The organism is Nonomuraea antri (assembly GCF_013283785.1).
In the GTDB taxonomy this organism is placed as follows: domain Bacteria; phylum Actinomycetota; class Actinomycetes; order Streptosporangiales; family Streptosporangiaceae; genus Nonomuraea; species Nonomuraea antri.
Genome location: NZ_JABCPZ010000071.1, coordinates 1 through 44110, shown reverse-complemented (window position 1 = coordinate 44110; position 44110 = coordinate 1). Strand labels below are relative to the sequence as shown.

Annotated in this window: 37 protein-coding genes; 23 read left to right on the top strand and 14 right to left on the bottom strand. The window is 71.1% G+C overall.

What is annotated here, in order from left to right; all coding sequences use genetic code 11:
• Positions 1–33: 33 nt before the first annotated feature.
• The 3 genes from HII36_RS23555 (at position 34) to HII36_RS23545 (ending at position 5385) form a co-directional block, all read left to right on the top strand.
• Positions 34–927 (top strand): DNA-3-methyladenine glycosylase family protein, encoded by an 894-nt coding sequence (locus tag HII36_RS23555; protein WP_173525406.1) that lies wholly within the window; start codon positions 34–36, stop codon positions 925–927.
• 50 nt (positions 928–977) lie between these two features.
• The gene (locus tag HII36_RS23550; RefSeq protein WP_173525400.1) at positions 978–3533 is read left to right on the top strand and encodes a bifunctional FO biosynthesis protein CofGH; all 2556 of its coding nucleotides are present in this window, start codon (positions 978–980) and stop codon (positions 3531–3533) included.
• Positions 3534–3633: 100 nt separating this feature from the next.
• Positions 3634–5385, top strand: a complete 1752-nt coding sequence (locus HII36_RS23545) for a substrate-binding domain-containing protein (protein ID WP_236003793.1) — start codon at positions 3634–3636, stop codon at positions 5383–5385.
• A 39-nt stretch (positions 5386–5424) separates the two neighbouring features.
• On the opposite strand, the gene HII36_RS23540 is transcribed toward HII36_RS23545, so the two are convergent.
• From HII36_RS23540 to cofD, 4 genes are all read right to left on the bottom strand, one after another.
• On the bottom strand, positions 5425–5871 hold the full coding sequence (locus HII36_RS23540) for a DoxX family protein (RefSeq protein WP_173525399.1): 447 nt from the start codon (positions 5869–5871) through the stop codon (positions 5425–5427).
• A 3-nt stretch (positions 5872–5874) separates the two neighbouring features.
• Positions 5875–6603 carry a lytic polysaccharide monooxygenase gene (locus HII36_RS23535; RefSeq protein ID WP_173525398.1) on the bottom strand — a complete coding sequence of 243 codons (729 nt, stop codon included), beginning with the start codon at positions 6601–6603 and terminating at the stop codon, positions 5875–5877.
• Positions 6604–6716: 113 nt separating this feature from the next.
• Positions 6717–7991: a coenzyme F420-0:L-glutamate ligase gene (locus tag HII36_RS23530; RefSeq protein ID WP_173525397.1), complete on the bottom strand. Its 1275-nt coding sequence runs from the start codon at positions 7989–7991 to the stop codon at positions 6717–6719.
• A gap of 53 nt (positions 7992–8044) precedes the next feature.
• Positions 8045–8983, bottom strand: a complete 939-nt coding sequence (gene cofD / locus HII36_RS23525; protein ID WP_173525396.1) for a 2-phospho-L-lactate transferase — start codon at positions 8981–8983, stop codon at positions 8045–8047.
• 181 nt (positions 8984–9164) lie between these two features.
• Here cofD and HII36_RS23520 point away from each other — a divergent pair, with 181 nt between their 5' ends.
• From HII36_RS23520 to HII36_RS23500, 5 genes are all read left to right on the top strand, one after another.
• Positions 9165–11207, top strand: coding sequence for a hypothetical protein (locus tag HII36_RS23520; RefSeq protein ID WP_173525395.1), 2043 nt, complete (start codon positions 9165–9167; stop codon positions 11205–11207).
• Between the two features lie 309 nt (positions 11208–11516).
• The gene (locus HII36_RS23515) at positions 11517–11777 is read left to right on the top strand and encodes a WhiB family transcriptional regulator (RefSeq protein WP_020546325.1); all 261 of its coding nucleotides are present in this window, start codon (positions 11517–11519) and stop codon (positions 11775–11777) included.
• Between the two features lie 96 nt (positions 11778–11873).
• Positions 11874–14681: a glycosyltransferase gene (locus HII36_RS23510; RefSeq protein WP_173525394.1), complete on the top strand. Its 2808-nt coding sequence runs from the start codon at positions 11874–11876 to the stop codon at positions 14679–14681.
• Positions 14681–15988: a DUF5719 family protein gene (locus HII36_RS23505; RefSeq protein WP_173525393.1), complete on the top strand. Its 1308-nt coding sequence runs from the start codon at positions 14681–14683 to the stop codon at positions 15986–15988. The genes HII36_RS23510 and HII36_RS23505 overlap by 1 nt, the downstream gene beginning before the upstream one ends.
• Before the next feature lie 63 nt (positions 15989–16051).
• On the top strand, positions 16052–16480 hold the full coding sequence (locus HII36_RS23500) for an SRPBCC domain-containing protein (RefSeq protein ID WP_173525392.1): 429 nt from the start codon (positions 16052–16054) through the stop codon (positions 16478–16480).
• Between the two features lie 19 nt (positions 16481–16499).
• Here HII36_RS23500 and HII36_RS23495 read toward each other — a convergent pair whose 3' ends face one another.
• Positions 16500–16940 (bottom strand): metallopeptidase family protein, encoded by a 441-nt coding sequence (locus HII36_RS23495; protein ID WP_328807842.1) that lies wholly within the window; start codon positions 16938–16940, stop codon positions 16500–16502.
• A gap of 257 nt (positions 16941–17197) precedes the next feature.
• On the opposite strand from HII36_RS23495, the gene HII36_RS23490 reads away from it, so the two are divergent.
• From HII36_RS23490 to HII36_RS23470, 5 genes are read left to right on the top strand one after another with little or no spacing between them, the layout of a single operon-like run.
• Complete coding sequence (locus HII36_RS23490; protein WP_173525391.1) at positions 17198–17563, top strand: DUF3499 domain-containing protein; 366 nt, start codon at positions 17198–17200, stop codon at positions 17561–17563.
• Between the two features lie 44 nt (positions 17564–17607).
• Positions 17608–18957, top strand: a complete 1350-nt coding sequence (locus HII36_RS23485; RefSeq protein ID WP_173525390.1) for a phosphomannomutase/phosphoglucomutase — start codon at positions 17608–17610, stop codon at positions 18955–18957.
• On the top strand, positions 18954–19121 hold the full coding sequence (locus HII36_RS23480; protein WP_173525389.1) for a Trm112 family protein: 168 nt from the start codon (positions 18954–18956) through the stop codon (positions 19119–19121). Before HII36_RS23485 ends, HII36_RS23480 begins: the two co-directional genes overlap by 4 nt.
• A complete protein-coding gene (locus HII36_RS23475; protein ID WP_328807841.1) occupies positions 19118–20224 on the top strand; it encodes a bifunctional phosphoglucose/phosphomannose isomerase in 1107 nt (368 codons plus the stop codon). The genes HII36_RS23480 and HII36_RS23475 overlap by 4 nt, the downstream gene beginning before the upstream one ends.
• Positions 20225–20275: 51 nt before the next feature.
• Positions 20276–21214 carry a cation diffusion facilitator family transporter gene (locus tag HII36_RS23470; protein WP_173525388.1) on the top strand — a complete coding sequence of 313 codons (939 nt, stop codon included), beginning with the start codon at positions 20276–20278 and terminating at the stop codon, positions 21212–21214.
• Positions 21215–21273: 59 nt separating this feature from the next.
• Here the strand turns inward: HII36_RS23470 and HII36_RS23465 are convergent, their stop codons facing one another.
• A complete protein-coding gene (locus tag HII36_RS23465) occupies positions 21274–21612 on the bottom strand; it encodes a MerR family transcriptional regulator (protein ID WP_173525387.1) in 339 nt (112 codons plus the stop codon).
• A 102-nt stretch (positions 21613–21714) separates the two neighbouring features.
• On the opposite strand from HII36_RS23465, the gene ahcY reads away from it, so the two are divergent.
• Together ahcY and HII36_RS23455 are read left to right on the top strand one after the other, a co-directional pair.
• Complete coding sequence (gene ahcY, locus HII36_RS23460; RefSeq protein WP_173525386.1) at positions 21715–23142, top strand: adenosylhomocysteinase; 1428 nt, start codon at positions 21715–21717, stop codon at positions 23140–23142.
• Positions 23143–23210: 68 nt separating this feature from the next.
• The gene (locus HII36_RS23455; protein WP_173525385.1) at positions 23211–24446 is read left to right on the top strand and encodes an adenosylhomocysteinase; all 1236 of its coding nucleotides are present in this window, start codon (positions 23211–23213) and stop codon (positions 24444–24446) included.
• 20 nt (positions 24447–24466) lie between these two features.
• Here HII36_RS23455 and HII36_RS23450 read toward each other — a convergent pair whose 3' ends face one another.
• Entirely contained in the window at positions 24467–25105 is a 639-nt protein-coding gene (locus HII36_RS23450) for a DUF305 domain-containing protein (RefSeq protein WP_328807840.1), read from the bottom strand.
• Positions 25106–25273: 168 nt separating this feature from the next.
• Between HII36_RS23450 and HII36_RS23445 the strand changes: the two genes are divergently transcribed.
• Positions 25274–26683 (top strand): LVIVD repeat-containing protein, encoded by a 1410-nt coding sequence (locus tag HII36_RS23445; RefSeq protein WP_173525384.1) that lies wholly within the window; start codon positions 25274–25276, stop codon positions 26681–26683.
• Between the two features lie 63 nt (positions 26684–26746).
• Here the strand turns inward: HII36_RS23445 and HII36_RS58000 are convergent, their stop codons facing one another.
• Positions 26747–27733 (bottom strand): RDD family protein, encoded by a 987-nt coding sequence (locus HII36_RS58000; protein WP_173525383.1) that lies wholly within the window; start codon positions 27731–27733, stop codon positions 26747–26749.
• A 51-nt stretch (positions 27734–27784) separates the two neighbouring features.
• On the opposite strand from HII36_RS58000, the gene HII36_RS23435 reads away from it, so the two are divergent.
• On the top strand, positions 27785–28777 hold the full coding sequence (locus HII36_RS23435) for a stage II sporulation protein M (protein ID WP_173525382.1): 993 nt from the start codon (positions 27785–27787) through the stop codon (positions 28775–28777).
• A gap of 16 nt (positions 28778–28793) precedes the next feature.
• Here HII36_RS23435 and HII36_RS23430 read toward each other — a convergent pair whose 3' ends face one another.
• The 5 genes from HII36_RS23430 to HII36_RS23410 are packed head-to-tail and all read right to left on the bottom strand — an operon-like array spanning position 28794 to position 33984.
• A complete protein-coding gene (locus HII36_RS23430) occupies positions 28794–30167 on the bottom strand; it encodes a DUF58 domain-containing protein (protein WP_173525381.1) in 1374 nt (457 codons plus the stop codon).
• A complete protein-coding gene (locus HII36_RS23425; RefSeq protein WP_173525380.1) occupies positions 30167–31147 on the bottom strand; it encodes an AAA family ATPase in 981 nt (326 codons plus the stop codon). The genes HII36_RS23430 and HII36_RS23425 overlap by 1 nt, the downstream gene beginning before the upstream one ends.
• Complete coding sequence (locus tag HII36_RS23420) at positions 31137–32321, bottom strand: DUF4350 domain-containing protein (protein ID WP_328807839.1); 1185 nt, start codon at positions 32319–32321, stop codon at positions 31137–31139. Before HII36_RS23420 ends, HII36_RS23425 begins: the two co-directional genes overlap by 11 nt.
• On the bottom strand, positions 32318–32971 hold the full coding sequence (locus HII36_RS23415) for a DUF4129 domain-containing protein (protein WP_173525379.1): 654 nt from the start codon (positions 32969–32971) through the stop codon (positions 32318–32320). Before HII36_RS23415 ends, HII36_RS23420 begins: the two co-directional genes overlap by 4 nt.
• On the bottom strand, positions 32968–33984 hold the full coding sequence (locus HII36_RS23410; protein ID WP_328807838.1) for a glycerophosphoryl diester phosphodiesterase membrane domain-containing protein: 1017 nt from the start codon (positions 33982–33984) through the stop codon (positions 32968–32970). The genes HII36_RS23415 and HII36_RS23410 overlap by 4 nt, the downstream gene beginning before the upstream one ends.
• 506 nt (positions 33985–34490) lie before the next feature.
• Between HII36_RS23410 and mtrA the strand changes: the two genes are divergently transcribed.
• The 6 genes from mtrA to HII36_RS23380 all read left to right on the top strand — a co-directional run bounded on the left by mtrA (position 34491) and on the right by HII36_RS23380 (position 41513).
• Positions 34491–35168 carry an MtrAB system response regulator MtrA gene (gene mtrA, locus HII36_RS23405; RefSeq protein ID WP_043620615.1) on the top strand — a complete coding sequence of 226 codons (678 nt, stop codon included), beginning with the start codon at positions 34491–34493 and terminating at the stop codon, positions 35166–35168.
• An 18-nt stretch (positions 35169–35186) separates the two neighbouring features.
• Complete coding sequence (mtrB, locus tag HII36_RS23400) at positions 35187–36929, top strand: MtrAB system histidine kinase MtrB (protein ID WP_173525377.1); 1743 nt, start codon at positions 35187–35189, stop codon at positions 36927–36929.
• The gene (locus tag HII36_RS23395; protein WP_173525376.1) at positions 36916–38622 is read left to right on the top strand and encodes an LpqB family beta-propeller domain-containing protein; all 1707 of its coding nucleotides are present in this window, start codon (positions 36916–36918) and stop codon (positions 38620–38622) included. Before mtrB ends, HII36_RS23395 begins: the two co-directional genes overlap by 14 nt.
• 31 nt (positions 38623–38653) lie before the next feature.
• A complete protein-coding gene (locus HII36_RS23390) occupies positions 38654–39391 on the top strand; it encodes a ComF family protein (protein WP_173525375.1) in 738 nt (245 codons plus the stop codon).
• Positions 39392–39973: 582 nt separating this feature from the next.
• Entirely contained in the window at positions 39974–40642 is a 669-nt protein-coding gene (gene hpf / locus HII36_RS23385) for a ribosome hibernation-promoting factor, HPF/YfiA family (protein WP_173525374.1), read from the top strand.
• 172 nt (positions 40643–40814) lie between these two features.
• Positions 40815–41513, top strand: a complete 699-nt coding sequence (locus HII36_RS23380; RefSeq protein WP_173525373.1) for a response regulator — start codon at positions 40815–40817, stop codon at positions 41511–41513.
• Positions 41514–42659: 1146 nt separating this feature from the next.
• Here the strand turns inward: HII36_RS23380 and HII36_RS23375 are convergent.
• The gene (locus HII36_RS23375; protein ID WP_173525372.1) at positions 42660–43859 is read right to left on the bottom strand and encodes a winged helix-turn-helix domain-containing protein; all 1200 of its coding nucleotides are present in this window, start codon (positions 43857–43859) and stop codon (positions 42660–42662) included.
• Positions 43860–44110 lie beyond the last annotated feature (251 nt).

Sequence of the window (44110 nt, the reverse complement as noted above, 5' to 3'; positions counted from 1 at the left end):
GCATCGCGTGGGGGCGGGCACACTGGACGGGTGATGGAGCGTTGGTGGGAGCCCGATGGGCCGCTCGACGTGGGGCTGGCCCTGGCCCCGCACAAGCGCGGCACCGGCGACCCCACCTGGCGCCAGACCGGCGACGGCGCGATCTGGCGCACCTGCAGAACCCCCGACGGCCCCTGCTCCCTGCGCGTGAGCGTGCACGCGTCCCGGGTGCACGGCCAGGCGTGGGGCCCGGGCGCGGCGTGGATGCTCGACCGCATGCCCGCGCTGCTCGGCGCCGCCGACGACGTCTCCGGCTTCCAGGTCAGGCACCAGGTCCTGGCCGACGTGGCCAGGAAGCACGTGGGCCTGCGCATCGGCCGGAGCGGCCGGGTGATGGAGTCCCTGGTGCCGGCCGTACTGGAGCAGAAGGTGGTCGGCCAGGAGGCGTGGCGGGCCTGGCGGTGGCTGCTGAAGGTCTACGGCGAGCCCGCGCCTGGCCCGGCGCCCGACGGCATGCGGGTGATCCCCGAGCCGGCCGTGTGGCGGCAGATCCCGATCTGGCACTGGCATCGTTCGGGTGCGGAGGCCGTCCGGGCCAGGACGATCGCCACCGCCGCCTGGCACGCGGCCAAGCTGGAGGCCGCGGCCACCACCGAGGAGCTCGACCGGCTGCTGCGCGCCCTGCCCGGCATCGGCGTGTGGACGTCGGCGGAGGTGCGCCAGCGGGTGTTCGGCGATCCCGACGCGGTGAGCGTCGGCGACTTCCACCTGGCCAAGATCGTCGGCTATGCGTTGACCGGCGAGAAGACCGACGACCCCGGCATGATGCGGCTGCTCGAGCCGTATCGCGGCCACCGGCACCGGGCCACGATCCTGATCGGGCTGACCGGGCTGCGCCCGCCCGCGCGGGGGCCGCGCATGTCGGTGCGCGACTACAGATCGTTCTGACCCACCCCTGAGTGCGGCTCAGGAACCCAGCCCGTCGTAGTGTGCGGGTTATGAGTCTCGTCAGTGATTCCGCGCTCCGCCGCGCTCTCGCCCGTGCCCGCGACGGCAAGGCCCTCGACGTCACCGAGGCCGCCGTGCTGCTGCACGCGCGGGACGAGCACCTCGACTCGCTCCTCGACCACGCCGCCCGCGTCAGGGACGCCGGGCTCCAGGCCGTCGGCCGTGAAGGGATCATCACCTACAGCAGGAAAGTGTTCATCCCGCTGACCAGGCTCTGCCGGGACCGCTGCGGATACTGCACGTTCGCCACCGCGCCGCACAAGCTGCCCGCCCCGTTCCTCGGCCCGGACGAGGTGCTGGAGATCGCCAGGCAGGGCGCGGCCATGGGCTGCAAGGAGGCGCTGTTCACGCTGGGCGACCGTCCGGAGGACCGCTGGCACCAGGCCCGCGAGTGGCTCGACGCGCACGGCTACGACGACACGCTCTCGTACGTGCGCGCGATGGCGATCAGGGTCCTGGAGGAGACCGGGCTGCTGCCGCACCTCAACCCCGGCGTGCTGAGCTGGCGCGACCTGCAGCGGCTCAAGCCGGTGGCGCCGTCCATGGGGATGATGCTGGAGACGACGTCGCGGCGGCTGTTCGAGGAGAAGGGGCAGCCACACTACGGCTCGCCCGACAAGGACCCGGCGGTGCGGCTGCGCGTGCTGGAGGACGCCGGGCGCAGCAACGTGCCGTTCACCACCGGCATCCTCATCGGCATCGGCGAGACGGTCGAGGACCGGGCCGAGTCGATCTTCGCGATGCGCCGGGTGGCCCGCGAGTACGGCGGCATCCAGGAGGTGATCGTGCAGAACTTCCGCGCCAAGCCCGACACGGCCATGCGCGGGATGCCCGACGCCGATCTGCAGGAACTGGCCGCCACCATCGCCGTGGCACGCCTGGTGCTCGGCCCCAAGATCCGCCTGCAGGCCCCGCCGAACCTGGTGGACGCCGAGTACGAGCTGATGATCAGGGCCGGCATCGACGACTGGGGCGGCGTCTCGCCGCTGACCCCCGACCACGTGAACCCGGAAAGTCCCTGGCCGCAGATCGACGAACTGGCGGCACGCACCGCCGAGGCCGGGTTCAGCCTGCGCGAGCGGCTGACGATCTACCCCGAGTACGTGCAGGCCGGCGAGCCCTGGCTGGACCCGCGGCTGTTCGCGCACGTCCAGGCGCTGGTGGACCCGCGTACCGGGCTGGCCCGCGAGGACGCCGTGCTCAAGGGCCTGCCGTGGCAGGAGCCCGACGGCGGTTTCGCCGCCTCCGGCCGGGTGGACCTGCACGTGGAGGTCGACACCGAGGGCCGCACGAACGACCGGCGCGACGACTTCGACCACGTCTACGGCGACTGGGACGCCCTGCGCGACCGTCTCCCCGCGGCTCCCGGGGTGGCGCTGGGCGGCGAGGTCTGGGCGGCGATCCGGCGCGCGGAGTCCGACCCGGCCGGGCTGAGCGACGACGAGGCCGTGGCCCTGCTCAGCGCGGACGGCGACGCCCTGGAGGAGCTGGCCGCGATCGCCGACGGGCTGCGCAAGGAGGCCGCAGGGGACGACGTCACGTACGTGGTCAACCGGAACATCAACTTCACCAACGTCTGTTACACCGGCTGCCGGTTCTGCGCGTTCGCCCAGCGGCGTACCGACGCCGACGCGTACACGCTGAGCCTGGACCAGGTGGCCGACCGGGCCGAGGAGGCGTGGGCGGCCGGCGCGACCGAGGTGTGCATGCAGGGCGGCATCCACCCCGACCTGCCGGGCACCGCGTACTTCGACATCGCCCGCGCGGTCAAGGAACGCACCCCGGGCATGCACGTGCACGCGTTCTCCCCGATGGAGGTGATCAACGGGGCGAGCCGCACCAACCTGTCGATCGAGGAGTGGCTGCGGGCCGCCAAGGAGGCCGGCGTCGACTCGCTGCCCGGCACGGCCGCCGAGATCCTGGACGACGACGTGCGCTGGGTGCTGACCAAGGGCAAGCTGCCCGCCAAGGAGTGGATCGACGTCATCACCACCGCGCACCGGGTGGGCATCCCGACCACGTCCACGATGATGTACGGGCACGTGGACAACCACCTGCACTGGGTCAGGCACATCAAGCTGATCAGGCGGCTGCAGGAGCAGACCGGCGGGTTCTCCGAGTTCGTGCTGCTGCCGTTCGTGCACACCAGCGCGCCGATCTACCTGGCCGGGGTGGCCAGGCCTGGGCCGACCGCGCGGGAGAACCGGGCGGTGCACGCGCTGGCCAGGATCCTGCTGCACGGCGCGATCAAGAACATCCAGTGCTCGTGGGTCAAGCTCAGGGACGACCTGTGCCGCCAGGTGCTCACCGGCGGCGTGAACGACCTCGGTGGCACGCTGATGGAGGAGACCATCAGCAGGATGGCCGGGTCGGAGAACGGCTCGTACAAGACGATCAGCGAGCTGCGCGAGATGGTCGAGGTCACCGGGCGGCCGGTGCGGCAGCGCACCACCGAGTACGGCACGCCGAGCGCGGAGCGGCTGGCCGCGTCGGAGGCCAGTGACGGGGTGTGCCAGAGCGTCAGGAGGCGGCTGCCGCTGGCTTAGCCGGAGCCGGCCGCCAAGTTAGAACAAGTTCCAATAGGGGCTTGCGCCCGGCAGGGGAGTCGCTGGGAGAATCATCACTCCACCGGAGAGAGGTTCACCGTTGCGGTTGGGTCGACACCGCGCCGCGCTGACTCCTGAGCAGCGACGGAGGAAGGCGCTCCAGCGCGGCATGCTGGCCGGGCTCACGGTCGTGGCCGCGGTCGCCGGCATCCTGGTCGTGCTGCTCGGCGGCGGCGGCGCCCTGTGCGCCACACGAGAGCCTGTTCTCGTCAGCGTGGCCGCCGCGGTCGACGTGGCGCCCGCGGTGATGGAGGCCGCCGGGCGGTTCAACGAGTCGAAGACGCCGGTGGGCGGGCGGTGCGTGCTGGTCCAGGTGACCGAGCAGCCGCCGGCCACCGTGCTGCGTACCGTGCTCGGCGAGGAGGCGGGCGTGCTGCGCGAGCGGCCGGACGGCTGGATCGCCGACTCCTCCGCCTGGATCAGGCTGGCGCGTCAGCGCGCCGCACCCGGGTTGTCGGCGGGCGAGACCGTGGTGGCCACCTCGCCGCTGGTGTTCGCCACGCGGTCGTCGCTGGCGCGGACGTTCTCGGTGGGGAAGACCGAGATGAACTGGCGGATGGTCTTCCCGCCGACCGCGCGCGGCCGGTTGACGCCCGGCAGCGGCGAGCCGGACGTCGTCCGCGTGCCCGACCCCTCGCTGGCCGGCGCGGGCATCGCCACGGTGGCCGCGGCCAGGGACGTCGTCGGCACCGGGCCCGAGGCCGACAAGGCGCTGACCGCGTTCGTGCGCTGGGCGCAGGCCGGCTCGGCCCCCGACTACCGGACCATGCTGGCGGCCGTGGACGACCGCTCGTTCTGGCGGCGTCCCGTGGTCATCGTGCCCGAGCAGTCGGTGTGGCAGCACAACCTGCGGCCCGCCGCCGACCCGGTCGTCGCGCTGCACCCGCGCGAGGGCACGATCAACCTCGACTACCCGTACGTCGTCACCGCCACCGACCCGGCCAGGGCCAAGGCGGCGCGGGCGTTCGCGGACTGGCTGAAGGGGCCGCAGGCCCAGGACGTGATGCGACGCGCCGGGTTCAGATCGGGCGACGGATCCCAGGGGCCGATCTCGCCGGGCCCGCAGATCCCCAGCGAGACCCCGCGCACCAGGCAGTCGGTCTCGCCGCAGGACATCGACGAGGCGCTGCGCGCCTGGAGCAGGCTCGCCCCGCCGACCAACATCCTGGTACTGGCCGACACCTCGAAGCACATGGCCGAGCCGATGAAGGACGGCACCAGGCTGCAGGTCGCGCTGGACGCGGCCAAGATCGGGTTGCGGCTGTTCCCCGAGTCCACGCGCATGGGGCTGTGGGAGTTCGCCGGCGGGCTCGGGCGTACCAAGGGCTACCAGGAGCGGGTGGGGCTCGGCCCGATCAACGCGCCCGACACCGGTCAGCAGGTGCGGCGCGGCAGGCTGGACGAGCTGACGGCGACTCTGACCGCGCACCCCGGGCGCGACAGCTCGCTGCACGACGCGATACTCAGCGGCTTCCGCAAGATGACCGGCGACTACCGGCCGGAGATGAACAACTCGCTGCTGGTGATCACCGCTGGGCGGGACGACGGCAAGGGCCTGGCGCTGGCCGGGCTGCTCGACCGGCTGCGTGACGAATGGAATCCCGACAAGCCCGTACAGATCATCGTCATCGCCTTCGGCGGCGACGGGGTGGACCGTGACGGCCTGGCGCGGATCACCGCGGCCACGAACGGCTCGCTGCACGTGGCACGGGAGCCCGGCGAGATCATCGACGTCTTCCTCGCCGCCCTGGCCCGCAGGCTCTGCCACCCGAGCTGCAAACCGGCCGCCTGAGGGGACGCGCCGACCGCGCCCCCTCAGGGGTCATAGCCGCTAGGCGTTCGCGTTGGCGTCCGCGTCTGTGTCCGCGTCCGCTTTCGCGCGCTGCCGGTGATATCGAGACACCAGCTTGTCCAGCGACCAAGCTCCGCTGCCGAAGATCGCCAGCATCAGGAACGACCAGGAGAACATCGCGGCGAGCTCGCCCCCGTTGGTCAGCGGGAACAAGCTCTTGGGCAGGTGAACGGTGAAATAGGCGTAGGCCATCGTCCCCGAGCAGAGCAGGGCGGCGGCGCGGGTGAAGAGCCCGATCATGACGAGACTTCCGCCGCCGAGCTCGATCACCCCCGCCCACCAGTGTGGCCACGCGCCGACAGAGGGAATCGTCCCGCTGGGCGGGCCGCCGAGCACGCCGAAGAGGGTCGCGGCCCCATGGCAGGCGAACAGCAGGCCGACCACGATGCGGAACAACGACACCACGACGTCACGGAGTTGTTCCATGGCTCAGATCTTCTGCCAGAGCGCGGGGACGTTCGGCGGCTCCCAGCCGGCGATCGCCGTGTGCGGCTGGACGCAACGGTACGACGACCCGTTGTACGTGACCGTGTTACCGGTCGCGTACGCGGTGCCGGCCTTCCACGTGCCGCTCGGGGTCGTGGTCACGGTCGGCGTGGAGGTCGGCGTGGACGTCACGGTCGGCGTGGACGTCGGGGTACCGGGGGTGCCGCCGATGTTCACGTCGATGCAGGAGTAGAACGCCATGGGCGTGTCAGCGATGTTCCAGATGGCCAGGATCCGCTGCTTGCCCGAGAAACCGGACAAGTTGATCGAGTGCGTCACCGTCGACGGGGGCTGCCTGCCGTTGCCGGCCACGTAGCCCACGCGGGTGCTACCGATGTAGTACTCGTAGTCGCGGGTGGCGTGCCTGGCGGTGAACGTCCAGGTGAAACTGGCCGTGGAGCTGACCGCGGCGACCGGCCACGACTTGCTCTCGTCGCTGAGCGGGGCCCAGCGCGAGTCGCCGGCGTGGCAGTTGCGCTGACCCTTCGCACCCTCGACACTCTGCGGCTCGTAGATGACCGGGCCACAGTTCGACACCTTGCCCTGGGCGCAGTTGGCCTGCCGGCTCGGTGGGGAGTTGACGTAGCCGTGGGCGAACGCCGGCGTGGTGTTGAACAGGGTGGTGGCGACGGCGATCACCACCACGGCGATTAACGTGAGCAACCTTCGCATGAAGTGGCTCCTCTACATGGGGGGATAATCCAAATGTAAAGGAAACTTTCCTAACGGTAAATGGTGTGTTGACCATATCGCCGATAGGGGTGTCAGACGTTATGGAACGTCGGTCACCGCTTCACGATGAAGTCATCGGGGTCGCGCGGCGCCCGATCGCGCGGCGGCGCGGCGGCGTGGCCCACGGCCACACAGCCCATCGGATCCCACGATTCGGGCAGGTCGAGCACCTTGCGCACGACCGGACGGCAGAACATGGTGGACGACACCCAGGCCGAGCCGAGCCCTTCCACGGCGAGCTGGACGAGGAAGTTCTCCACCCCCGCGCCGGTCGCCACGATGAACATCTCCCGCTCCGAGGCGTTGCGCCGGTCGTCGCGGTAGGTGTGCGAGCCCTCCATCACCAGGCACGGCACCACCAGGTACGGGGCGTTGCGCAGCACGTCGCCGCGCCTGACCCGCTTGGCGATCGACTGCTCGGTGAACCCGTCGCCGCGCAGGTCGTCGATCCATGCCTCGCGCATCGCGTCGAGCAGCTCCACCCGCTTGGCGGCCGACTCGACCAGCACGAACCGCCACGGGGTGGTGTGGTGCGGCGCGGGCGCCGCGATGCCGGCCGCCACCGCCCTGCGCACCGCCTCGGGATCGACGGGCTCGGCGGAGAACTCCCTGATCGTCCGGCGGGCGAAGACGACGTCGCGCGAACCGAACCTGAACAGGTCCTCGTCGGCCGGCCTGATCAGCGGACGCACGCCGGGCCCCTCGTCGTCGGTGACCAGGTGCCCGAGGCCGCGCACGATGGCCGCCGGCACGCCCGCGAGCTTGCCCTTGACCAGCTCGGCCGCCGCGGCGATCTCGTCGGCCAGGGCCGTGACCGTGACGCTGAGCGGGTTGCCGTAGCCGTCTTCGGTGCCGCGGAAGTCGTCGAGCGCGCGCACGCCCGCGGCGCCGATCGCCACGTCGGTCAGCCCGTTGCGCCACGGCCGGCCGAACGTGTCGGAGATGATCACGCCGACCCTGGCGGTCAGTGCCTTCCTGATGCGCCTGGCCGACGCGTCGGGGTCGTCGGGCAGCAGCAGCACGGTGCCGGGCTCGACGTTGGAGGCGTCGACGCCGGCCGCGGCCATGACGAAGCCGTGCCTGGTCTGGGAGATCACGGTGTCGCCGCGCCTGGCGACCACCCGCTCGGTCTCGTCCTCGATCGCCTGCGTACGGTCGGGCGCCTGCCGCACGCGGCCCTCGGCCTTGCTGACGATCTTCGAGGTGACGACCAGGATGTCGCCGTCGCGCAGCTCGGCCGCGGCGAACAGGGCGCCCAGGTCGTCTCCAGGGCGGACTTCGCCGATGCCGGGCACGGCGAGCACCTCGAAGCGGGCGGGGGTGGTCATCGGGTGCGGCTCCTCGGGTCGTGCGGGGAAGGGGGATCGGCTCGGGGAACCGCTCATCCGGCCAGCTCACCGGCCAGGTCGAGGGCGGTGCGCGCGATGTCGGCGGCGGCCACGGTGTCGTGCATGAGGATCGGCCTGGCGATCACCCGCACGCCCTCCAGAGCCACGCCCGCGTCCTCCGGCGAGACCAGCCAGCCGTCGATCAGGTCGGAGCCGTACAGGTCGAGCACCGCCTGGGCGGAGGTCTCCACGCCGATCGCGGTCAGGCAGGCGTCGGCCATGCCCCTGACCGGGGCGCCGCCGATGATCGGCGAGACGCCGACCACGGTCTTGGCCGCGATCGCGGCCCGGATGCCGGGGATCTGCAGGATCGTGCCGATGCTCACCACCGGGTTGGACGGCGGCAGGATCACCACGTCGGCCTGCTCGATGGCCTCCAGCACGCCCGGGGCGGGCTTGGCGGTGTCGGCGCCGACCAGCGCGATCGACTCGGCGGGCACCGAGGCGCGCATGCGCACCCACCACTCCTGGAAGTGCACCGCCCGCCGGCCGCGCTCGTCGTCGATCACCACGTGGGTCTCGCAGCGGTCGTCGGTCATCGGCAGCAGGCGCACGCCCGGCTGCCAGCGCGTGCACAGCGCCTCGGTGATCTGCGAGAGCGGGTAGCCGGCCTCCAGCATCTGCGAGCGGACGATGTGCGTGGCGAAGTCGCGGTCGCCCAGGCCGAACCACTGCGGCTCGACCCCGTAGGCGGCCAGTTCCTCCTTGACGACGTGGGACTCCTTGGCCCGGCCCCAGCCCTGCTCCTCGTCGATGCCGCCGCCCAGGGTGTACATGACGGTGTCGAGGTCGGGGCACACGCGCAGCCCGAACAGGGTGATGTCGTCGCCCGTGTTGCCGATCACGGTGATCTGGGCGTCAGGCGCGGTAGCGCGCAGGCCACGCAGGAAACGGGCGCCGCCGATGCCGCCGGCGAGAGACACGATGTGCATGCGGCCCAGTCTTTCACCGGCCTCTGACATCCCTATCTCTGGAGTCAGCTTTACACCGCTCCATGACGAAGAATGCCGGGTTTGATGGCAATTGGGATAGAAGAGGTTCCTGGGACTCCCGCCGAGGAAGTCAACGATGTGGCAAACTCCCTTCGGGCCAAAGGGTCCGTTGGGGGTACTTGTGAGCAAAGTTGACGTAGTCCGGCTCAGGGAGCCGGCCGCCTGGGCCATGCTCGTCGCGGGCCTGATGAACGTGCTGACGACCGTGGTCGGCATCGTCTTCAGCGCGGCAGGACCGTTCGGGACCTCGGTGTCCTTCGCCGACCGGGCCTTCAACTCCTTCGGCAGCCTGGTCAACCCGGTCTCGACCGCCCTGCTGCTGGGCTCGGTGCTGATGCTGACCAAGGTCGGCGAGCCGTCGCCCAAGGCCAAGCTGGTGTCCTTCGGCGCGCTCGGCGGCCTGGGCATCGCGGCCGGCTTCGGCGCGCTGGCGTTCCTGTTCGGGCTCTTCGCCGGCAACGACGCGGGTGACACCGTGGCGTTCCTGCTCACCGGCGTGCCGCTGCTGACGCTGACCGCGCTCGCGCTCGTCTACGTGCTCGCGCAGACCATGTCCCAGCGCCAGGCCGCGCCCGGGTTCGGCCGGCCGCAGTTCGGCCAGAACCCCCAGTTCGGCCAGAACCCCCAGTTCGGCCAGCAGCCGCCGTTCTACGGCCAGCAGCCCCAGCAGGCCCCCGCGTACGGACAGCCGCAGGAGCAGGCGTTCGGCCAGCAGGCCGCCGCCCCCGCCGCTCCTGGCGCCCCCGGGTACGGCCAGCAGCCGCCGAGCCAGGCCGGCCAGCCGGAGCCGCAGGGCTACCAGCCGCAGCCGCCCAGCTTCGGCGGCCAGCCGGAACCCCAGCCCCAGCAGCAGTTCGGTCAGCAGGAACCGCAGCCCCAGCAGCAGTTCGGCCAGCAGGGCCCGGGTTACGCGCCGCAGCCGCCCAGCTATGGCGGCCAGCCAGACCCCGCGCCCTACGCGCCCGCCGGCCAGCCCGAGCCGCAGCAGTTCGGCCAGCCGTCGTACGCGCCGCCGTCGGCGCCCAACGGCCAGTCCTACGCCCCGCCGCAGGACGGCCAGGCCGCCTACCAGCCGCCGCAGCCCGAGCCGCAGCAGCAGCCGTACCAGCCGGCCCGCGCCGCGCTGCCCCCGGCGCCCGCGGACATGGCCCACCCGGACTCCGCCTACCAGCCGCAGCCCGACTCGGGTTACCACCCGCAGCCCGACTCCGGCTATCAGCCGCAGCCGGACTCCGCGTACCAGCCGCAGCCTGACGCGGCCTACCAGCCTCAGTCCGACGTCGGCTACCAGCCGCAGCAGGACTCCGGCTACCAGCCGCAGTCCGATGCCGCCTACCAGCCGCAGCCGGACCCGGGCTACCAGCCGCAGGCTTACGGCCAGCAGCAGGGCTACACCCCGTCGGAGACGCTGCCCGACGCCGGATACCAGCAGCCGCAGCCGCAGGCCGCCGAGTACCAGCCGGCGCCGTACGTCCCCGCGGACAGCCAGCCCAACCTGTACGGTCAGCAGGGCGGCTTCGCGCAGGATTCGTACCCGTCGAGTGAGACCAGCCCGAGCGTCCCGTTCCCGCCGCAGCCCGACCAGCAGCAGCCCCAGTACGGCCAGCAGCAGCAGCCGTACTACGGGGCGCCCAACGCCTTCGAGCAGCAGGGCCAGCCGTTCACCGGCTACTCGGGCCACGAGTACGCGACGCCGAACGCCTACCAGGAGCCCGACCCGCCCGTAGACCCGCGCTCCCAGCAGCTGCTCGACGCCTACCAGCAGGCGGAGACCTACCAGCACTCGTCCGCCGGCGCGCAGCCCGACCTGCGGCTGCCCGACTACTCCAGCCCGGCCACCGCGTACGACGGCCCGTTCGGCCACCCGCAGAGCGCGCCGCAGAACCCGGCGCAGAACCCGCAGCAGGGCCAGCCGCAGCACGCGCAGCCTCAGCAGCCCCAGCAGAACACCTACCAGCCTCAGCCCGGCGGGTACGAGCCGCAGGGTTACCAGCCGCACCACCAGGCGCCGGCCGGATGGGGCGAGGCGCAGGGCGAGTCCACCATGAGATTGGACCCCTCGGCCTTCCGCGGAGACGCGCTCGGCAGCGAGCCGCCGCACCGCCCGGGAGACGACCCGATCGACCCGACCGCCATATACACCCCCAACGAGCCACGCAGGTAACGGACCGGCAAACGACGGCTAGAGAGAAGGTGGCCAACGGGCGGGCGTCTATCCCGCCCTGGTACGGTTCCGACCGCTGACAGCGTTGAACGCGCCGGTCCCACGTGGAGTTTCGGACCGGCACGAACATCACATGCCAAGCACACCGGGGCAAGATCTGGTCTTTCCCCGGATACCGGCATGCCGCTTGACGTCACGTACGGCACGCGCGTGTAATTACAACCATGTTGTTACGCCTTCCTGTGGGTGGGTAATAAGGAAGGCGTCCATGGGGGGCTCCATTGCGGGCGGGCGGCAGGGAGGTGTGCAGTGACCGATCCGGTCATCGCACAGGATCAGCTTGACGCTGAAGAACTCGGATGGCAGGAGCGCGCCTTGTGCGCGCAGACTGATCCGGAGGCGTTCTTCCCGGAGAAGGGCGGCTCCACCCGAGAGGCCAAGAAGGTCTGCCGATCGTGCGAGGTCCGTGCCGAGTGTCTCGAATACGCACTCGAGCACGATGAGCGGTTCGGCATCTGGGGTGGGCTGTCCGAGCGGGAGCGCAGACGGATCAAGCGCCAGGCCGTATAGGGATATAAGGGGGAAGGGGTCACGCGGACTGCCGTGTGGCCCTTTTTCGCATGTATGGTGGTCGGCGCCTGATCATCCCCCCTGGAGCCACCGCCCATGTCCCGTCCCCTGGTCACCGCGATCGTCGTCGCCCACGACGGCGCCCGCTGGCTGGGAGAGACGCTGGGCGCGCTGCGCGCGCAGACCCGCCGCCCCGACCGGGTGGCCGGGGTCGACAACGGCAGCAGGGACGGCTCGGCCGACCTGCTCGCACAGGCGCTCGGCCAGGCCAACGTGCTCACGCTGCCCCGCTCGGCCTCCTTCGGCCGGGCCGTGGCCGAGGTGCTGGACAAGCTGCCCGCCCGGGTCGACGACGAATGGCTGTGGCTGCTGCACGACGACTGCGCGCCCGACCCGCGCGCCCTGGACGCGCTGCTGACCGCCGCCGAGTACGACCCCAAGGCCGCGGTGCTCGGCCCGAAGCTGCGCGACTGGCTGGATCGCCGGCGGCTGCTCGAAGTGGGCGTGACGGTCAACCGCACCGGGCGCAGGGACACCGGCCTGGAGCCGCGCGAGTTCGACCAGGGGCAGCACGACGGCGTCCGCGACGTGTTGTCGGTCTCCACCGCCGGGATGCTGATCAGGCGCGACGTGTGGGAGGCGGTCGGCGGGCTCGACCCGTTCTTCCCGCTGTTCCGCGACGACCTGGACCTGTGCTGGCGGGTGCGCAACGCCGGGCACAAGGTGCTGAACGTCACCTCGGCCGTGGCCTGGCACGCCGAGGCGGCGGCCAGGAGGCGGCGGCGCATCACGGTCAGCGGCGACCATCCGCGCCGGCTCGACCGGCGTAACGCGATCTTCGTGGTGATGGCGAACCTGCCGTTCCTGGCCATGCTCTGGGCGCTGGCGCGCAACGTGGCGGGCTCGATCCTGCGCACGCTGCTGTTCCTGATCGGCAAGCAGCCGGCGAACGCGCTGGACGAGCTGGTGGCGCTGGGCTCGATCCTGGTGCACCCGCTGCGGCTGCTGAAGGCCAGACGGGCACGCAGGCACGGCCGCAAGAAGGGATATAACCGGATAAAGCGGCTGCTCACGCCGCCCAGCGCGTCCTTTCGCCGCCTGACCGACATGGTGCAGAGCTTCCTGGCCGGCGAAGGTCCCGTGGACTCCGCCGGCCGCCATCACGCCGCCGGGGCCGAGGAGGAGGACGACGAGGTGGCGCCGTCCGACACCGGGGCGATCAAGCGCTTCCTCGGCCGTCCCGGCGTGCTGCTCGTGCTCGCGCTGACCGCGATCGCGCTGGTGGCCGAGCGTTCGCTGCTGGGCGGCGGACGGCTCGGCGGCGGCGCCCTGGTCCCGGTCACCGGCGACGCGCGCGACCTGTGGACGTTCTACGTCGAGGGGTTCCACGACGTCGGGCTGGGCTCGGCCCGGTGGGCGCCGCCGTACGTGGCGGTGGTGGCGGCGCTGTCCACGCTCGCGCTCGGCGAGACCTGGCTGGCCGTCACCGCCCTGATGCTCGGCGCGGTGCCGCTGGCCGGCGCCTCGGCCTACCTGGCCACCCGGCGGATCATCCCGGCCGTGCCGGCCAGGATCTGGCTGGCGGCCACGTACGCGCTGCTGCCCGTCGCGACGGGGGCGATCGCGGCCGGGCGGCTGGGCACGGTGGTGGTGTTCGTGCTGCTGCCCGTCTACGCCGCGCTCGGCACGAACCTGCTGTCCGGCGAGCGGCGGCGCGCGCGGCGTGCGGCGTGGGGGCTCGGGCTGCTGCTGGCCGTCGGCACCGCGTTCGTGCCGCTGGTCTACCCGCTGTTCGCGGTGCTCGGGGTGCTGGCCGCCGTCGCGTACGGCGGGGTGCGGCGGGGCGTGGTGACGTCCATGGTGATCGCGCTGGCGGTGCCGGTGGCGCTGCTGTTCCCGTGGCTGGCCGAGCTGGTCACCGACCCGGGCAGGATCCTGCTCGAAGCCGGGCTGCACGATCCCGCGCTGGTCGAGGCCGGGCTCGCGCCGGAGTCCCTGCTGGCGCTGAGCCCGGGCGGTCCCGGCATGCCGCCGTTCTGGGTGACCGCGGGCCTGGTCACCGCCGCGCTGGCCGCGCTGCTCATGCGCCGCCAGCGGATGGTGGTGGCCATCGGCTGGGGCGTGGCCGTGTACGGGGTGCTGGTGGCGATCCTGGTCAGCCGCGTGCCCGTGGCGGGCGCGCCGGGCTGGCCGGGGGTGCCGCTGGCGTTCGCGGCGACCGGGCTGCTGGTGCTGGCCGGGCTGACCGCGCGCCTGGTTCCCGAACTGCGCACGGCCGGCGGGCTGCGGCGGCTCGGCGCGAGCCTGGTGGTGGCGGTGGCGTTCAGCACGCCGGTGCTGGCCGCGTCGTCCTGGGTGATGTCCGGCGTGCCCGGGCCGCTGACCGGTGACGCGCCCGACGTGCTGCCCGCGCTGGCCGCGTCGAGATCCACGGCGGGGGAGCGGACGCTGGTGCTCGAAGGGCGGGCGTTCACCGTCCTGCACCGGCGCGGGCCGCTGATCGGCGAGGCGGAGCTGGGCGGCGAGCCCGCCGTCTCGGACGCGCGGGCCCGGGTGGCCGCGGCGGCGGCCGGGCTGATCGGCGGGCGCGGCGGCAGCGACGCCGCGACGCTGGCCGGGCTCGGCATCTCCATGGTGGCGGTGGCCCCGCCCGTCACGTCAGAGCTGGCCGCGACCCTCGACTCGCAGCCGTCGCTGCGCCGGCTGAGCCTGTCGGAGGCCGGCGGGCTGTGGCAGCTCACCGAGCCGGTCACGCGAGTGCCCGCGCTGCCGGAGAGCACACTGCACCGGCCGTGGCTGTGGACGCAGGCGGCGCTGGTACTGCTCGTGGCCGTGCTGGCCGCGCCCGGGCGGCGCGACCCCAGCGAGCTGGGCGTGCCCGCGCCCGCGCCGGCAGGTGCCTGATGAAGGCGTTCGTGGAGAACAGGTTCGGGTTGTTCGTGCTGGTCGTGGTGGCCCTGGCCGCCCTGTACGGCGTCGCGTTCGTCACCAGGCCCGCCCCGCAGCTGCCCCGCCAGGAGGGCCCGAGCAAGGTGGCCGTCGAGTCCGTCACCGCGGTCTGCCCGGGCACGAAGGGCGCCTCGGTCCAGGTCCGCGTGCCGGAGGGGCTGTCCGGCGAGCGGATGAAGAACGCCGGCCCGTACGTCAAGCACGGCCCGGCCGCGCTGGAGGCCGGGTACACCACCCGCGTCACCGAGGGCGGGCAACGCGGCCTGGCCGGGGTGCGCTGCACCGAGCCCGCCGCCACCACCTGGCTCGTCGGCCCGGGACCGGCCGAGGCGGACGTGCGGCTGTACCTGACCAACGCGGACAAGGCGCCGGCCCTGTTCGACGTCCAGGTGCACGCGGCGGAAGGCCAGGTCTCCGGCGACCAGGGCGTGGGCCTGGAGCTCGCGCCCGGCGAGCACCGCGAGATCGATCTCAAGACGCTCGCCCCGGCCGCCGACGTGATGGCCGTCGGCATCACCACCGCCTTCGGCAGGATCGCGGTCGCCGCCCGGGCCACCATGGCCGACGGCGGCGGTGTGGACTGGCTCCCGTCCGCCACACCGCCCGCCACGCGCGTGGTCGTGCCCGGCATCCCCGGCGGCGGCGGACGCCGTCAGCTCCTCATCGCCGCCCCCGGCGAGAACGACGCCCTCGTGCGGATCAAGGCGGTCACCGAGGACGCCGAGTACGCGATGAAGGGCCGCGAGAGCGCCGACGTCCTGGCCGGCAGCGTGGCCGCGGTGGACGTCACCACCGGCATCGGCGGGGAGTCCGCCGCCCTGGTGCTCGACTCGAACGTGCCGATCGTGGCCGGCGCGATCATCACCGGCACCGGCGACCGCTCCGACGTGGCCTTCACCGCCGGCACCCCCGTGCTGAACCTGGGCAGCGCGGTCGCGGTCAACGGCGCGGGCTCGCGCCTGGTGCTGACCGCGCTGGGCGGACCCGGCCGGGCCCGCGTGCAGGTGGTGCCGGCCAAGGGCGCGGCGGCGGCGCCGGTCGAGCTGGACGTGCCCGCCGGCCGGACCAGAAGCGTGAAACTGAAGGCCAAGGGCGCGTTCGCGGTGCTGGTCACCCCGGTGTCCGGCGAGCTGTACGGCGCCAGGGTCATCGAGGAACGGCTCAAGTCCGGGCTGCTGATCACCGCGCAGCCGCTGGCGCCCGCCCGGGTGTGGACCCTGGTCCCGGCGCTGACGGAAACGGCCCGGGTCGTTCTGCCCTGATTGCCGGTATAACTGCCTCAACCCCGATCAAGGACCGGGCATTCTTCGACGACGGGAACGCACATGCGCCAGATCAGTTCCGCGATCGACATCCAGGCTCCACCCCAGCGGGTCTGGGACGTACTCACCGACTTCGCCGCCTACACCACGTGGAACCCCTTCATCAGGGAAGGGGCGGGTGAAGCGGTCGTGGGCGGCACGCTGACGCTGCGCATGCACCCGGAGAAGGGCAAGCCGATGACCTTCCGCCCCAAGGTGCTCACCGCGGAGCCGGGCAGGTCGCTGCGGTGGATCGGCAGGCTCGTCCTGCCCGGGATCTTCGACGGCACCCACGAGTTCGCGCTGACCCCCACCGCGGACGGCACCCACCTGGTGCAGAGCGAGACCTTCAAGGGCCTGCTCGTCCCGTTCCTGGGCGGGATGATCGACGGCACCGAGCGGAACTTCGCCCGGCTCAACGAGGCGCTGAAGAAGCGCGCGGAAGAGGCGTGAGCGCGAGCGGACGGGCCGGTCAGCGGCGGTCGTCGTAGCCCGGGTCGACGGTCTCCGGCGAGACGCCGAGCAGGGTCGCCACCTGCTCGACCACGGTGTCGTGCACCATGGCGCCGAGCGTCTCCCTGTCGCGGGAGCGCGCCTCCAGCGGACGCCGGTAGATGACGATCGAGGCCGGGTTCTGGCCCGAGGCGGCGTCGGCGCGGCCGAACGGGATCGGGTCGGGGCCGAGCCCGGGGCCGTCGCCCAGCTCGCTGAGCGGCGGCACGTCCTCGACCGCGAACTCCACCGCCGACAGCTGCTTGCCCCACTGCGGCCGGAGCCGGTCGACCGCGTCGAGCACGAGGTCGTCGAAACGTTCGCTGCGCGAGCGGGCCATCGGGACGTGCGATGGGGCGAGCGGGCCACGCAGGCCACGGCCGTGGCGGTCGCGTCGTCTGGGGCCGCGCTTGGGAGTCACGAGGCAAGTCTAGAGGGAGACACGCATCGCCCGCCGGGTGTGAGCCGGGACGTCAGGCCAGGACGTTAGGCCAGGTGACCGTCAGGGAAAGGAAGGGAGGGGCACGGCCGCCGCCGGTGATCGGCGCGCGGCCGACGGGAGGTGGGATCGGTGCATGTGGGTGGAAAGCCTGCGACAGGTGTCCGAATTGTGGCGACACGCTCGTTAAGAGCGCTCAGATAGTGGCGCCTCGCACTCTTACCAGATACGGTCCCTCCGTGAGCCCCGTCCGCCGCTGTTCCCGCACCGCGTGCAGCCAGCCTGCCGTCTTCACGCTCACGTACGTATACGCCGACTCGACCGCCGTGCTCGGCCCCCTGGCGACGTACGCGGAGCCACACTGCTATGACCTGTGCGCGGAACACGCCGAGCGGCTGACCGCTCCCCGTGGCTGGGAGGTGGTCAGGCTGCCCACCGACGGCGGCTCGCCCAGCTCCGACGACCTCGAAGCGCTGGCCAACGCGGTCAGGGAGGCCGCCAGGCCGACGCCGTCCGGCGGCGAGCCGGTCGGCCAGGGGGTGGAGGTCGGGCGACGCGGGCACCTGCGGGTTCTCCGGTCGGCTCAGCAGCATCGTGACCGGTAGGCTCGTTTTACACCGGAGAAGCGACCTAGGGGCGGAGCTGACGAGTGGGCGACCTCGCCAAGATCTTCAAGGCGTACGACGTTCGGGGCGTGGTTCCTGACGAGTTCGACGAGCAGAGCGCCGAGGCGGTGGGGGCGGCCTTCGTCGAGGTGACCGGGGCCACGTCGGTCGTGGTCGCGCACGACATGCGCGAGTCGTCCGTGCCGCTGTCGCAGGCGTTCATCCGCGGCGCCCGTTCGCGGCGCGCGGACGTGGTCAACGCCGGCCTCGGCTCCACCGACCTGCTCTACTACGCCAGCGGCAGCCTGGGCCTGCCCGGGGTGATGTTCACCGCCAGCCACAACCCGGCCCGCTACAACGGCATGAAGATGTGCCGCGCGGGCGCGGTGCCCATCGGCGGCGACACCGGCCTGAGCGAGATCCGCGACAGGGCGGCCGAGCTGATCGGCATCACGGCCACGCCGTCGGGCTCGCTGATCGAGAAGGACCTGCTGTCCGGCTACGCCGACCACCTGCGCACGCTGGTCGACCTGTCCGGCATCCGGCCGCTGAAGGTGGTCGTCGACGCGGGCAACGGCATGGGCGGCCACACGGTGCCAGCCGTCTTCGACGGCCCGCCGATCGAGCTGACCCCGCTCTACTTCGAGCTCGACGGCAGCTTCCCCAACCACGAGGCCAACCCGCTCGAGCCGCAGAACCTCCTCGACCTGCAGCGCGCGGTCGCCGAGACCGGGGCCGACCTGGGGCTGGCCTTCGACGGCGACGCCGACAGGTGCTGGGTGGTCGACGAGCGCGGCGCGTCGGTCTCGCCGTCCGCGGTCACCGCGCTGGTCGCCGCCCGCGAGCTGGCCAAGTACCCGGGCGCGACGATCATCCACAACCTGATCACGTCCACCGGGGTGCCGGAGATCGTCCGCGAGCACGGCGGCGTCCCGGTGCGCACCCGCGTCGGCCACTCCTTCATCAAGGCCGAGATGGCGCGCACCGGCGCCGTCTTCGGCGGCGAGCACTCCGCCCACTACTACTTCCGCGACTTCTGGTTCGCCGACTCCGGCATGCTGGCCGCGATGCACGTGCTGGCCGCGCTCGGCGAGCAGGAGCGGCCGCTGTCGGAGGTGGTCGGCGCCTACTCCCGCTACCATGCCACGGGCGAGATCAACAGCGCGGTCGCCGACCAGGGCGAGGCGCTCCGGCTGGTCCGGGAGTCGTTCGCGGGCCGCGGCGAGTTCGACGAGCTCGACGGGCTGACCGTGACCGGCTCCGGCTGGTGGTTCAACCTGCGGCCGTCCAACACCGAGCCGCTGCTCCGGCTGAACGCCGAGGCCGCCGACGAGAGCAAAATGACGGCGATCAGGGACGAAGTCCTCGCCATTGTGGGAAAGGTGTCAGAGTGAAGATCGATGACTGGCTGCTGGAGATCCTGGCCTGCCCGGCGTGCAAGTCACCGCTGCGTGTGGAGAACGAGGCGGACGAGCTCGGCTGCACCGGCTGCGGGCTGATCTACCCGGTGCGCGATGACATCCCCGTTCTGCTCGTCGATGAGGCCAGGAAGCCGTGACCTGGGACCCCGGGCGGCTCGACGACCAGGATCACCTGTCTGAGGGAGATCCCGGCGGCATGCTGCTCGCGGTCGCCACCTCGGCGGCTCAGGTGCGCACCGGGCACCGGGCCGCGGTCGAGTCCGGCGTGCACCGGCTGGCCTCAGACGGCCGCCCGCGCGCCGTCGTGGTCGCGGGCATGGGCGGCTCGGGCATCGCCGGTGACATCCTGGCCGCGGTCTGCGGCAACGGTTGCCCGGTTCCGATCACCACGCTGCGCTCGTACCAGCTGCCCGGCTGGGTGGGCGCCACCGATCTGGTCATCGCCGTCTCCTGCTCGGGCGAGAGCGAGGAGACGCTGTCGGTGGCCACGCAGGCCGTGCGCCGCGGCTGCACCCTGCTGGCCGTCGGCCGCGCCGGCTCCCAGCTGGAGGCGATCGCCACCCAGGCGTCCGCGGTGTTCGTGCCGGTGCCGGCCACCGGCCAGCCCAGGGCGAACCTGTGGCTGCTGACGGTCCCGCTGATCGTCGCCGCCGCCTCGCTGGGGCTCGTCCAGGTCGACGAGAGCCTGTTCGAGGACGTCGCCAAGACACTCGAAGACCTCGCGCACCGGTGCCGGCCGAGCAGCGAGTCGTTCATCAACCCGGGCAAGTCCCTGGCGATGGAGCTGGCCGAGAGCGTGCCGATGATCTGGGGGTCGTCGCCCGCGGCGGCCGTGGCCGGCTACCGGCTGGCCTGCCAGCTCAACGAGAACGCCAAATACCCGGCCGTCTTCGGCGAGCTGCCCGAGGTCAACCACAACCAGGTGATGACCTTCGACGGGCCGCTGGCCGAGCGCGACATCTTCGCCGACACCCAGGGGCGCACGCTCAGGCTCGTGATGCTGCGCGACTCCGAGGAGCACCCGCAGGCGTCCAAGCGGCGCGAGGCGTCGCTGCGGCTGGCCAGGGATCGCGACGTGCCCGTCACCGAACTGGCCGCGGAGGGCACCCATCCGCTCGAACGACTGGCGGGTCTGATCGGGCTCGGCGACTACGCCAGCGCCTACCTGGCCTTGGGCTACGGTATCGATCCGACTCCAGTGTCAGCGATCACAGAGCTGAAGGCCAGGATTTCGCAATAGGATCCCTTTTCAGGTCTTTAAGTTGTTGATCTTTATGTCTGGAGACGACCGGTGAGTGCGAGCGGCGGTACGAAAGCAATCGTTGCGGCGTTGTTGGCGAACATGTCCATCGCCGTGGCCAAGTTCGTGGCCGCGTTCTTCACGTCGTCATCGTCGATGCTCGCGGAGGGCATCCACTCGGTGGCCGACTCGGGCAACCAGGTCCTGCTGCTGTTCGGCGGCAAGCGCGCGCAGCGCGAGCGGACCAAGACCCACCCGTTCGGCTACGGCCGCGAGCGCTACTTCTACGCGTTCGTGGTGGCCGTGGTGCTGTTCACGATCGGCGCGGCGTTCTCGCTCTACGAGGGCGTCAACAAGCTCATGCACCCGCACGATCTCAGCTCGCCCATCTGGGCGTTCGCGGTGCTGATCTTCGCGATCATCGCGGAGATCTTCTCGTTCCGCACCGCGATCAAGGAGTCGAACGCGGTGCGCGGCAACCAGTCCTGGTACGCCTTCATCCGCCACTCCAAGTCGCCCGAGCTGCCGGTCATCCTGCTGGAGGACCTCGGCGCGCTCTTCGGTCTGGTCTTCGCGCTGTTCGGCGTGACGATGACCGTCGTCACCGGCGACCCGGTCTGGGACGCCATCGGCACGCTGATGATCGGTGTGCTGCTGGCCGTGATCGCGATCGTGCTGGCCATCGAGACCAAGTCGCTGCTCGTCGGCGAGGGCGCCGCGCCCGACGTGGAGGAGCAGATCCGGGCCGCGCTGGAGAGCGCGCCCGAGGTCGAGCGGGTCATCCACATGCGCACGCTGCACCTGGGCCCGGAGGAGCTGCTGGTCGCCGCCAAGATCGCGGTCGAGCACGACGACACCGCCTCCCAGGTGGCGCAGGGCATCGACGAGGCCGAGCGGCGCATCCGCGAGGCGGTGCCGATCGCCCGGGTGATCTACCTGGAGCCCGACCTGTACCGCCAGCAGACCACCCCCACCACCACGGCGGGGTAGCCGGGAGACGACGAAGGGAGCCCCTTCCCGGGGCTCCCTTTCGCATGTGCGGGCAGGCGTCAGGCCGTCGGCGGGCGCAGCAGCCGCAGTGCCTTCTCCTTCTCGAAGTCCAGCGCCCGGCGCGGCACCTGGATCCGCCCGATCCGCACCCCCAGCTCGCGCACCGCCGCGGCCACCGCCGGCTCGCTCAGCACCCGCAGCGCGAACGCCAGCTCGGCGGGCGAGACGTCGAACCGTTTCTCCAGCTCCACGCCCTGCGCCACGGCGGCCAGCTCCTCGGGCCCGAACCTGCGGTGCGCCCCCTGCTCGCGCACGGGCGGCAACAGCCCGAGCGCCTCCCGGTAGCGGAGCATTCGAGGGGACATGCCGAGACGCTGGGCGGCTTCCGTGATGCGCATCCTTACATTCTTACGTCAGTTTCGGGGTGCTGGGGGTGCAGCCCTTCGGCGACGCGGCCTAAACTCGTCGGCGACAACCATCGTGACGCGAGGGGAAACCAGATGGACTTCAAGGTCGCCGACCTTTCACTTGCCGAGTTCGGCCGCAAGGAGATCCGGCTGGCCGAGCACGAGATGCCCGGCCTCATGGCGGTACGCAAGGAGTACGCGGCCTCCCAGCCCCTGCGCGGCGCGAAGATCATGGGCTCCCTGCACATGACGATCCAGACCGCCGTACTCATCGAGACGCTCGTCGCGCTGGGCGCCGAGGTCCGCTGGGTCAGCTGCAACATCTTCTCCACCCAGGACCACGCCGCCGCCGCGGTCGTCGTCGGCCCCGAAGGCACCGTCGACGAGCCCAAGGGCGTGCCGGTGTTCGCCTGGAAGGGCGAGACGCTGGAGGAGTACTGGTGGTGCACCGAGCAGGCGCTCACCTGGCCGAACGGCGACGCCCCCAACATGATCCTGGACGACGGCGGCGACGCCACGCTGCTGGTGCACAAGGGCGCCGAGTACGAGAAGGCCGGCGCCGTCCCCGCCGCCACCGCCGACGACCCGGAGGAGTGGCACGTCATCATCGACCTGCTCACCCGCACGGTCGGCGCGGACAAGCGGTGGACGAAGATCGCCGAGAGCATCCAGGGCGTCACCGAGGAGACCACCACCGGCGTGCACCGTCTCTACGAGATGCACAAGAACGGCCAGCTGCTGTTCCCGGCCATCAACGTCAACGACTCGGTCACCAAGTCCAAGTTCGACAACAAGTACGGCTGCCGCCACTCGGTCATCGACGGGCTCAACCGCGCCACCGACGTGCTGATCGGCGGCAAGGTGGCCGTGGTCTGCGGCTACGGCGACGTCGGCAAGGGCTGCGCCGACGCGCTGCGCGGCCAGGGCGCCCGCGTCATCGTCACCGAGATCGACCCGATCTGCGCCCTGCAGGCGGCCATGGACGGCTTCCAGGTCACCACGCTCGAGGAGGTCGTGGGCATCGCCGACATCTTCGTCACCGCCACCGGCAACTTCAACATCATCACCGCCGCGCACATGGCGAAGATGAAGCACCAGGCGATCGTGTCGAACATCGGCCACTTCGACAACGAGATCGACATGGCGGGCCTGGCCAAGACCCCCGGCATCGTCAGGAACACCATCAAGCCGCAGGTCGACGAGTGGATCTTCGAGGACGGCCACTCGATCCTCGTGCTCGCCGAGGGCCGGCTGATGAACCTGGGCTGCGCCACCGGCCACCCGAGCTTCGTCATGTCCAACTCGTTCACCAACCAGGTGATCGCGCAGATCGAGCTGTTCACGAAGACGTCGGAGTACCCGATCGGCGTCTACACGCTGCCCAAGCACCTCGACGAGAAGGTCGCCCGGCTGCACCTCGACGCCCTGGGCGTCAAGCTCACCGAGCTGTCCAAGGAGCAGGCCGCCTACATCGGCGTGCACGTGGAGGGCCCGTACAAGTCGGACCACTACCGCTACTAGGTCTTCTCCAGGTCTCCGCAGGGGCCCACGGCCCCTGCGGAGCCGTTTTCACGCAGGGGGGCGCGCACATGGATCTGGCCGACAGCGGGGAGCGCCAGATTTCCTGGGCTGCCCGGTCGATGCCGGTGCTGACGGCGATCGGGGAGCGGTTCTCGCTGGAGAGACCGCTCGACGGCCTGAAGATCGCCGCCTGCCTGCACGTCACGGCCGAGACGGCCGTGCTCATGGGCGCGCTCAAGGCAGGCGGCGCGCGGATCGCGCTGGCCGCGTCCAACCCGCTGTCCACCCAGGACGACGTCGCCGACGCGCTGCGCGACTACGGCATCGCGGTGCACGCCAGGGCCGGCGTCGACCGGGCCACCTACTACCGGCACATACACCAGGCCCTCGACCTGGCGCCCGACCTCGTCCTGGACGACGGCTGCGACCTGGTGAACATCCTGCACACCGAGCGCACCGACCTGCTGCCGGGGGTGAGCGGCGGCTGCGAGGAGACCACCACCGGCATCATCAGGCTGCGCCAGATGGCCGCGGAGAGCGCGCTGCGCTTCCCGGTGGTCGCCGTGAACGACACGCGGACGAAGCGGATGTTCGACAACCGCTACGGCACCGGCCAGTCGACGCTCGACGGCATCATGCGGGCCACCAACATGATGCTGGCCGGCCGGACCGTGGTGGTGGCCGGGTTCGGCTACTGCGGCCGCGGCGTGGCCGAGCGGGCCAAGGGGCTGGGCGCGCGGGTGATCGTCACCGAGATCGACGCCGTCAAGGCGCTGGACGCCACCCTGCAGGGCTACGAGGTGCGCCCGATGGCGCAGGCGGCGATGCTGGGCGACCTGTTCGTCACCGTGACGGGCAACCGCGACGTGATCAGGGCCGAGCACCTGTCGGTGATGCGCGACGGCGCGATCCTGGCCAACGCCGGCCACTTCGACGTGGAGATCGACGTGCGCGCCCTGGACGAACTGGCCCACGAGGTGCACCGGGCGGTGCGGCCCAACACCGACGAGTACGTCCTGCCCGACGGGCGGCGGCTGCTCCTGCTGGCCGAGGGCCGGCTGGTCAACCTGACGGCCGCGGAGGGGCATCCGGCGGCCGTGATGGACATGTCGTTCTCGGCCCAGGCGCTGGCGGTCGCGTGGCTGGCGGGCGAGCGCTCGGCGCTGCCCCCCGGCGTGTACGACGTGCCCGAGGCGATCGACCACGAGGTGGCCAGGCTCAAGCTGGCGGCGACGGGCATCGCGATCGACGCGCTCACCGGCGAGCAGGAGGAATACCTGCACTCCTGGCGGATCGGCTCGTGAACGTCTGACGTCCGGCCGGGTCATAGCTCGGTCAGCAGTTCCTGCATGCGGCGGATCTCGGCCGTCTGGGTGACGTTCACGTCGGTGGCCAGTTCTTCGATCTTGATGTGCGAGCCGCCGATCAGCACCTGGTCCGACATCGCGAGCGCGCCTTCGTGGTGCTTGATCATCAGCTCCAGGAACATCCGGTCGAAGGCCGTGCCGGAGGCCGCCTTCAGCGCGTCGAGCTGCTCGGGCGTGGCCATGCCCGGCATGCCGGCGTGGCCCGCGTGGTGGTCGGGCACCTTCTGCTGGAGCTGTCGCAGCCAGGTCGTCATGTACTGGATCTCGGGTCCCTGGGCGGCCTGGATGCGGTCGGCCAGGCTCTTGACCCGCGTCGACGACGCCCGGGTCGGCGCCAGCAGCGCCATGTCGAGCGCCTGCCGATGGTGGACGATCATGTCCTGGACGTACTTCACGTCGGCGGCGTTCGCGGTGGACGCGGGGACGGCGGTGGCGGCCTCGGCGGGCGACAGGGTCTTGTTCTGCTCGCCGGGCCGCCCGGGCGCGAGCACCGGCGCGGTCGAGTCGGCCCGCGGCGTCGGCTGGGCGCCGGTGGAGGTGCAGCCGGCGAGGGCGACCACCGAGCCCGTGATGACGATGAGCGCGGCGCGCAGCACTCGGCCTCCCTGCCTGAGCCAGTTCTGGATGCGCACTTTAGGCCAGATGGTTGATCATTAAAAGATGATGAATAGGAACAAAAATTGACAGATTGCGCTCTGGCCTAGGAGGTGGGCAAACGTGACGATTGTGTGGATTTATGCCCCCTTTACAGGAGGTTCCTGTACGTGTTCACCCCCCGTAGAGCACTCATCCTGGTGGCGGCGGCCTTAGCCGCGGTGGCCACCGCGCTGCCCGCTCAGGCGGCGGACATCCCGGCTCCCGGCGAGATCGTCATGAGCCCGAACATCACGCACGTCACCAACGTGCCCAAGCCGCAGGCCCTCGCCGACATCCACACCGACATGGCCTTCCAGGGCGACTACGCCTACGTCGGCAACTACTACGGCTTCTCGATCTACGACATCAAGCACCCGAAGAAGACGTCCCTGGTCAGCTCGGTCGTCTGCCCCGGCGGCCAGATGGACGTGTCGGTGTACGGCAACCTGCTGTTCGGCTCCGTGGACTCCTCGCGCAGCGACGACTCGTGCAACAGCACCGGCCAGACCGCCTCGAACAAGGCGTCCTGGGAAGGCGTGCGGATCTTCGACGTCTCGAACAAGTCCCAGCCCGTCTACATCAAGTCCGTCGAGACGAACTGCGGTTCGCACACCAACACGCTGGTGCCCGACAAGGCCGGCGAGAACGTCTACATCTACGTCTCGTCCTACAGCCCCAGCGCCAGCTTCCCCGACTGCCAGCCGCCGCACGACCTGATCTCGATCATCAAGGTGCCGCTGGCCAACCCGACCGCCGCGACGGTCATCGCCACGCCGAACCTGTTCCCCGACGGCGGCTTCCCCGGCGTGCCGGGACCGTACCCGCTCGGCAAGTCGGCCACCACGGGCTGCCACGACATCACCGCCTACCCGGAGAAGAACATCGCGGCCGGCGCGTGCATGGGCGAGGGCATCCTGCTCGACATCTCCAACCCCGAGCAGCCCAAGGTCACCGCGACCGTCCGTGACACGGTGAACTTCGCCTTCTGGCACTCGGCCACGTTCAACAACCAGGGCACGAAGGTCGTCTTCACCGACGAGCTCGGCGGCGGCACCAGGGCCACCTGCAACGCGGCCATCGGCCCGAACAAGGGCGCCAACGCCTACTACGACATCGTGGGCGGCCAACTGCAGTTCAAGAGCTACTTCAAGCTGCCCAGGCACCAGGCCGACAGCGAGAACTGCGTGGCGCACAACGGCTCGCTGATCCCGGTCAAGGGCCGCGACGTCATGGTGCAGGCGTGGTACCAGGGTGGCATCTCGGTGGTGGACTTCACCGACTCCGCCAACCCGCAGGAGCTCGCCTGGTTCGAGCGCGGCCCGGACAACACCGCTCCGCCGCTGGACGGCGGTTTCTGGTCCGCGTACTACTACAACGGCTACATCTACGGCTCCGACTTCAACCTGGGCCTGGATGTGCTGAAGCTCAACGACCCGCGGACCAACCAGGCCAACAGCGTCAAGATGGACCTGCTGAACGCCCAGACGCAGGGGTCGTACCGGGAACGGGGCAACGGCGTCCCCGGCGGCGGTCACTGAGGTAGAACCGGCTGAAACGGGCGGCGGGGACCTGACGGTTCCCGCCGCTTCGCCGTGCCGGGCCTACTGCGGCGGCGCGAACCCGCCGGGAGTCGCCCGCGGCGGCTCAGGCGCCGGCGGCGCGGGCGGCGCGTACGGCTGCCCGTTGGGCATCGGCTGGGGCGGCGGGCCGACCTGCGGGCCAGGCTGTGCACCGGGCTGTGCACCGGGCAGGGCGCCGAACTGCGGGCCAGGCTGGGGGTACGGCTGCGGCGCAGGCTGAGGGGCGGGGCCGGGCTGGAGGTGGTAGGACGCGGCGTTGTTCGCCCGCCGGGCCAGCCGCTCCTCCTCGCGCCGGCGCCGTTCGGCCAGGATCGCGCTCAGGTACGCGTGCGGCGGCACGCCGGGCGGCGCGGCCGGCGTGACGAACGACGCCGCCTGCCGCGCGATGCGCAGCCCCATCTCGTGCTGGATCTGCGGCGACAGGTCGTGCCAGCGCATCAGGTACTGCCGCGCGGCCGAGACCACCTCGTCGGGCAGCTGCGAGAACTCCAGCCCGGCCGCCCACTGGGCCAGTGGCGGCGGCATGACGATGAGGTGCGAGCGGTCGGCCGGCGCCCGCTCGGAGATGACGATGGTGCCCGCGAAGAGGTCGCCGAGCCGCTTGCCCCGCTGCGAGATCAGCGAGGAGATCAGCGCGGGCGCGCCCCAGAACATCCAGAACTCCACCACCCCGGCCAGGCCGCGGAACAACGCCTGACGGAACCGCTCGGGCCCGCCGTCGTCGCCGACCACGCGCAGCCCGAGCGCGAGCTTGCCCAGGCTGCGACCCCTGCTCAGCGACTCGAACAGCACCGGGTAGCCGACCGTGACCAGCACCACCAGCACGATCATGACCGCGCCCAGCATGGCGGAGTCGGAGATGATCGAGAACGCGCTCAGCGCGGTGTAGACGCCGATCAGGAAGAGGAACTGCACCACCAGGTCGATGAGGATCGCCAGCGCGCGGGAGGGCATCTGCGCCACCCGGACTTCCACGACGACGGCATCGCCGGTCACAACCTCTGACATACGTGGAGCCTAACGGCAATGTCCGCCTGGTTGAGCGGTCACAATGAACGGGTGGACATCGACGCGTTCGTCACAGCACATCGCCCGATCTGGGACAGGCTTGAGCATTTGCTGAAGAACCGGTCCTCGCTGACCGGTGACCAGGTCGACGAACTGGTCGATCTGTACCAGCGGGTGTCGACGCACCTGTCCATCGTGCGCTCGTCGTCCACCGACGCCATGCTCATCGGCCGGCTGTCCGCGCTGGTGGCCAGGGCCAGGTCCGCGGTGACCGGGGCGCACGCGCCGGCCTGGCGGGAGTTCATCCGCTTCTTCACGGTCTCGTTCCCGGTGGTGGCCTACCGGGCGCGGTGGTGGTGGCTGGCCACCTCGGTGGCCTTCCTCGCGGTCTCGTGGGTGCTCGCCGCGTGGGTGGCGGCCAACCCGGACGTCCAGGCGGCCATCGCCACGCCCGAGGAGATCACCCAGCTCGTCGAGCACGACTTCGCCGACTACTACTCGGAAGACCCGGCCGCCTCGTTCGCCAGCCATGTCTGGGTCAACAACGCCTGGGTCTCCGCGCAGGTCATCATCTACGCCATCCTGCTGGGCATCCCGATCCCGCTGATCCTGTGGAGCAACGCGGCGAACCTGGGCGTGATCGCCGGCCTGATGTCCTCCAGGGACAAGCTGGACATCTTCTTCGGCCTGATCACCCCGCACGGGCTGCTCGAACTGACCGCCGTCTTCCTGGCCGCCGCCGCCGGCATGCGGCTGGGCTGGACGGTCATCTCACCGGGCCGCCGCAGGCGCGCCGAGGTGCTGGCCGAGCAGGGTAGGGCGGTGATGAGCGTGGCGCTCGGGCTGGTCGTGGTGCTGTTCGTGTCGGGGCTGATCGAGGCGTTCGTGACGCCGTCCGGGCTGCCGACCGCCGTCCGCGTCGGCATCGGGGTGCTCGCGCTGGGGGCGTTCCTGGCGTACGTGATCGTCTTCGGCCGCCGGGCGCTGCGCGACGACGAGACCGGCGACGTCGAACGCGCCCCCGACGTGGCGCCGACCGCCTGAGACCCCCGCGGGGCGCTCAGAGGCGGCCGGCCGCCTTCAGCGCCAGGTAGGCGTCGGCCAGGGCGGGAGCGATGTCCTCGGGCGGCGCGTCGACCACCTCGACGCCGTTCCTGCGCAGCCTGGCGGTGATGTGCCTGCGGTCGAGCTGCACGTGCTCGGCCGCCGCCGCGTCGTAGACCTGCTCGGCCGTCTCCCGCTGGGCCGCCATGGCCGCCACGCGCGGGTCGGACACGCCCGCGACCAGCACCAGATGGCGCGAGGAGAGCTGCGACAGCACCGGCATCAGGCCCTCGTCGAGCGCGGCCCCGTTCAGGTCGGTCAGCAGCACCACCAGGCAGCGCCGCTTGGCACGCGACAGGATCGCCGCCACCATGCCCTGCGAGTCGGCCTCGACCAGCTCGGCCTCGATCGGCGCCATCACGTTGACCAGCGACGACAGCAGCTCCGTACGCGACGCGCCGGTCACCCAGGCGCGTACGGCCCGGTCGTAGGCGAGGAAGTCGACCTGGTCACCGGCCCGGGCGGCGAGCGCGGCCAGCAGCAGCGCGGCGTCCATCGACCAGTCGAGCCGCGGCCAGCCCGGCGCCGGCTGCGGACCCTGCCTGACCAGCAGGCCGCCACCGCCCGGTGCGGCGCCGGTGAGCGGGATCGGCGCGTCGCCGACGCGCCCGGCCGAGGTGCGGCCCGTGTCGAGCACGATCAGCACCCGGCGGTCGCGTTCCGGCCGCCAGGTGCGTACCACGACGTCGTGCCGGCGCGCGGTGGCCCGCCAGTCGATCGAGCGCACGTCGTCGCCCACCACGTACTCGCGCAGCGAGTCGAACTCGGTGCCCTGGCCGCGCACCAGCGCCGGGTGCTGGCCGTCGAGCTCGCGCAGCCTGGCCAGCCTGGACGGCAGATGCTTGCGCGACAGGAACGGCGGCAGCACCCGCACCGACCACGGCGCCCGGTGGGTGCCCTGACGGGCGGCCAGGCCGAGCGGGCCGACCGAGCGCACGGTCACCGCGACGGAGGACCTGTCGCCGCGCCTGGTCGGGTTCAGCGTGATGGCGATCCTGCGGCGCTCGCCCGCGGGCACCTCGATGTCGAGCTCCCTGGGCGTGGCGTTGGCCGACGGCGGCCAGGCGTCCCTGAGCAGGCCGCGCACCGCGCGACCGCCCGGGTTCTCCACGATCAGCTCGACCGTGGCCCGCTGACCCAGCCGGACCAGCGTGTCGCCGGCGCGCTGGAAGCGCAGCGGGCGCACCGCCCCGGCCAGCGCCAGGTCCAGGCTGATCGCGGCGGCCAGCAGCAGGACGAATCCCGCCAGCGCGGCCCCCGGCTGCGGCGCGAGCAGCACCAACACGATCCCGAGCGCCGCGACCAGCCCGGCGCGTCCCGTCAGAGCCATCAGCGCGGAACCGGGACCGAGGCCAGGATGCCGTCGAGCAGGCCGTCGGCGGTCGCGCCCTCCAGCTCGGCCTCGGGGCGGAGCTGCACGCGGTGCCGCAGCGCCGGCCTGGCCAGCGCCTTGACGTCGTCGGGCGTCACGTACGGCCGCCCGGACAGCCAGGCCCACGCCCGCGAGGCGGCCAGCAGCGCGGTGGCGCCACGCGGGGAGACGCCGAGCTGCAGCGACGGCGAGTTCCTGGTGGCGCGGGCCACGTCCACGATGTAGCCGAGCACCTCGGGCGCCACGTGCACCTTCGAGACCGCCTCGCGGCCCGCCGCCAGGTCTTCGGCCGTGGCGACGGCCTTGACCTCGCTGAGGTCACGCGGGTCGAAGCCGCGCGCGTGCCGTTCGAGCACCGCGATCTCCTGGTCGCGCGGCGGCAGCGGCACGGTCAGCTTGAGCAGGAACCGGTCGAGCTGGGCCTCGGGGAGCTGGTAGGTGCCCTCGTACTCGACCGGGTTCTGCGTGGCGCAGACGATGAACGGGTCGGGCAGCTTGCGCGCCTCGCCCTCCACGCTGATCTGCCGCTCCTCCATGGCTTCGAGCAGCGCGGCCTGCGTCTTCGGCGGGGTCCTGTTGATCTCGTCGGCGAGCAGCAGGTTCGTGAAGACCGGGCCCTCGCGGAACTCGAACTCGGCGGTCTTCGCGTCGTAGATCAGCGAGCCGGTCACGTCGCCCGGCATCAGGTCCGGCGTGAACTGCACGCGCTTGAAGTCCAGCGACAGCGCCGCCGACAGCGTGCGCACCATCAGCGTCTTGGCCACGCCGGGCACGCCCTCCAGCAGCACGTGGCCCTTGCACAGCAGCGCGATCACCAGGCCGGTCACCACCGCGTCCTGCCCGACCACCGCCTTGGACACCTCGGCGCGCAGCGCGCCGAGCGCCTCCCTGGCCGAGTCCGCCGGAGTCGTCACGCGGAACGTCTCGTCAAAGTTCACTCACTTGCCTTTCGATGAAGTCCAAGTAACCCGCCAACGCGACCAGGCCCGCGTCGTCGGCCGGCGGTGGCCCGTACAGTGCCGCGCCGACCTGCTGCGGGTCGTGCCCGATCCGTACGGACAGCGCCGAGACCACCTCGTGCCGCCCTGCCCCGGACCCTAGCCCCAGCCGGGGCGTGAGCCGGTCGACGGTGCCCGACCTGAGCTTCTCCGCGGCCTTGGCCCTGGCCCGCCTGGCCCGGTAGAGCCGGCCCCGGCCCTCGACGGTCTCGGCCGCGCGCACGATCACCGGCAGCCGCTCGGTCACGACCGGGCCCAGCCTCCTGCCGCGCCAGAACGCCAGCAGCAGCACCGTGATGATCGTCATGTAGATGGCCCACCTGAGGCTGCCGGGCATCAGGTCGTAGACCGACTTGTCGCCGGGTTCGAGCACCAGGTCGGGCGGCGGCGCCTCGGGACGCACCAGCCAGGTCACGGATCTGCCGGTGCCGATCAGGTTGAGCGCGAGCGCGGCGTTGCCGTCTTCGGCCAGGTAGCCGTTGGTCATGAAGGTGCCGCTGCCGACCATCGTGATCGTGCGGCCGCCCTCCTGGAAGGTGACCAGCGCGTGGCCGTCGCCCGCCGGGTAGCAGCCGCGTGACCCGCTGGGGCCCTTGAAGGCCGTGTCGCCGATGAAGGCGCTGCCGGCCACCCGGGCGGCCTCAAGATCGCACTCGGGCTCGCGGGAGCGTTCGCGCACCGGCTCGCCGACCGTGCTCACGCCGGGGGCCAGGACGTCGAGCCCGAGCTGGTCGCCGATGATCAGGCGGTCGCCGGGGATCTCGGCCAGCGTGTCCTCGTCCACGTAGAGCATGTCGGTGATCAGCAGCAGCGTCGGGCCCTGCGCCGCGTTGGCCGCGGCGGCCTCGGCCGAGTCGACCTTCTTCACCTCGACGCCGCGGTCGCGCAGCAGCTCGGCCAGCGCCTTGGCGCCGTTCATCGAGGTGCCGTCGGGGTCGAGGGCGCGCGTGGGGCCGCCGCTGGGGGCCAGCAGCACGCCCAGGATCGCGGCCAGCACGATGACCAGGCCGATCACCAGGGCCAGCCGGCTCGCCCGCCACGCCGAACGCAGGGTGGGCGAGGCCGCGTAGGAGGACTCATGGACGGGCGGCGCGGGACGCATGTCGAGGCTCACGCGGCGCCTCCCGCGGGCGGGCCGACGGGACCCTGGGCGGTCGCGCCCGCCAGCACCGGCCTGGCCTGCTGGAGACGTTCGTCGAGCCCGCGCATGGCCTCGTAGGCGGCCTGAGTGCCGGGCACCCCGCCGTAGGTGACGTCGTCGAACGAGCGCGCGGCCGCGGCCAGCTCGTCGGCGAACGCGGGCAGCGCGAGCCCGGCCTCGGCGGCCAGCTCGTCGGCGGTGCGCCCGGGCATCGCGGTGACCAGCGCACGCTCCTCCAGATCACGCGCGATGGCGCGCAGCCGCTCCTGCACGGCGGCCGTCCAGTCGCCGGCGGCGGCCAGCCGGTCGGCGGCCTCGCGGTGCTCGCCGGCGGTCATCGCGCGCTCGCCGAACAGCGCGCCGGCCGCGGCGGCGTTCTTGCGCGCGGTCTTGCGCAGCCACCACGAGACCAGCACGATCACCGCGAGCAGGATGGCGGCGATCACCACGGCGGCGATGATCCCGCCGGTGGTGCCGCCGCCTGAGGCCACGTCCATCAGGTCGCCGATGAACTGCATGACCCGCCGCCAGACCGCGTCGAGCACGGACTCCTTCTCGTACTCGGGCTTGAGGAGTTCCTCCGCGGCCCTGCGCGCGGCCTCCTCCCTGTCGATCGGGGTCACGGCCTGGGGGAGTTGGACGGGTGCCAGAGGTCGTCCGCCGAGGCGTGCACCCAGCCCTGGCGTTGCTGTTCGATGGCGGCCGTCTGCAGCACCAGGTCGAACGCCTCACTGCGCATGCGGCGGTCGGCGTACAGCAGGCCGGAGACGCCGGCCGTGACGGGATAGCTGATCATGGCCGCGATCGTGCCGCCGATGCCGATGAACACGGTCGCCGCGATCGCGCTGACCGTGCTGCCCGCGCCGAGCATGCCGAACACGGTGCCGAGCAGCGAGAACGGGATCGCCACGATGAACGCCATGATCGCCACGAGGATGGCGGTGAGCAACTGGACGCCGAAGACGCGCCAGAAGTCGCCGCGCACGAGCTGCCAGGAGCGGCGCATGCCTTCGATGGGCCCGCGGCCCTCCAGCACCACGGCCGGGGCGGCCAGGCAGAAGCGGGTCCAGAAGAACACCGCGTAGGCGACGTAGGCCAGCATGAACAGCACGATCAGCGTGATCACGCCGCCGACCGCGTCGCCGTCGAAGCCGCCGGCCGTGCCGATGGCTATGATCAGCAGGATCAGCAGGAGCATGGGCGCGACCAGGATGATCCCCAGCAGCAGCGCCACGCCGAAGAGCGCGGGCACCCGGTTCGCGACGCGGCGCCACGCCTCGCCAGGCGTCATGGCGCCGCCGAACACGGCCCGCCCGAGAATGCGGGTCAGCAGGCCGGTCAGCACGGTGACCACGAAGAACTCGAGCACGCTCGACAGCAGTTCGCCCGCGTACGGCGCGAGCACGCCCAGCGAGGTGCCGAACTCGGTCGGGTCGTCGCCGGGGTTGGCGAACGCGGTGCCGAACATGTCGAGCATGATGCCCTGGCCGACCGCCACCGGCACCGTGACCAGCAGCGCGGCGATGGCCGACAGCCCGAGCACGGCCTTGGGGTTGGCGCGGATCAGCTTGATCGTGCCGTCGAGGATGTCGCCCAGCTTCAGTGGCCGCAGCGGGATGATCCCGGGGCGGAGCACCGGCTGGTGCTGCTGGTAGCCGTGCGGCGGGCCCGGCGGATATGGGGGCTGACCGTAAGGAGGGGCTTGCTGCCCGTACGCTTGACCGTACGGTTGCTGCTGGGGGCCAGGCCCGTATGGCTCGCCGTACGATTGCTGCTGCTGACCGGGCGTGGTCCACGGGGAGGCCTGGGGGCCGTGGTACGGCGGGGGCTGTTCGGCCGACCACCCTGATGGCGTCTCGTGACCGTCTGACATATACCAATCCTGGCACGGTGGGCGGGTCATTGGTGTCACGTGACGGATTCACTAGGTCAGCAAGCGCGTATTTACCGACGAATCCGGACAACGATCCCAGCCGGGGATGGCCGAAACTTGGTCTGTTACCGCAGACTGAGATAGCGGTCGTGGGGGCGAGCCTAGAATTTCCCTTTCGCCGGCCTGATGTCCCACTCATGGGCCGACGGAGGGTAACCTTCAGCAACCGTGCGGGTATGTCCCACAATGCGTAGAACGAATGAGGGGCCATGAAAGGTCGCGTGCTGGTCGTCGACGACGACGCCGCTCTCGCCGAGATGCTGGGCATCGTGTTGCGCGGAGAAGGCTTCGAACCGTCCTTTGTCTCCGACGGCGACAAGGCCCTCGACGCGTTCCGGGATACACGCCCGGACCTGGTCCTGCTCGACCTGATGCTGCCGGGCGCCGACGGCATCGACGTCGCGCGCAGGATCAGGGCTGAGTCGGGGGTTCCGATCGTCATGCTCACCGCCAAGAGCGACACCATCGACGTGGTGCTCGGGCTGGAGTCGGGCGCTGACGACTACATCGTCAAGCCGTTCAAGCCGAAGGAGCTGGTGGCCAGGGTGCGTGCGCGGCTGCGCCGCACCGACGAGCCCACCCCCGAGATCCTCCAGATCGGCGACATCACCATCGACGTGGCCGGCCACTCGGTCAAGCGGGGCGAGGAGACCATCAACCTCACGCCGCTCGAGTTCGACCTGCTCGTCGCCCTGGCGCGCAAGCCGCGTCAGGTGTTCACCCGCGAAGTCCTGCTCGAGCAGGTCTGGGGCTACCGTCACGCGGCCGACACGCGGCTGGTCAACGTGCACGTGCAGCGGCTCAGGGCCAAGATCGAGAAGGACCCGGAGCACCCCGAGATCGTGGTGACCGTGCGCGGCGTGGGCTACAAAGCCGGGCCCGCTTAGCCTCCGCCTCACCCCGCCATGCCCCCGACGAACAAAAAATCCGCCCGCCGCCGGACATTCCGCCAGATTCTTGGCGGGGTCCGGAGGCGGGTTCGTCGTGCGGCGGGCTGGGCCAGGCGGCTGTGGCGGCGTTCACTGCAGCTCCAGGTCGTCACCAGCACGCTGCTGATCTCGGTCACGGTCGTCGTCGTGCTCGGCATCTTCCTGTCGGAGCAGATCAGCACCTCGGTCATGGCCGGCAGCAAGAGGTCGGCCGTCGACGAGGCGGTGGCCGACCGGCTGCAGATCCACAACGCGCTGAACCAGCGCCAGGACGAGCAGACCAAGACCGCCGAATCGGGCGTCAAGTCCGAACCGCTCGACGAGGTGATGAACGCCATCACCGGCTCGGGCGAAGGGGGCTCGGAACAGGGCTACGAGGTTCTCGTGCTCAACCCGACCAGCCCCGGCAAGTCACGCGCGTCGAACGGGGTCTCGCCCCTGGACGTGCCGTCCGGCCTGCAGCGCGACGTGCGCCGGCACCTGGAGAAGCAGGACTACCAGACCACGACCACCGTCATCCAGTCGATCAAGCTGCCCGGCGAGAGCCAGCCCAGGCTCACGTTCGTCATCGGCAGCGGGGTCGACGAGCTGGCCTCCGGCGAATACTTCGAGATCTACCACTTCTTCCCGTTCACCGCCGAGGAGGAGATGCTCTCCAAGGTCCGGCTGGCGATCGTCGTGGTGGGGCTCGGGCTGGTGCTGCTGCTGGCCGCCATCGCGTACGTGGTCACGCGCCAGGTCGTCACGCCGGTGCGGCTGGCCAGGCAGGCCGCCGAGCGGCTGGCGTCCGGCAAGCTGGACGAACGGCTCAAGGTGCGCGGCGAGGACGACCTGGCCCGCCTGGCCACCTCGTTCAACGAGATGGCCGCCAACCTGGCGCTGAAGATCCACCAGCTCGAGGAGCTGTCGCAGGTCCAGCGGCAGTTCGTCTCCGACGTCTCGCACGAGCTGCGCACCCCGCTGACCACCGTCAGAATGGCCGCCGACCTGCTCTACGACGCCCGCGAGGACTTCGACCCGATGGCCGCGCGCTCGGCCGAGCTGATGCAGGCCCAGCTCGAACGCTTCGAGTCGATGCTGGCCGACCTGCTGGAGATCAGCCGCTACGACGCCGGCGCGGCCACGCTCGACCTCGACTCGGTCAACGTCTGCGACGTGGTGCACCGGGCCATCGAGGACTCCGCGGCGCTGGCCGAACGGCACTCCACCCGGTTCGAGCTGCGGCTGCCCGTCGAGGCCTGCATGGCCGAGATCGACAAGCGTCGGGTCGAGCGCATCCTGCGCAACCTGCTGTTCAACGCCATCGAGCACGGCGAGGGCCGTGAGGTCGTGGTGACCGTCGGCGCCGACAGGGACGCCGTGGCCATCGCGGTGCGCGACCACGGGATCGGGCTCAAGCCGGGCGAGGAGACGATGGTGTTCGACCGGTTCTGGCGGGCCGACCCGTCCAGGGCCAGGACCATCGGCGGCACCGGGCTCGGCCTGGCCATCTCGCGCGAGGACGCCACGCTGCACGGCGGCTGGCTGCAGGCGTGGGGGCAGTCGGGCGAGGGCTCGCAGTTCAGGCTGACGCTGCCGCGCGCGGCCGGGGCCGACCTCAAGGGCTCGCCGCTGCCGCTGGTGCCGCCGGAGATCGAGATGCGCCGCACGTGGCGCGGGCACATGACGCCGGTGCTGCTGCCGGCCATGGGCGACGGGGGCGGCCATGAGGAAGACTGACCTGCTGCGCGCCACGCTGGCGGCCGGCCTGCTGGTCGGCGGCACCGGCTGCACGGTGATCCCCGTGGGCGGCCCCGCCGTCCCCTACGTGGCGCAGGGACGAGACTCGCTCACCAAGCCGTTCCACCGCATGGTGGCCATCGAGCCGCAGCCCGACTGGACCCCCGAGCAGACGATCAGGGGCCTGCAGGCCGCGATGGCCGCCTACCCCGACGACCCGGCGACGCTGCAGAAGTACCTGACCCCCGAGGCGCGGGCCACCTGGCAGCCGACGAGCACCGTGGTCGTGCTGGAGAACGCCTTCGAGGTCGGCGACCAGGACCCGCGCGACACCGACGAGACCGTCCGCAAGGTCCAGATCGTCGGCACCCAGGCCGCCGTGATCGAGCACGACGACACCTACCGACCGGCCGAGCGCAAGGAGACGATCCCCTTCACGCTGGTGAAGGACCCCAAGGGGGGTTACCGGGTCAGCTCCATGCCCGACGGGCTGCTGCTCACCGTGGCCGACGTGGCGCGGGCGTACCGGCCGACGAAGCTGTACTACGTCGCGGGCGACAGGCTCGTGGCGGACCGCGTGTGGCTGCGGCTCAAGGCGGCGCAGCCGTTCGCGCAGACCATCATCGAGCGGCTGCTGAACGAGCCGAGCTCGGCCCTGGTCGGGGCCGTCGGCAGCGGCTTCATGCCCGGGACGAAGGTGGAGTCCGTCAGGTCGGGCGAGGACAACGTGGTGATCAACCTCAAGGGTCCCGTCGGGTTCGACCGGCGCCAGGAGATCCTCGCCCAGCTTCAGGCCAGCCTGTACAAGAACGACATCGCCAACGGCCGCACCATCGAGGTCCACGTGAACGGCGAGCCGTACGCGACGGACAAGGACATCGACCCCGGCTGGCTCGACAACGACAGCGGCGACGCGTACTACCAGGACAAGGGCGCGCTGCACCGGCTGCCCGCCAAGGCCGACGAGGACGGCCCGCTGGTGGGGTACACCGCGGGCAAGCCGGACACGGAATACACCGACTTCGCGCTGGCCAAGCGGAGCATCGGCCTGGTCGCGGCCAAGGGCCCCGACGGCATCTCGGTGACGAGCCTGAACGAGGAGCGCCCCTGGCAGCAGGTCATCCAGGGCGACAAGCTGACCCCGCCGACCTGGCACAGGGACGGCACGCTGTGGACGTTCGACCAGCGCAACGGCGTGGTGCTGCGCTGGGACCCGGAGGGCGTCAGGCGGGTCTCCGCGCCCGGGGTGGCCGGGCTGAACGTGACCAGGCTCAGGATCGCCAGGGACGGCGTCAGGGTGGCGGTCACCAAGGGTGACACGCTGGTCGAGGTGGGCGCGCTGGCGCTGCCGTCCGCCCTGATGATCGGCAACGTGCGCCAGCTCTTCAAGGCCGACTCGGGCGAGACGATCCGCGACGTGGCGTGGCGCGACGGCGAGCGGCTGCTGGTCCTGACCAAGAGCAACGCGGGGCCGAACCTGCTGGAGATCAACGTCGGCGACGGGTCGAAGCGGGAGATCCCGCTCAAGGACGACCTGCGGTCGCTGGCGGCGATGCCGGACATGATCCTGGCCGAGGCCAAGCCGAAGGAGAACAAGGACGGGGGCGTGATTCTGGAGTTCATCGAGGAGCAGCAGAGCTGGACCCCCAGAAGCACGGCCAACGCCCACGACCCGGTCTTCCCCCTCGGCTGAACTGTCGGTGCGGCAGGGCATGCTGGGCGGCGTGCTCTGCTCCTTGCTGGATCTCCTCCTGCCGCAGACCTGTGTGGGCTGCGGCGCGTCCGGTCCGCGGTGCTGCGCGCGCTGCCTGGCCGAGCTGGCGGCCGCGCCGCGTCCCCGCCCGCCGGAGTGCCCGCCGGCCGGGCTGCCCGTGTGCTGGTCGGCCGCCGACTACGCGGGAGCCGCCCGGCGCGTCGTCGTCGCCTACAAGGAACGCGGTGAGTCGGCCCTGGCCGCGGCGCTCGCCGACGTCCTGGCCTACACGGTCACCCGAGCCGTGGCCGCGGCACCGCGACCGGGTGACGGCGGCCGGCGGCGGCTGGTGCTGGTGCCGGTGCCCAGCGCCGTACGCAGCCTGCGCACCCGTGGCCACGACCCGGTCGGCCGGCTGGCCCGGCTGGCGGCGCGGCGGCTGAACGCGTACGGGGAGTGCCGTGCGGAGGTCTGGCCGGCGCTCGCGCACCGGCGCCGCGTGGCCGACCAGGCGGGCCTGAGCCGCACGGAGAGGCGCGGCAACCTCACGGGGTCACTCTGGGTCCCGAACCCCGGGGAAAGCCCCTCAGCGGCGAATGTGCTCCTCGTGGACGACATCGTGACGACCGGCGCCACCCTCGCCGAAGCCGCGCGGGCTCTGCGCAGGTCAGGGGCCGTAGCGTCGGCTGCCGTCACCGTCGCCGCGACACGCCGAAGATCTTCCAAACCATTACGGTCACGGACGGTAAAGATGCATCCATCACTTTGATCTGGCGTGGAGGACACATGTCCGTACCCCTAGGGGCGTGGTGGGCCAGCTCAACGAACGGCGGCCCCGCGCCCATAAGGGTTGCCGCGCGATTAAACAGGGCATCCCTTCACACTGAACGACCCTTGGGAAATCACGGAAAGTGATCGTTTCGCCAAGGCTCAGGCTGACATTCGTCCTGGATGCGGATAGCGTTCTGACATGGCACCCGTTCGGGTCCGTGGTTGCGCAGAGCCGGTGTTCCCGGCTCTGCTAGCCGATGCCAGCCGCAGGCAAAACGGTCCACGTAAGGCGACTCTTTGTCGACCGATCACGGTGCGGCTTAGGGGTAAGTCCTGCCTTCCCGAGGGTCCAGATGTCCCTCGTCAGAAGAGAAGGGCAGTAGTGGCAACAGAGCTGCGAAACCCTCAGCAGGCGAATGTGGGGTCGAAGACCAGGTCGGCCGGGCGGGTGCCGCCGGAGTTCCCGGTGACTGCGAGTCGGAAGAGGGTAACGGTGACGGAGAGGCAGGCAGAAGACCCCGTCCGGCAATCACGGCGTCGGGCGCTCTTGCTCAGTCGTTAGACGAAGGGGGGCTGTTGCATGGACATCATCGTCAAGGGCCGGCACACAGGAGTGAGCGACCGGTTCCGAGACCACGTGACGACCAAGCTGGCCAGGATCGAACGTCTGGACAACAAACTCATCAGAGTCGATGTGGAGGTGTCGAAGGAGCGCAATCCGCGCCTCGCCGACCAGCGCGAGCGCGTCGAGCTGACCATTCACTCCCGAGGGCCGGCCATCCGTGCCGAGGCCTCGGCCGACGACCGATTCGTAGCCCTCGACATCGCCCTCGACAAGCTGGAAGGCCGCCTCAGGCGACTGGCCGACCGGCGCAAGGTCCACCACGGCAACCACTGCCCGCCCTCGGTGGCAGAGTTCACCGCGACGCTCCCTGACGTCGTCGGCCTGAAACCCCAGGCGGCCCCGATCGTCCCCGAGCCCGCCGAGTCCGAAGAGGACATCTACGCGCGGGCGGACGACAAGCAGTACGACGACATCGTCCCCATCGAGATGGACGGCGACGGGCCGCTCATCGTGCGGGAGAAGTTCCACAGAGCGGAACCCATGACCATCGACCAGGCCCTGCTCGAAATGGAGCTGGTCGGCCACGACTTCTATCTGTTCCGTGACAAGGAGAGCGGCCAGCCGTGTGTCGTGTACAACCGGCGCGGCTACAACTACGGCGTGTTGCGGCTCGTAGAGCCATGATCGCGCGCTAAAAGATCTTCTCGACCACCCTAGAACCGCGGCACCCGTGCCATCATTGCGGTTCAACGGCTCTGGCCCCCCGACGAGGAGGAGACGTGAGCGAGCTCAGTCAGGCGCAGTTGAGCGAGCGAAGCGAGCGAAAGGCAGTCGCGAGGCAGATCAAGGAGGCCTCGTGACAGAGTCCGGCGAGGCCCGCACGCCAGACAGCGAGCCCATCCGCGTGCTCATCGTGGACGACCACGAGCTGATCAGGCGGAGCCTGGCACTCGCGCTGGCAGCCGAGCCCGACATCGAGGTGGTCGGTGAAGCGAGCGACGGGCAGGAGGCGGTCGAACTGGCCGATCGCCTCATGCCCGACGTCGCTCTCATGGACGTCCGCATGCCCCGGCAGGACGGAATCGAGGCCACGAAGGGCATCAAGGCCTCGGTCCCGAGCACCCGGATCATCATGCTGACCGTCAGCGACGAGGAAGAGGACCTCTTCGAGGCCATCAAGGCCGGCGCCACCGGCTACCTGCTCAAGGACGTCCAGATCAACGACGTCCCGGCGGCGGTGCGTGGCGTGCACGAGGGCCAGTCGTTAATCAACCCGGCGATGGCCGCCAAGCTCATCAGCGAGTTCGCGAACATGAGCCGCAAGGAGAGCGAGCGCCCGCCGCAACTGCCGGTGCCCCGGCTGACGGACCGCGAGATGGAGGTCCTGCGGCTGGTGGCCAAGGGCATGAACAACCGGGAGATCGCCAAGCAGTTGTTCATCTCCGAGAACACGGTGAAGAACCACGTGCGGAACATCCTGGACAAGCTGCAACTGCATTCGCGTATGGAGGCGGTGGTCTACGCGGTGCGTGAACGAATGCTGGAGATCACCTAACAGGCAACCCGATCGGCCCTGACTGACTGGTCTGGCCTCCGCTGACTGCTCCGGCCCCGTTGGCCGTGTGGCCCGCAGTGGCGTGCTGGCCCGCTGGCTCGCACTGGTCGTTCGGCTCGCACTGGCGCGTCCAGCCCGGCCAGCCCGCACTGGTCGTTCGGCTCGCACTGGCGCGTCCAGCCCGGCCGGTCCGCACTGGTCGTCCGGCCCCACCCGCCGTTGGCCCGTACTGGCCGTTTGGCCCGCACTGGCGCGTCCGGTCCCACCGGCCCGCATTGGCGCGTCCGGCTCGCACTGGCCCGCACCAGTCGGCCAGCCCCACCCGCCGTCTGGCCCGCGTCGGCCGGCGGTTCTCGTCGCGCCCGCGTCTTCGCCAGTGTCCGGGCCTTCCCTGGCCGCGTGATCGTCGGGGGTCGCCTGATCCTCGCTGGTCGTCTGGTTTCACCGGCGGCTCGCCCGACTGGCACTCTCCGGTCGGCCTTCGTCGGCTCGGTCGGCCCCTGCCGGTCGATCCGCAGGTTCCCGGCCGACTCCCATCGAGAGGCTGGCCCCGCTACGGCCAGCTCCCATCGCTCAGCCCGGTGCCGCTACGGCCAGTTCCCATCGGTCAGCCCGGCCAGCTCGCCTGCCGCCGACCTAACGCAGGGGTGCACGATGCCGGGGCACATGAGATGCACGAGCACACGCAGAGGCTCGTGCTCGTACTCGTGCTCATGTAAGCGCATGTCCCGCTGAGCGCCGATCTCTCGCGCCGTTGCCGCTGGAGTGGTCGCAGTCCCGGCGCTCGTGACACGCCTCCGCCAGCGGGTCCAAGCGCCCCAGGGCGCCCGGCCCGTACGCGCTGACCGCGGACACGCCGAGGAGCCCGTGATGCGGCAAACTCCGAGGTGCGTGCCCTGTGTGACGGTACGGCCTCGGCGTCTCGGTCTCCCGCATCAGGCAACGACCGACGCGCTCCGTGTGTATGGACCGGTCTCCGCGCCCCGCACGTTGCGAGGCGCGCCTTCGGGGGTCGGGGCCGCAGTCGTGGAGATGACCTCGTGCCCCGTTACCCCGAGGAGGCGCGCTTCCGTGAGGGGGAATGGGGCTACGGAGGGCCCCGATGCCCGATGCCGGGTGCGAGGTCAGTGGGTGCGGGATGCCGGGTTAGCGGGGTGGGGTGTTCAGGAACGTGATGAGTTCCGGTGGGTCGGCGCGTTCGACGCGGACCGAGTCGCACCCGACCCACTCCGCCGCCGACCACAAGGCGTCACGCAGCCCCTCGGCCCACTTGCCTGGCGCGAGGCCGAGTTCGAGGCTGAGCTGCCTGGCGACCAGCGTGGAGCCCTCGCGCGCCGGGTCGACGCGCCCGATGAGCCGGCCGCCGGAGAGCACCGGCATGGTGAAGTAGCCGTGGACCCGCTTGTGCTTGGGTACGTACAGCTCCAGTTGGTACTTGAAGCCGAAGACGCGCTCGGTGCGGCCGCGGTGCCAGATGAGCGAGTCGAACGGCGAGACCAGCGTGTTGCGGTGGCGGCCGCGCGGCTCGGACTCCAGCGCGGCCGGGTCGGCCCAGGCGGTGGCCTGCCCCTTCTTGCTCGGCCAGCCCGACACGGTGACCGGCACCAGGCCCGCCGCGCCGCTGAGCAGGGCTTCGTCGAGCATCGCGGCATGCCGGCCCTGGAGGCGGAGGAAGTCGATCAGGTCGGTACGGTTGGCCACGCCGAGTGAGCGGCCGGCGATCGCGGCCAGGCGGGTGACGCACTCCTCGTCGGACGGCTCTTCGGCCAGGAGGTCGGCCGGGACGGCGCGTTCGGCGAGGTCGTAGACGCGACGCCAGCCGACACGCCGGCTGACCACCACCTCACCGATGTCGAGCAGCCACTCCAGGCCGATCTTGGAGTCTGACCAGTCCCACCACGGGCCGCCGTTCTTGGCGCCGCCGACGTCGGAGGTCATCAGCGGGCCCTGGTCACGCACCTGCTGGAGCAGCTGGTCGACGTTGCCGGGGACCTCGTGCCAGCGGAAACGCCGTTCGCGGAAGGCGCGGCGCCGGAACGAGTAGAGCGGCCAGTGCTCGATCGGCAGGATGCAGGCGGCGTGGCACCAGTACTCGAAGCTCTGCGCGGGGTTGTGCCAGTACGCGCGCTCGACCTTCGGCCGCCCGACGGCGCCGAGACGGGCGTAGGCCACCAGCTCGTGCGAGCGGGCCAGGACCGAGATCGTGTCGAGCTGTACGGCGCCGAGCCTGCGCAGCATGCCGTGCACGCCGCCCTTGCGCGTGTCGGCGCCGATCAGGCCCTGGGCGCGCAGAACGACACGCCGGGCCTCGTCGGCGGAGAGCTCGGTCGTGGTGAGCTCGGTCATGTCGGCTCCCCGGCGCGAACGGGAGCGCGGGAGGGGAGGGGGACAGGGAGGAGAGCAGGGGCATGCATGCCCGCAATTTAGCCGGTGGCACTGACAGAAACGCCGCCCGGTGGCACACCACAGAAACACCCTCAGCGTTCGGAACCCGGCATTCAGAACCCGGCGTTCGGATCCCCAGTGTTCGGATCCTGGCCTTCGGATCCTGGGGGCCGAACGGAGCGATCGGAACGCGGTGGGGCCTGCGGTGGTGG

What these genes read in the sequence shown, in the direction of transcription:
- HII36_RS23555 (WP_173525406.1), top strand. Translation starts at nt 34, where the DNA reads ATGGAGCGTTGGTGGGAGCCCGATGGGCCGCTCGACGTGGGGCTGGCC.
- HII36_RS23550 (WP_173525400.1), top strand. Translation starts at nt 978, where the DNA reads ATGAGTCTCGTCAGTGATTCCGCGCTCCGCCGCGCTCTCGCCCGTGCC.
- HII36_RS23540 (WP_173525399.1), bottom strand. Translation starts at nt 5,871, where the DNA reads ATGGAACAACTCCGTGACGTCGTGGTGTCGTTGTTCCGCATCGTGGTC.
- HII36_RS23535 (WP_173525398.1), bottom strand. Translation starts at nt 6,603, where the DNA reads ATGCGAAGGTTGCTCACGTTAATCGCCGTGGTGGTGATCGCCGTCGCC.
- HII36_RS23530 (WP_173525397.1), bottom strand. Translation starts at nt 7,991, where the DNA reads ATGACCACCCCCGCCCGCTTCGAGGTGCTCGCCGTGCCCGGCATCGGC.
- cofD (WP_173525396.1), bottom strand. Translation starts at nt 8,983, where the DNA reads ATGCACATCGTGTCTCTCGCCGGCGGCATCGGCGGCGCCCGTTTCCTG.
- HII36_RS23510 (WP_173525394.1), top strand. Translation starts at nt 11,874, where the DNA reads ATGTCCCGTCCCCTGGTCACCGCGATCGTCGTCGCCCACGACGGCGCC.
- HII36_RS23505 (WP_173525393.1), top strand. Translation starts at nt 14,681, where the DNA reads ATGAAGGCGTTCGTGGAGAACAGGTTCGGGTTGTTCGTGCTGGTCGTG.
- HII36_RS23500 (WP_173525392.1), top strand. Translation starts at nt 16,052, where the DNA reads ATGCGCCAGATCAGTTCCGCGATCGACATCCAGGCTCCACCCCAGCGG.
- HII36_RS23465 (WP_173525387.1), bottom strand. Translation starts at nt 21,612, where the DNA reads ATGCGCATCACGGAAGCCGCCCAGCGTCTCGGCATGTCCCCTCGAATG.
- ahcY (WP_173525386.1), top strand. Translation starts at nt 21,715, where the DNA reads ATGGACTTCAAGGTCGCCGACCTTTCACTTGCCGAGTTCGGCCGCAAG.
- HII36_RS23455 (WP_173525385.1), top strand. Translation starts at nt 23,211, where the DNA reads ATGGATCTGGCCGACAGCGGGGAGCGCCAGATTTCCTGGGCTGCCCGG.
- HII36_RS58000 (WP_173525383.1), bottom strand. Translation starts at nt 27,733, where the DNA reads ATGTCAGAGGTTGTGACCGGCGATGCCGTCGTCGTGGAAGTCCGGGTG.
- HII36_RS23430 (WP_173525381.1), bottom strand. Translation starts at nt 30,167, where the DNA reads ATGGCTCTGACGGGACGCGCCGGGCTGGTCGCGGCGCTCGGGATCGTG.
- mtrA (WP_043620615.1), top strand. Translation starts at nt 34,491, where the DNA reads ATGAAAGGTCGCGTGCTGGTCGTCGACGACGACGCCGCTCTCGCCGAG.
- mtrB (WP_173525377.1), top strand. Translation starts at nt 35,187, where the DNA reads ATGCCCCCGACGAACAAAAAATCCGCCCGCCGCCGGACATTCCGCCAG.
- HII36_RS23395 (WP_173525376.1), top strand. Translation starts at nt 36,916, where the DNA reads ATGAGGAAGACTGACCTGCTGCGCGCCACGCTGGCGGCCGGCCTGCTG.
- hpf (WP_173525374.1), top strand. Translation starts at nt 39,974, where the DNA reads ATGGACATCATCGTCAAGGGCCGGCACACAGGAGTGAGCGACCGGTTC.
- HII36_RS23375 (WP_173525372.1), bottom strand. Translation starts at nt 43,859, where the DNA reads ATGACCGAGCTCACCACGACCGAGCTCTCCGCCGACGAGGCCCGGCGT.